General features: G+C 70.6%; 56 protein-coding genes and 2 pseudogenes (1 of these 58 only partly in view). 30 read left to right on the top strand and 28 right to left on the bottom strand.

Annotated features, from left to right (window positions below; all coding sequences use genetic code 11):
• Positions 1–149: 149 nt before the first annotated feature.
• Both IE269_RS39245 and IE269_RS39250 read left to right on the top strand, forming a co-directional pair.
• Positions 150–344 (top strand): hypothetical protein, encoded by a 195-nt coding sequence (locus IE269_RS39245; protein ID WP_189828121.1) that lies wholly within the window; start codon positions 150–152, stop codon positions 342–344.
• Between the two features lie 127 nt (positions 345–471).
• Positions 472–1,023 (top strand): GNAT family N-acetyltransferase, encoded by a 552-nt coding sequence (locus IE269_RS39250; RefSeq protein WP_189828122.1) that lies wholly within the window; start codon positions 472–474, stop codon positions 1,021–1,023.
• A 19-nt stretch (positions 1,024–1,042) separates the two neighbouring features.
• On the opposite strand, the gene IE269_RS39255 is transcribed toward IE269_RS39250, so the two are convergent.
• The 10 genes and pseudogenes from IE269_RS39255 to IE269_RS39300 all read right to left on the bottom strand — a co-directional run.
• Positions 1,043–2,026, bottom strand: a complete 984-nt coding sequence (locus tag IE269_RS39255) for a threonine ammonia-lyase (RefSeq protein WP_189828123.1) — start codon at positions 2,024–2,026, stop codon at positions 1,043–1,045.
• A 380-nt stretch (positions 2,027–2,406) separates the two neighbouring features.
• Positions 2,407–2,841 (bottom strand): YdeI/OmpD-associated family protein, encoded by a 435-nt coding sequence (locus tag IE269_RS39260; RefSeq protein ID WP_318299684.1) that lies wholly within the window; start codon positions 2,839–2,841, stop codon positions 2,407–2,409.
• Between the two features lie 95 nt (positions 2,842–2,936).
• Complete coding sequence (locus IE269_RS39265; protein WP_189828124.1) at positions 2,937–4,037, bottom strand: endo-1,4-beta-xylanase; 1,101 nt, start codon at positions 4,035–4,037, stop codon at positions 2,937–2,939.
• Positions 4,038–4,112: 75 nt separating this feature from the next.
• The gene (locus IE269_RS39270) at positions 4,113–6,353 is read right to left on the bottom strand and encodes a beta-glucosidase family protein (RefSeq protein ID WP_189828125.1); all 2,241 of its coding nucleotides are present in this window, start codon (positions 6,351–6,353) and stop codon (positions 4,113–4,115) included.
• A gap of 53 nt (positions 6,354–6,406) precedes the next feature.
• On the bottom strand, positions 6,407–7,210 hold the full coding sequence (locus IE269_RS39275; RefSeq protein ID WP_318299692.1) for a carbohydrate ABC transporter permease: 804 nt from the start codon (positions 7,208–7,210) through the stop codon (positions 6,407–6,409).
• Between the two features lie 83 nt (positions 7,211–7,293).
• Positions 7,294–8,289: a carbohydrate ABC transporter permease gene (locus tag IE269_RS39280; RefSeq protein WP_189828127.1), complete on the bottom strand. Its 996-nt coding sequence runs from the start codon at positions 8,287–8,289 to the stop codon at positions 7,294–7,296.
• On the bottom strand, positions 8,290–9,633 hold the full coding sequence (locus tag IE269_RS39285; protein WP_189828128.1) for an extracellular solute-binding protein: 1,344 nt from the start codon (positions 9,631–9,633) through the stop codon (positions 8,290–8,292).
• Positions 9,634–9,775: 142 nt separating this feature from the next.
• Positions 9,776–10,801: a LacI family DNA-binding transcriptional regulator gene (locus tag IE269_RS39290; protein WP_189828180.1), complete on the bottom strand. Its 1,026-nt coding sequence runs from the start codon at positions 10,799–10,801 to the stop codon at positions 9,776–9,778.
• 223 nt (positions 10,802–11,024) lie between these two features.
• Positions 11,025–11,636, bottom strand: a complete 612-nt coding sequence (locus tag IE269_RS39295) for a hypothetical protein (RefSeq protein ID WP_189828129.1) — start codon at positions 11,634–11,636, stop codon at positions 11,025–11,027.
• A gap of 182 nt (positions 11,637–11,818) precedes the next feature.
• A pseudogene (locus tag IE269_RS39300) lies at positions 11,819–11,914 on the bottom strand (RidA family protein); the annotation flags it as partial.
• Positions 11,915–12,176: 262 nt separating this feature from the next.
• Between IE269_RS39300 and IE269_RS39305 the strand changes: the two are divergent.
• Positions 12,177–12,911 (top strand): dienelactone hydrolase family protein, encoded by a 735-nt coding sequence (locus IE269_RS39305; protein WP_189828130.1) that lies wholly within the window; start codon positions 12,177–12,179, stop codon positions 12,909–12,911.
• 77 nt (positions 12,912–12,988) lie between these two features.
• Here the strand turns inward: IE269_RS39305 and IE269_RS39310 are convergent, their stop codons facing one another.
• The gene (locus IE269_RS39310; RefSeq protein ID WP_189828131.1) at positions 12,989–14,509 is read right to left on the bottom strand and encodes a phosphodiester glycosidase family protein; all 1,521 of its coding nucleotides are present in this window, start codon (positions 14,507–14,509) and stop codon (positions 12,989–12,991) included.
• Between the two features lie 913 nt (positions 14,510–15,422).
• On the opposite strand from IE269_RS39310, the gene IE269_RS39315 reads away from it, so the two are divergent.
• A complete protein-coding gene (locus tag IE269_RS39315; RefSeq protein ID WP_189828132.1) occupies positions 15,423–15,953 on the top strand; it encodes a hypothetical protein in 531 nt (176 codons plus the stop codon).
• Between the two features lie 129 nt (positions 15,954–16,082).
• Entirely contained in the window at positions 16,083–17,261 is a 1,179-nt protein-coding gene (locus IE269_RS39320; protein ID WP_189828133.1) for a serine hydrolase domain-containing protein, read from the top strand.
• On the opposite strand, the gene IE269_RS39325 is transcribed toward IE269_RS39320, so the two are convergent.
• Positions 17,218–18,474 (bottom strand): serine hydrolase domain-containing protein, encoded by a 1,257-nt coding sequence (locus tag IE269_RS39325; RefSeq protein WP_189828134.1) that lies wholly within the window; start codon positions 18,472–18,474, stop codon positions 17,218–17,220. The genes IE269_RS39320 and IE269_RS39325 overlap by 44 nt on opposite strands.
• A gap of 181 nt (positions 18,475–18,655) precedes the next feature.
• Here IE269_RS39325 and IE269_RS39330 point away from each other — a divergent pair, with 181 nt between their 5' ends.
• From IE269_RS39330 to IE269_RS39345, 4 genes are all read left to right on the top strand, one after another.
• Positions 18,656–19,351, top strand: coding sequence for a class I SAM-dependent methyltransferase (locus IE269_RS39330; protein WP_318299685.1), 696 nt, complete (start codon positions 18,656–18,658; stop codon positions 19,349–19,351).
• Between the two features lie 151 nt (positions 19,352–19,502).
• Positions 19,503–20,147 carry a LysE family translocator gene (locus tag IE269_RS39335; RefSeq protein WP_189828136.1) on the top strand — a complete coding sequence of 215 codons (645 nt, stop codon included), beginning with the start codon at positions 19,503–19,505 and terminating at the stop codon, positions 20,145–20,147.
• A gap of 71 nt (positions 20,148–20,218) precedes the next feature.
• Positions 20,219–20,674, top strand: a complete 456-nt coding sequence (locus IE269_RS39340; RefSeq protein WP_189828137.1) for a GNAT family N-acetyltransferase — start codon at positions 20,219–20,221, stop codon at positions 20,672–20,674.
• 5 nt (positions 20,675–20,679) lie between these two features.
• Complete coding sequence (locus IE269_RS39345; protein ID WP_189828138.1) at positions 20,680–21,249, top strand: histidine phosphatase family protein; 570 nt, start codon at positions 20,680–20,682, stop codon at positions 21,247–21,249.
• Positions 21,250–21,283: 34 nt separating this feature from the next.
• Here the strand turns inward: IE269_RS39345 and IE269_RS39350 are convergent, their stop codons facing one another.
• On the bottom strand, positions 21,284–22,792 hold the full coding sequence (locus tag IE269_RS39350; protein ID WP_189828139.1) for a DUF4246 domain-containing protein: 1,509 nt from the start codon (positions 22,790–22,792) through the stop codon (positions 21,284–21,286).
• A 70-nt stretch (positions 22,793–22,862) separates the two neighbouring features.
• A complete protein-coding gene (locus tag IE269_RS39355) occupies positions 22,863–23,525 on the bottom strand; it encodes a hypothetical protein (protein WP_318299686.1) in 663 nt (220 codons plus the stop codon).
• 440 nt (positions 23,526–23,965) lie between these two features.
• On the opposite strand from IE269_RS39355, the gene IE269_RS39360 reads away from it, so the two are divergent.
• Positions 23,966–24,886 carry a MerR family transcriptional regulator gene (locus IE269_RS39360; RefSeq protein WP_189828140.1) on the top strand — a complete coding sequence of 307 codons (921 nt, stop codon included), beginning with the start codon at positions 23,966–23,968 and terminating at the stop codon, positions 24,884–24,886.
• A gap of 120 nt (positions 24,887–25,006) precedes the next feature.
• Entirely contained in the window at positions 25,007–25,681 is a 675-nt protein-coding gene (locus IE269_RS39365; protein WP_189828141.1) for an NAD(P)H-binding protein, read from the top strand.
• Positions 25,682–25,697: 16 nt separating this feature from the next.
• Here the strand turns inward: IE269_RS39365 and IE269_RS39370 are convergent, their stop codons facing one another.
• Positions 25,698–26,603 carry a LysR family transcriptional regulator gene (locus IE269_RS39370; protein ID WP_189828142.1) on the bottom strand — a complete coding sequence of 302 codons (906 nt, stop codon included), beginning with the start codon at positions 26,601–26,603 and terminating at the stop codon, positions 25,698–25,700.
• Positions 26,604–26,833: 230 nt separating this feature from the next.
• Here IE269_RS39370 and IE269_RS39375 point away from each other — a divergent pair, with 230 nt between their 5' ends.
• The 3 genes from IE269_RS39375 (at position 26,834) to IE269_RS39385 (ending at position 29,551) form a co-directional block, all read left to right on the top strand.
• Positions 26,834–28,078 (top strand): MFS transporter, encoded by a 1,245-nt coding sequence (locus IE269_RS39375; protein WP_318299687.1) that lies wholly within the window; start codon positions 26,834–26,836, stop codon positions 28,076–28,078.
• A 313-nt stretch (positions 28,079–28,391) separates the two neighbouring features.
• Positions 28,392–28,775: a hypothetical protein gene (locus tag IE269_RS39380; protein ID WP_189828144.1), complete on the top strand. Its 384-nt coding sequence runs from the start codon at positions 28,392–28,394 to the stop codon at positions 28,773–28,775.
• Positions 28,776–28,945: 170 nt separating this feature from the next.
• A complete protein-coding gene (locus IE269_RS39385) occupies positions 28,946–29,551 on the top strand; it encodes a restriction endonuclease (protein WP_318299688.1) in 606 nt (201 codons plus the stop codon).
• An 88-nt stretch (positions 29,552–29,639) separates the two neighbouring features.
• Here IE269_RS39385 and IE269_RS39390 read toward each other — a convergent pair whose 3' ends face one another.
• Both IE269_RS39390 and IE269_RS39395 read right to left on the bottom strand, forming a co-directional pair.
• Complete coding sequence (locus tag IE269_RS39390; protein ID WP_189828146.1) at positions 29,640–30,668, bottom strand: hypothetical protein; 1,029 nt, start codon at positions 30,666–30,668, stop codon at positions 29,640–29,642.
• 97 nt (positions 30,669–30,765) lie between these two features.
• Entirely contained in the window at positions 30,766–32,241 is a 1,476-nt protein-coding gene (locus tag IE269_RS39395) for an MFS transporter (RefSeq protein WP_189828147.1), read from the bottom strand.
• A gap of 165 nt (positions 32,242–32,406) precedes the next feature.
• On the opposite strand from IE269_RS39395, the gene IE269_RS39400 reads away from it, so the two are divergent.
• The 3 genes from IE269_RS39400 (at position 32,407) to IE269_RS39410 (ending at position 35,382) form a co-directional block, all read left to right on the top strand.
• Positions 32,407–33,054, top strand: coding sequence for a TetR/AcrR family transcriptional regulator (locus IE269_RS39400; protein WP_189828181.1), 648 nt, complete (start codon positions 32,407–32,409; stop codon positions 33,052–33,054).
• 263 nt (positions 33,055–33,317) lie between these two features.
• On the top strand, positions 33,318–34,523 hold the full coding sequence (chrA, locus tag IE269_RS39405; RefSeq protein ID WP_189828148.1) for a chromate efflux transporter: 1,206 nt from the start codon (positions 33,318–33,320) through the stop codon (positions 34,521–34,523).
• A 307-nt stretch (positions 34,524–34,830) separates the two neighbouring features.
• Positions 34,831–35,382, top strand: a complete 552-nt coding sequence (locus tag IE269_RS39410) for a chloramphenicol phosphotransferase CPT family protein (protein ID WP_189828149.1) — start codon at positions 34,831–34,833, stop codon at positions 35,380–35,382.
• 649 nt (positions 35,383–36,031) lie between these two features.
• On the opposite strand, the gene IE269_RS39415 is transcribed toward IE269_RS39410, so the two are convergent.
• The gene (locus IE269_RS39415; RefSeq protein WP_318299693.1) at positions 36,032–36,325 is read right to left on the bottom strand and encodes a winged helix-turn-helix transcriptional regulator; all 294 of its coding nucleotides are present in this window, start codon (positions 36,323–36,325) and stop codon (positions 36,032–36,034) included.
• A 149-nt stretch (positions 36,326–36,474) separates the two neighbouring features.
• Between IE269_RS39415 and IE269_RS39420 the strand changes: the two genes are divergently transcribed.
• The 4 genes from IE269_RS39420 to IE269_RS39435 all read left to right on the top strand — a co-directional run bounded on the left by IE269_RS39420 (position 36,475) and on the right by IE269_RS39435 (position 38,940).
• Positions 36,475–37,035, top strand: coding sequence for a carboxymuconolactone decarboxylase family protein (locus IE269_RS39420; RefSeq protein WP_189828151.1), 561 nt, complete (start codon positions 36,475–36,477; stop codon positions 37,033–37,035).
• 46 nt (positions 37,036–37,081) lie between these two features.
• The gene (locus tag IE269_RS39425; protein WP_189828152.1) at positions 37,082–37,375 is read left to right on the top strand and encodes a DUF1330 domain-containing protein; all 294 of its coding nucleotides are present in this window, start codon (positions 37,082–37,084) and stop codon (positions 37,373–37,375) included.
• A 506-nt stretch (positions 37,376–37,881) separates the two neighbouring features.
• Positions 37,882–38,202 carry a hypothetical protein gene (locus IE269_RS39430; RefSeq protein WP_189828153.1) on the top strand — a complete coding sequence of 107 codons (321 nt, stop codon included), beginning with the start codon at positions 37,882–37,884 and terminating at the stop codon, positions 38,200–38,202.
• Between the two features lie 111 nt (positions 38,203–38,313).
• A complete protein-coding gene (locus tag IE269_RS39435; protein WP_189828154.1) occupies positions 38,314–38,940 on the top strand; it encodes a DNA topoisomerase subunit B in 627 nt (208 codons plus the stop codon).
• A gap of 357 nt (positions 38,941–39,297) precedes the next feature.
• On the opposite strand, the gene IE269_RS39440 is transcribed toward IE269_RS39435, so the two are convergent.
• The gene (locus IE269_RS39440; RefSeq protein WP_189828155.1) at positions 39,298–39,807 is read right to left on the bottom strand and encodes an allene oxide cyclase barrel-like domain-containing protein; all 510 of its coding nucleotides are present in this window, start codon (positions 39,805–39,807) and stop codon (positions 39,298–39,300) included.
• Between the two features lie 365 nt (positions 39,808–40,172).
• Between IE269_RS39440 and IE269_RS39445 the strand changes: the two genes are divergently transcribed.
• On the top strand, positions 40,173–41,018 hold the full coding sequence (locus IE269_RS39445) for a glycoside hydrolase family 19 protein (protein WP_318299694.1): 846 nt from the start codon (positions 40,173–40,175) through the stop codon (positions 41,016–41,018).
• Between the two features lie 97 nt (positions 41,019–41,115).
• Here IE269_RS39445 and IE269_RS39450 read toward each other — a convergent pair whose 3' ends face one another.
• Positions 41,116–41,496, bottom strand: coding sequence for a winged helix-turn-helix transcriptional regulator (locus IE269_RS39450; RefSeq protein WP_189828157.1), 381 nt, complete (start codon positions 41,494–41,496; stop codon positions 41,116–41,118).
• Positions 41,497–41,570: 74 nt separating this feature from the next.
• On the opposite strand from IE269_RS39450, the gene IE269_RS39455 reads away from it, so the two are divergent.
• Entirely contained in the window at positions 41,571–42,263 is a 693-nt protein-coding gene (locus IE269_RS39455; protein WP_189828158.1) for an NADPH-dependent F420 reductase, read from the top strand.
• Positions 42,264–42,627: 364 nt separating this feature from the next.
• Here the strand turns inward: IE269_RS39455 and IE269_RS39460 are convergent, their stop codons facing one another.
• Positions 42,628–43,521, bottom strand: coding sequence for a hypothetical protein (locus tag IE269_RS39460; protein WP_189828159.1), 894 nt, complete (start codon positions 43,519–43,521; stop codon positions 42,628–42,630).
• A gap of 252 nt (positions 43,522–43,773) precedes the next feature.
• Between IE269_RS39460 and IE269_RS39465 the strand changes: the two genes are divergently transcribed.
• On the top strand, positions 43,774–44,235 hold the full coding sequence (locus IE269_RS39465; protein ID WP_189828160.1) for a hypothetical protein: 462 nt from the start codon (positions 43,774–43,776) through the stop codon (positions 44,233–44,235).
• 35 nt (positions 44,236–44,270) lie between these two features.
• Here the strand turns inward: IE269_RS39465 and IE269_RS39470 are convergent, their stop codons facing one another.
• Both IE269_RS39470 and IE269_RS43530 read right to left on the bottom strand, forming a co-directional pair.
• Positions 44,271–44,804 carry a CbrC family protein gene (locus tag IE269_RS39470; RefSeq protein ID WP_189828161.1) on the bottom strand — a complete coding sequence of 178 codons (534 nt, stop codon included), beginning with the start codon at positions 44,802–44,804 and terminating at the stop codon, positions 44,271–44,273.
• A gap of 112 nt (positions 44,805–44,916) precedes the next feature.
• Positions 44,917–45,167: pseudogene (locus IE269_RS43530) on the bottom strand (hypothetical protein); the annotation flags it as partial.
• Positions 45,168–45,214: 47 nt separating this feature from the next.
• On the opposite strand from IE269_RS43530, the gene IE269_RS39475 reads away from it, so the two are divergent.
• The 3 genes from IE269_RS39475 to IE269_RS39485 are packed head-to-tail and all read left to right on the top strand — an operon-like array spanning position 45,215 to position 46,881.
• Positions 45,215–45,790, top strand: coding sequence for a TetR/AcrR family transcriptional regulator (locus IE269_RS39475; RefSeq protein ID WP_189828162.1), 576 nt, complete (start codon positions 45,215–45,217; stop codon positions 45,788–45,790).
• A 16-nt stretch (positions 45,791–45,806) separates the two neighbouring features.
• Positions 45,807–46,217: a (R)-mandelonitrile lyase gene (locus IE269_RS39480; protein ID WP_189828163.1), complete on the top strand. Its 411-nt coding sequence runs from the start codon at positions 45,807–45,809 to the stop codon at positions 46,215–46,217.
• A 49-nt stretch (positions 46,218–46,266) separates the two neighbouring features.
• A complete protein-coding gene (locus IE269_RS39485; RefSeq protein ID WP_189828164.1) occupies positions 46,267–46,881 on the top strand; it encodes a DUF4865 family protein in 615 nt (204 codons plus the stop codon).
• Between the two features lie 114 nt (positions 46,882–46,995).
• Here the strand turns inward: IE269_RS39485 and IE269_RS39490 are convergent, their stop codons facing one another.
• Positions 46,996–47,883: a barstar family protein gene (locus tag IE269_RS39490; protein WP_189828165.1), complete on the bottom strand. Its 888-nt coding sequence runs from the start codon at positions 47,881–47,883 to the stop codon at positions 46,996–46,998.
• A gap of 106 nt (positions 47,884–47,989) precedes the next feature.
• On the opposite strand from IE269_RS39490, the gene IE269_RS39495 reads away from it, so the two are divergent.
• Positions 47,990–48,580 carry a DUF4240 domain-containing protein gene (locus tag IE269_RS39495; RefSeq protein ID WP_189828166.1) on the top strand — a complete coding sequence of 197 codons (591 nt, stop codon included), beginning with the start codon at positions 47,990–47,992 and terminating at the stop codon, positions 48,578–48,580.
• Between the two features lie 338 nt (positions 48,581–48,918).
• Here the strand turns inward: IE269_RS39495 and IE269_RS39500 are convergent, their stop codons facing one another.
• The 3 genes from IE269_RS39500 to IE269_RS39510 form a co-directional block, all read right to left on the bottom strand.
• The gene (locus IE269_RS39500; protein ID WP_189828167.1) at positions 48,919–49,512 is read right to left on the bottom strand and encodes a transglutaminase-like domain-containing protein; all 594 of its coding nucleotides are present in this window, start codon (positions 49,510–49,512) and stop codon (positions 48,919–48,921) included.
• 186 nt (positions 49,513–49,698) lie between these two features.
• The gene (locus IE269_RS39505) at positions 49,699–51,417 is read right to left on the bottom strand and encodes an amidase family protein (RefSeq protein WP_189828168.1); all 1,719 of its coding nucleotides are present in this window, start codon (positions 51,415–51,417) and stop codon (positions 49,699–49,701) included.
• Between the two features lie 262 nt (positions 51,418–51,679).
• Entirely contained in the window at positions 51,680–52,657 is a 978-nt protein-coding gene (locus tag IE269_RS39510; RefSeq protein WP_189828169.1) for an NADPH:quinone reductase, read from the bottom strand.
• A gap of 694 nt (positions 52,658–53,351) precedes the next feature.
• Here IE269_RS39510 and IE269_RS39515 point away from each other — a divergent pair.
• Both IE269_RS39515 and IE269_RS39520 read left to right on the top strand, forming a co-directional pair.
• Entirely contained in the window at positions 53,352–53,924 is a 573-nt protein-coding gene (locus IE269_RS39515) for a hypothetical protein (RefSeq protein WP_189828170.1), read from the top strand.
• A 189-nt stretch (positions 53,925–54,113) separates the two neighbouring features.
• Positions 54,114–54,584, top strand: a complete 471-nt coding sequence (locus IE269_RS39520) for a PPOX class F420-dependent oxidoreductase (protein WP_189828171.1) — start codon at positions 54,114–54,116, stop codon at positions 54,582–54,584.
• A 78-nt stretch (positions 54,585–54,662) separates the two neighbouring features.
• Here IE269_RS39520 and IE269_RS39525 read toward each other — a convergent pair whose 3' ends face one another.
• Positions 54,663–55,221, bottom strand: partial view of an alpha/beta fold hydrolase gene (locus IE269_RS39525; RefSeq protein WP_189828172.1) — the 3' portion only. The gene runs 206 nt beyond the window's last position; the window shows 559 of its 765 coding nt (coding positions 207–765); its start codon lies beyond the right edge, outside the window; it ends in the stop codon at positions 54,663–54,665.

Consider the following 55,221-nt stretch of genomic DNA (forward strand, 5'->3'; position numbering starts at 1 on the left):
CGACGACAGAGTGATCCTCGGTTTTCCATCGCTCCGCCACGGTGTCGCGCTGCCCAAGCACCACACCTATCCGCGCGACCTCTAAGCCCCCGAAGCACGCGCGGGGACGTCGCCCGCGGATCGTCTTCGTACCACCGGCGGAGTCGCAGGTGGAAGCACTGACCCCGGCGCAGGCGGCCCGCCTGGACGAAGCCCTCACCACGGTCGCCGCCGACCCGGCGGCCGTGAAGCGGCACTCCACCGCCGAGGCGCTGCGCGACTTCCGGCACGAGGACGTACGGATCGTGTTCTACGCGACCGCCCTCGGCAGCATCCTCATCGTCACGTACGTCGAGGTCGGCTGAGCGGAGCAGGGCGGGCGGCCGCCCAGGACGGTCGGGCGCCGCGGAAAACGATGGAGCGTGCGATCCCGGACGTGGTATTCCTTCGTGGTTCGAAAGATGATCACGGAAATGCAAGGGGTCGGTGGGCATGGCGCTCGGAGAACTGGTGAAACTGCGGGCGATGGGTCCCGCGGACGCCGAGGCGCTATGGCGCTGGAACCACGACCCCGAGGTCATGCGGTGGATGGACGACTCGTACGCCCAGCCCGTGGAGCGCGTCCGCACCTGGCTGGCGGAGCGCCCCCGCAACGCTTACGGCGACGTGCTCCTCGGCATCGAGGCACTCGCCGACGGCAAGCTCATCGGCCTGGTCATGCTGCACGGCACGGAGCCCGAGAAGGGCATCGCGAAACTCGACATCTACCTGGGCGAGAAGGACTACTGGGGCCGCGGGTACGCCACCGACGCGGTGCGCACGGTCTGCCGCTACGGCTTCGACGACATGCGCCTGCACAAGGTGACACTGACCGTGGTCACCGAGAACCACGCCGCCCGCAAGGTCTACGAACGGGTCGGCTTCGTCGAGGAGGGCCGCCTGCGCCAGGTCTTCCGCCGCGACGGCCAGTGGTACGACATGTACACGATGGGCCTGCTGTCGGACGAACTCCGCCGAGGGGCACTCACGCCCGACGGTCAGTAGCGGGGCGGGGCGGGTTAGATCAGGGCCGGTGGCCGAAGGGGGCCGGGCCCACCCAGCGATGGTAGGCATCCGGGTCGACGTTGCTGCCGCACACGACGGTGACGACGTGCCGGCCGGCGAAACGGTCACGGTCCTCGAGGACCGCCGCGATGCCGAGCGCGGCCGACGGTTCGACCACGAGCCCGGCGTGGTCCAGGAGCAGCCGCATCCCGGCGACGATGGACTCCTCCCGGACGAGTACGGCGTCGTCGGCGACCAGCAGGAGGTCGTCCAGGACGGCCGGGACGGGACACCGGCCCGCGACGCCGTCGGCGATGGTGTCGGCCGTGTCGGTGGTGACCACGCGGCGCTGTCGCCACGAGAGGGTCATCGCCGGCGCCCCCAGCGGCTGGACACAGATCACCTCGACCCCGGGAGTCAACTCCTTCACCACATGCCCCACCCCGGTGGCCAACGCCCCTCCGCCCAAGGCGATCAGCACGGTGTCGAACGCCTCCGCGGCCTCCACCAACTCCAGGCCGACGGTCGCCGCACCCTCGCAGGTCTCCAGGTCCAGACTGTCCTCGACCAGCCGGATGCCGTCGCGGAGGGCGAGGGCCGCCGCCCTCTCGCGGGCCCTCTCGTGATCACCGTCCACCAGCTCCAGTACGGCACCCAGCGCACGGATCCGGTCGAGCTTGACCCGGGTCGCGGAACGGGAGGCCACGACGGTGACGTCGAGCCCCCGGCGGCGGCCGGACCACGCGAGAGCCTGGCCGATATTGCCCGCACTCGCACACACCACGGCCCGCGAGGCACTCCCGGCCAGCCGGCTCGTCAGCCACTCCGTCCCGCGGGCCTTGAAGCTGCGGACCGGGTTCGCCGTTTCGAGCTTGATGCTCACGGCGCACCCGAGGCGGGGCTCCAGCGCCTCGCAGCGGTACAGCGGCGTGTCGAGGAAGACCGGATCGATGGCCCGCCGGGCCGCCCGGATCCATGCGGTGTCGAGACGGGTGACCGGCATGACACGGCAGCATAGCGCCGCCCTCCCGCTGCCCCAACTGCCTCTGTGGCAAGGCGAGTCGGGGCGCTCCCGCCCCTCCCCGGATCCGGGCGCGCACCCCTTCGGCGCACGGGACGTGGCGGGCGGTCTGCTACAAGCTGCGCCCCGAACCCGGGCGTGTGCCTTTTGGCGTACGGGTGATGGCGGGCCCTGCGGACGGGGGGGACCCTGACGGTCCGCGCCCTCTGTCCAGGTGCCTCGGCCGGAGGCCGCACAAGGGGTGCCGGGGAGCGGTCGAGCCGGTTGGGCGGATGCGCGGCGTCGGCCCGGCCCGGCCGCGCACGGCCTCGGCCCAGGTCGGCCTGTGCCAAGCTCCGCCCCGGACCGGACCGCCTCCCCGCTCAGCCCCGCAGCGTCGCGATGGCCTTCTCGATGCGGCGCAGGCGCGTCTCCGGCTTCTTCGCGCTCTCCACGGACCGTACGTGCTCCCGCTTGCGGCTGTCCGAGAGCGCGTCGTACGCGGCACGCGCGGCGGGTTCGTCGTCCAGGGCCCGGGCGAAGTCGGCGGGCTCGACCACGACGCGCGGTTCGGTGTCCAGCTCCAGCTCGACCTCGACCTCGTCGCCGATCTCGACGCCCGCCGCCTGCCGGTTGGCGTTGCTGAGCCCGAGCAGGTGACGGCCCCGCAGAATGGCGACCCGGCTCCGCCAGGAATGGCCGTTGACCGTGATCGTCACGGGCGGTCTCGCGCCGCCGCCGAGCGCCTCCACCACCTGCGGCGGAACCTCCAGCCCCCGCATGGGCTCGGGCGGTTCCACCAGACTCCGGAACTTCACGCTCTTCTCCTGCCGTCCTGCCGACTCATCCGCACCGATCATGGCCCCGGACGCGCCCCCGGGCCAGCTCTCCCGGCGCGGCATTCGTACGCCGCCTACGAACCGCCCCCCGTGAGCGCGCCTCGGATCGCGTCGTACGCGGGCTTGCGCGCCAGCTTCTCGTCCCAGGGCAGCGCCGCCCCTTCGCCGGGGAAGACGGCCGGAATCCACGAGTGGCGGTCGGAGTAGCCCCACACGGTGATGCCCACACAGCGGCGCACGGCCAGGCAGTCCTCGGTCACCCGGCCGTACCAGTCGGCCTGTTCGGCGAGCTTCGAGGCGTCGGAAGGCAGCACCATCCGGATGTCCAGCTCGGTGATCGCGACATCGACCCCGAGACGGGCGAACCGCTGGATGTTCTGCCGCAGCCGGTCCGGGTAGCCGAACTGCAGCGCCAGGTGGGCCTGCATGCCGAAGCCGTCGACGGGCACGCCGTCGGCCTTGAGCTGCTTGACGAGCTTGTAGTAGGCGTCCGACTTCGGGCCGACGGCCTCGACGTTGTAGTCGTTCAGGTACAGCTTGGCCTTGGGGTCGGCGGCGTGGGCCCAGCGCAGGGCGTCGGCGATGTAGCCGGGGCCCAGGGCCGTGTAGAAGATGTTCTCCCGGTAAGTCCCGTCCTCGTTCATGATCTCGTTGGCGACGTCCCAGGCGAAGACCTTGCCCCGGTAGTGCTTGGCGACCTTGGTGATGTGGTTCTTGAGGATCGAGCGCAGTTCGGCGGGGGTCCAGGTGCGCGAGGTGAGCCAGTCGGGCAGCTGGGAGTGCCACAGCAGGGTGTGGCCGCGCACCTTCAGCCCCTTGGCCTTCGCGTACGCGACGATCTCGTCGCCCGCGGTGAAGTCGAAGACCCCGCGCTGCGGTTCGGTGGCGTACCACTTCATGGCGTTGCCGGGGGTGGTCTGGCCGAACTCCCTGCCGAGCAGGTCGGCGTACTCGGTGTCGGGGAGCTCCGGGTTGTCGACGGCCGCGCCGAAGTAGCGGCCGGACTCGCGGGCGAGCTGATGCAGGGTCTTGGCGGGCTTGCGGTCGCCCCCGGCCCCCGCGCCGCCCCCGGTCTCCGCCTCGGCGGCGGGTGCGACCGCGAGGCCGAGCAGCAGGGCCGCGGAGACGGCGAGGGCGGCGGTTCTGGCGTGGGTGCGGCGTGCGGTGGTACGCATGGTGCAACTCCTCGGCTCAGGGTGACAGATCGATGGACGGTCGTGCGGCAGGGCCCAAGTCCTGTGGTAAGGGCCCTACTTGACGTGCATCTCGCACCGCATCCGGCGCTGGTGCCCGACCTCGCGCACCGGGCCCGTCAGGGTGAGCGGGACGGTGTGGCGGACGTCTTCGCTGGAGGCGGAGAGGCGCAGTTCGAGGGCGCCGGGCTCGACGGTGCGTCGGCCGTCGGCGCCGGTGTACGCGGCGAGGTCCGCCGGGAAGACGGCGTGCACCTCGGCCGCCTCGCCCGGGGCGAGCGTGACCCGGGTGTAGCCGACGAGGCGGACCTCGGGGCGGGCGACGGTGCCCACGGGGTCGTGGAGGTAGAGCTGGACCACCTCGGTGCCCGGCCGCTCCCCGGTGTTGCGGACGGTCAGCCGCAGGACGGTCTCCCCGTCGGTGGGGAACTCCGGTGCGTCGCAGTGCGGTGCGTCCCATGCGATGGCGGTGTACGTCAGGCCGTGCCCGAAGGGGTACAGCGGTGTCGGGTCCACGGTGCTGGGGAAGCCGTGCCGGGCGAGCGGCGGGGCGAGGTACGGGGCGGGCTGGCCGCCCGGATTGCGGGGTACGGCGACGGGCAGCCGGCCGGACGGTTCGACCCGCCCGGACAGTACGCCCGCGACGGCCGCACCGCCCTCCTGCCCGGGGAAGAACGCCTGGACCACGGCCGCGGCCCGGTCCGTCCAGCGGCCGAGGGCGTAGGGGCGTCCACTGAGCACGACGATGACGGTCGGCGTCCCCGACTCCATCGCAGAGTCCAGCAACTCGCCCTGCTGATACGGCAGTTCCAGGTCCTCGGCGTCGCATCCCTCGCCCGACGAGCCGCGCCCGAACAGGCCCGAGCGGTCCCCGACCACGGCCAGGCAGACATCGGCCGCCGCCGGGTCGTCGACGAAGACCGCCCCCGGCAGTTCGGCGTGCAGAGCCTCCGCCAGCGTGGGCACCTCGACACCGGTCGCCAGGCCGGGGTGGTGGACGCCGACGTGCCGGGGGAAGGTGTAGCAGCCGAGCATGGCGGCCTGTTCGTGGACGAGGGGGCCCACCAGGGCGATCCGCAGCCCGTCGCCCGTGGGCACGGCCAGGGGCAGCAGACCGGAGTCGTTGGCGAGCAGGACGACGGACTCCTCGGCGACCCTGCGGGCCAGTTCCCGCAGGTGAGGGGGGTTCAGGTCGAGGGAAGCGGCCGGCTTCTGCGGGGAGTCGTCCTGCGGCGGGTCGAGCAGCCCCAGTTCGCACTTCTGCGTGAGCACGCGCAACGCGGCCCGGTCGAGCAGGTTCTCGGGGAGAGGGTCGGCGGGGTCGAAGCAGCGGGCGGCGGGGAGTTCCACGTCGACCCCGGCGGCGAGGGCGATCCGGGCGGCCCTGCTCTCGCCGTCGGCGATCTTGTGCGCCTCCTCCAGCAGTGACACGCCGTAGTAGTCCGACACGACGGTCCCGCTGAACTTCCATTCCCTGCGCAGGAGTTGGGTGAGAAGCTCGGCATGAGCGTGGGCGGGCAGGCCGTCGATGTCGTTGTAGGCGGGCATCACCGAGCGGGCCCCGCCCTCGCGCACCGCCATCTCGAACGGCGGCAGCACCACGTCCGCCAGCTCGCGCGGGCCGAGCGAGGCGGGCGCGTGGTTGCGGGCCGCGCGCGAGGCCGCGTACCCGGCGAAGTGCTTGAGTGTGGCGACGATCCCGGCGGACTCCAGGCCCCGTACGTACGCGGAGCCGATGGTCCCCACCAGGTACGGGTCCTCGCCGATGGCCTCCTCGGTACGGCCCCAACGGGCGTCCCGTACGACGTCCAGCACCGGGGCCAGCCCCTGATGGACGCCGACCGACCGCATCGACGCACCGATGGCCTGCGCCATTTCCTCCACCAGCTCCGGGTCGAAGCCGGCGCCCCAGGCGAGCGGGGTGGGGAAGACGGTGGCCTGCCAGGCGGTGAACCCGGTCAGGCACTCCTCGTGGGCGATCGCGGGCAGTCCGAACCGGTTGCCTTCCCGTACGGTGCGCTGGAGTGCGGCCAGCCGGGCGGCGCCCTCGGCGGGCTCGACCGGGACCGTGCCGAACGGGCGGGTGAGGTGGCCCAGGCCGTACGGAAGGAGCGCGTCGAGGGCGGCGCTGCGGGCCGCGTACGTGTGCTGGCCGGGGGCGACGTCGGCGCCCTCGGTGTCCGCGCCGATCCAGACGCTGGAGAGCTGGGCGGTCTTCTCCTGCGGCGTCATCCGGGCGAGCAGATCGGCGGCCCGGACGTGGGCGGGCAGGGTGGTGTCCTGCCAGGGCTTGACCATGGAGCTCCTCAAGTGCGTTGCGTACAAAGGAAGGTGCGGGGGGTGCGGGGTGGTCATCCCTTGGTCGCGCCCGCGGTGATGCCGCCGATCAGCTGCCGTTCGGCCACCGCGTAGAAGCCGAGGGCCGGGATCATGGCGATGACGAGGTAGGCGAAGACCCGGGCGATGTCGGCGGCGTACTGGCCCTGGAACTGCTGGACGCCCACCGGGATCGTCCACCAGCTCGGTTCGCTGAACACGAGCAGCGGGAGCAGGAAGTTGTTCCAGCTGCCGACGACGGCGAGCACGGACACGGTGCCGAGCGCCGGCCGGGCCATCGGCAGCAGGACGCGCCAGAAGAAGCCGAAGGGGGAGCAGCCGTCGAGGGTGGCCGCCTCCTCCAGTTCACCGGGGATCTCCCGGAAGAAGCCGCGCAGGATGACGAGCGTCATGGGCAGCCCGAACGCGGCCTGCGGCAGGATCACCCCCCACGGGTTGTCGAGCAGCCCGAAGGTGCGCAGCAGGATGAACAGCGGCAGGATCGCCACGGCGAACGGGAACATCAGCCCCACCGTGAACAGGGTGAACAGCAACTCCCTTCCACGGAAGGTGAATCGGGCCAGCGCGAATGCGGCGAGCGCCGCGGCTCCGACGGTGAGGACGGTGGTGCCGACGGCGATCAGCGTCGAGGAGCCCAGCATCCGCCAGAAGGAACTGGAGGCCAGGATGTCCGTGTAGTTGGACACCACCCAGGGGGAGGGCAGGCCGAAGGCGTTGTCGGAGAGCTGGTCGGTGGTCTTGAAGCCCGACACCACTGCGTACAGCAGCGGGGTGACCATGACGACGCCGATCAGCCACACGACGACGTACAGCGGCATCGAGCGCAGTCGGCGGCGCGCCGGGGCACTCAGGCCGCTCGGGCTGCTCGAAATGCTCAGGCCGCCCGGGCGGCTCGGCCCGCTCATCGGGTGGCTCGCATGCTGGTGAGGGCTCCTTCTGTGTCGCGGCGCAGTACGTAGCGCTGGTAGAGGAGGGCGAAGACCAGGCTGATCAGGAACATCGCGATGCTGATGGCGCTGGCGTAGCCGATCTGGTAGCGCTTGAAGCCGAACTGGAAGAGCGTGACGGCCATCGTCTCGGAGTGGTGGTCGGGGCCGCCCTGCGTCACCACCCACACCAGGTCGAAGAGCTGGATGGCGCCGATCACCGACAGGAAGACGCTCATCCGGATCGTCGGCCCGAGCAGCGGCAGCGTGATGTGGCGGAAGCGGTGCCAGGGTCCCGCGCCGTCGAGGCGGGCCGCCTCGTGCAGTTCGGCGGGGATGCCCTGGAGACCGGCCAGGTAGAGCATCATGTGGAAGCCGAAGTACTTCCACATCATGACCAGGAAGAGGGTGGGCAGCGCCCAGTCCTGGTCGGCGAACCAGAGCCCGCCGAGCCCGTCCAGGCCGATCGCGCCGAGCACCTTGTCGGCGAGCCCGTCGTCCGGCGCGAAGATCATGGAGAACGGCACTCCGGTGATGACCTCGGACAGGACGTACGGGGCGAAGAACAGCATCCGGTAGAAGGCACGGCCGCGCAGCTTCTGGTTGAGCAGGACGGCCACCGCGAGCGCGAACGGCAGTTGCAGTCCGACGGACGCCAGCACCAGCAGCAGCCCGCGCCACAGGTCGCCCAGGAAGACCGGGTCACCGAGCAGGCGTACGTAGTTGTCGGCGCCCACGAAGTTCGAAGGGGCCCCGAAACCGCCCCAGTTGAAGAAGCTGACGTACAGGGCGTACCCGATCGGCAGGAGCACGAACAGGCCGAACAGGACGAGGGCGGGCACCGTGAAGCCGAACGCGGTGAGCCAGTCGCGCACCCGGCGCGCCAGGGGGCGACGGTTCTCTGCGGCGGACGGAGCGTCCTCGGCGGGGGCGGGCTGTGCGGCGGGCACAGCAGTCGAAGTAGTGTTCATTTACTGGCTCTTGGCGACCTGCGTGACGGAACGGGCCACCTGCTCGGGCGACTTGGCCCCGGCGATCAGCCCGGCGACCGAGTCGTTGATCTCCTGCCCGACGGCCGGCGGGAAGGCCTGGTCGAGGTAGAGCTGGAAGCCGGTGGCCTTGTCCAGGGCGGTGGCGACGAGCTTGAGGTTGGGGTCGGAGAGGGAGCCGACGGCCTCCTTCACGACGGGCATCATCGAGGCCTTGGAGACCAGGATCTTGTCGGACTCCGGGCTGGTGAAGAACTTCAGGAAGTCGGTGGCCGCCTTCGGCGCCCCCTTGCGGACGGCGTACCCGCCGCCGCCTCCGAACACGTCGGTCAGCGCCCCCTTGCCGCTCTCGACCGCGGGGAACGCGAAGAAGCCGAGGTCCTTGCCGATGCCCTTGCCCGAGTCGGCCTGCACGACGGGCGCCCACTGGCCCATCAGCTCCATGGCCGCCTTTCCGTTGCCCATGAGGGCGGCCTCGCCGCCGGGGGTGGAGTAGGCGGCGCCGAGGAAGCCGTTCTGGAAGGGCTGGAGGGCGACGAGTTCCTTGAGGTGCTCCCCGGCCCTGACGAAGTCGGTGCCGGTGAAGTCCTTGGCGTCGGCGGCCTTCTGCATGCCCTCGACCCCGGCGATCCGCATCGCCAGGTACGCCCAGTAGTACATGCCGGGCCACTTCTCCTTGCCGGCGAGCGCGATGGGCGTGATGCCGGCGCCCTTCAGCTTCCGTACGGTGTCGAGATATCCGGCCCAGGTGGTGGGCGGGGCCGTGATGCCGGCCTTCGCGTAGAGCGCCTTGTTGTACCAGATGCCGACGGCGCCGATCTCGATCGGCATCGCGTACGACTTCCCGTCGAACTCGTACGGCTTCGCGGCGACCCCCACCAGCGACGAGGCCATGGGCTTCACGGTGTCGGTGAGGTCCTCGACGAGGCCCGCGTCGATCTGCTGCTGGAGTACCCCGCCGCCCCAGGTGTGGTAGATGTCCGGAAGTTTTCCGGAACTGGTCAGGGCGGTCATCTTCGCCTTGTACGCGTCGTTCTCCAGCGTGACGAGCTTGATGTGCACCTTGGGGTTCTGCGCCTCGAAGGCCTTGACCCGCTCGGGCCAGACGGTCTTGGAGGGCTCCGTGGTCTGGATGTTCCAGAGCTCCACGACGGTCCGGCCCTGGCTGTCGGTGGTGGCCGAACCGGAGTCCGCGCAGGCGGACAGGCCCACCGCGCCCAGGCCGACCACCGAGGCGGCCCCCAGGAAGCGGCGGCGGGACAGGGCGGGGGCGACGGCGGACGAGGGCGCAGGCACGGACGCGGCCGCACGGTCGATCGGTGGCATGAGAAGCCTTCCGGAAGAAGTCCGAAAATTATCGCGAGACGGCTCCGGAAGTTACGGATATGCAAAGGGGGTGTCAACAGCCCTGACAGAAAAGGCCGTTGACACCCCCTGAGGCGGTGCCCGGAACGCGCGCGTTGTTCCGCTAATGTCCCCGCGGCGCCCCCGTGCTGGACCTCACCACGAGTGCCGTGGCCAGTTCGACCCGCAACGACGCGGGCTCCACGCTCCGGGCCAGGTCCAGGACCGTACGGGCCGCCAACTTGCCCATGTCGGAAAGCGGTTGGCGCACCGTGGTGAGCGGCGGCGACGACCAGCGCACCTCGGGCAGGTCGTCGAACCCGACGACGCTCATGTCGTCCGGCACGCGCAGCCCGCGCACCCGCAGTGCCTCGATCGCGCCGAGCGCCATCTGGTCACTGGACGCGAAGATCGCGGTGGGCGGCTCGGCGAGGTCCAACAGCCGGTTGCAGCCGGTGAATCCTGACTCGTGGTAGAAGTCCCCCGGCACGATGAGTTCGCCGGTCACCGGCACGCCCGCGGCGTCGAGCGCCGCCCGGTAACCGTCCAGCCGGGCCCGCGAGCACAGCAGTCGGGACGGCCCCTCGATGAAGCCGATCCGCCGGTGCCCCAGCGCCAGCAGGTGCTCGGTCGCGGCCATGCCGCCCGCCCAGTTGGTGGCACCCACGGTCGGCGCCTCGGTGGCGGGCGCCCCGGCCGGGTCGATCACCACCAACGGAACGCCCAGCAGCCGCAGTTCCTCCAGCAGCCCCGGCTCCAGGGCGGAGGTCACCAGGATCACACCGTCCGAGGCGCGGGCCCGCAGATTGGTCATCCACTGGCGCGCGGCCCCCGCCCGGCCGTGGATCGCGGAGACCACAGTGCCCACGTCGGAGTCGTGCGCGACCTCCTCCACCCCTCGGATGATCTCGACGGCCCAAGGGCTGTCGAGGTCGTTGAAGACCAGGTCGAGGAGGGCTGCCGGGGCCCTGGTCGCGGCGGGTCTGCGCTGGTAACCGTACTGGTGCAGCAGGTCCTTGACCCGGGCCCGGGTAGTGGGCGAGACGTCGGAGCGGTCGTTGAGCACCCGCGAGACGGTGGGCACGGACACCCCGGCCTCCCGCGCGATCTCGGTGATCGTCACCTTGGCCGCCCCGTCCGGGCCCTGCATGGCTGCCGCATTGCGCTGAGCGCTCTCCCCGGCCACGATCCCCACCTCCGTAGCAGTGCTCCCGGAGAATTTCCGAGAACCTTCCGGAAACCGTAGGACATGCGGCCGACCGCTCGCCGGTCACCCCGTACTTCCGTCCGACCCCTCGAACGTACAACAGCCCGAAGCCGTTGGGTGATCGCAGATCCCAGATGTGATGGGGCCTTGTCCGCCGCAACCGGCCTCAGTGCCCGCCGCGGGGCTCCGTGCAGCCGCCTTCCATGTACGTTCCGTGGGCCTCGACGGTGGCTCGGGCGCCGCCCAACTGCCCGGTGACGCAGGGGCCGACCCCGGGGACGAAGTAGGAGAACCCGAGAGCATCGCCGGCCTTCAGGACACTGCCGTCGCTGGCCGCATAGCCGAGCCGGGCAAGGGCGGTGGTCAGCTCCGCCTCGTTGGCCGGGGGAGTGGTGCCGGGGCCCGTGAGCGCCTTTTTGATGCGCTGGGCATGGGCCTCGCCGCGGCACCGCGCCTCGGGCGTGAGCTGCTTCTGCTGCTTGAAGGCGTGATTTTCCGCGTACTTGGCGGCTTCGGGGTCCGTCGGCAACGGCTGCGGAGTGTCCGGACCGGCGGGCCGACCGGCGTCGCTGACCCCCTTGCAGCGGGCCGCGACATCAGGGAACGCCTTGTCGTGGGCGGCCTTGGCCGCAGTGTCGCGGGCCGTCGTCGGCGAGGCACCGACGGCCGAAGGCGTCGGCACGCCTCCCGCACCCGCCTGCACGGTGCCGCAGGCAGTAGCGGTGAAGGCGAGCAGCCCGATGGCCAGGACACCAACGGCCCGAGGCCGAAGCGGCATACGTATCACGGTGGGTTCCCTCGCAGTCCGAGCAGGAATTCGGGACCTGGTGATTATGCCCGCCGCGGTGGGGGGCCTGCTGGGCAGCGGATGCCCCAGGCGGAGGCCTCGGGCCGAGGCCCGGGCCGAGAGAGGCCGGGGACCTGAGGCCCACGGACGCCGTCCCGCCCGTACCCCTACGCCTATTCGAGAACCGCAGTGGCCTCGACCTCGACCAGCAAGTCCGGTTCCCCCAGCGCCGCGACGCCCAGCAAGGTGATCGGTTTGACCGGATCGATCATCGGTCGAACACGGCTGGGGCCGCTCACGTCCCTCGTGAACCGGCGTCGATGGCGGGGCCGTTGCCCGGTGGGTTAGGTTGCCGACATGACAACCGGGACGGCATCGCGCCACACACGGATCGGTGACCCGGTGCTCCACTGAGCGCCGTACGGGCCGGCCGAGGCCCGCTGCCAGACCGAGGAGTTCGCGCGGCCGCGCGGGCTCCGCCGCCGTCGTGTCGATCACAGGCTCACCCCCTCGACCACGACCGGAGACCTCATGCCCACCAAAACCCTGCACATCTCCACCGCCGACGGCCGGGCCGACGCTTTCGCCGCCTTCCCCGACGACGGCGAGCCGCACCCGGGAGTGCTGATGTACCCGGACGGCTTCGGCATCCGCCCCGTGCTGCGCGACATGGCCCGCGAACTGGCAGGCCACGGCTATTACGTACTCGTCCCGAACCTCTTCTACCGGCACGGCCCGACCCCGGTGATCGAACTCCCCGAGCACATCGGGAAAGAGGACCGGACCGCGGTCTTTGCCCGGCTGATGCCTCTGATCGAGGCGCACACCGCCGACCGCGTCCGGAGGGACGCCGACGCCTATCTCCGCTTCCTCACCGCCCAGCCCGAGGTCGTCACGGGACCGGTCGCGGTGACCGGCTACTGCATCGGCGGCCTCGCGGCGACGCGCACCGTCGTGGCCCACCCCGACCGGGTGGCCGCCCTCGCCGCATTCCACGCTCCGGTGGCAGCCGACGGCCCCGACAGCCTCTCCCGGCTCACCGCCGAGGTCCACTTCGGCCACGCCGAGAGCGACCTGACCCCCGAGACCCTCGCCACGCTCAACAAGTCCCTGGAGGCGTCAGGCATCCACTGCACCTCCGAGATCTACCCCGGCACCGTCCACGGCTTCACCATGTCCGACACCGACGCCTTCGACCCCGCCGCACTCCAACTCCACTGGGACCGCCTGCTGCCCCTCCTCGACCGCACCCTGCCCAGGGGCTGACCCCCACCGGTGCCGGACCTCACCGCGCCGCGCCGCGCGGTGAGGTCCGGCACCGGCCGACTACCCTCGCTCCACCGTCACGGCCGTACCAGCAGCGCATTCCCCAACGTCCGCTGCCCGGTCGAGTCCGAGGGCCGGTTCACGATGCCGTCCCGTGCGGTCGCCATCACGCTCGAACCGCCGCCGTCCAGGTTCAGCGCCTCCCGGGCCCCGAGCCGGCGCATCAGCTCCGCCGCCTGCGCCACGCCCAGCCCCTCGCTGTAGCCGGCCTGGCGTCCGTCCACCACCACGAGCAGCAGCCTGCCGCGGGCGTCCACGCCGACCATCGAGCGCGGGTTGGCGCGCACGGTCCAGTTGTACGTGAACGTCTGGTCGGAGCCCTCGCGGATGATGCCGTCGGCCTGCGCGTTCACCGCCACCCGGCCGTTGCGTACGAGCGCCGGGCCGACCTGGAGGATCGTCGTGTCCGGGGTCAGCGCCACCCGCCTGCCGTGCCCGTCCTCGACCCGCTCGTCGAAGCGCACCGTCGCCCCGACCGCCACATGGCGCTGCAACCACTGCGCCCCCGACCCGATCGCCTGCACGGTCGACCCGCCGGCCGGAATCGCGGCGCCCCGCGAGGAGTTGACCGCCACGACCTTCCCCCGTGCGTCGAGCACGGCCTCCGCCCCCGCCCCGGTGGGCGCCGCACCCCACTCCGGCGTGAACCTCACCAGCTCGCTGTCGTCCGTGCACTTGAAGTCGTGCTGCGCCTTCTGCGTCGGCACGTCACCCCCGACACCGCCGCAGTTCCACACCACACCCGGCTGCCGGTTCACCCCGTCGACCTCGATGTGCTGCCCGCCCGCGCGCAGGGTCACATGAGAGGTGTACGTGTCCACCGCGGCCGAGCGCCCACCGCGCCGCAGCATCAGCCCGGCCCGGCCCTGGGTCGCCGAACCGATGAGCTTGCCGTCCTTCACGTACAGCCCGCCCGGCGCGGAATCGTAGAACCACTGCCCGTTCACCCCCGCCAGCGCCTTCGCCGAGGCCATCAGGTCGGTCAGCCGCTCCGGCCCGTACAGCGTCGGCCCGAAGTCCGTACCGACCGAACCCCGGAACTTACGGAAGTCCACCCGCAGCACATGCACCCGCTGTGGCGCCTGCGCGTCCGTCCCGTCCTGCGCGGTGTACCGGGTGCCCCCGGCGAACCCCGCCTTCTTCACCTTCCCCAGCAACTCCTCCGCCCCGGCGGCCTCCTCGAAGAGCCCCAGGCGCACCACCCACCCCAGCCGCCCGGCCTTGCGGTCGGCGAACGCGGGCGTCACCACCTCTTCGATCCGGGGCGCGAACCCCTTCGCCCGCAGCTCCCGCGCCACCCGGTCGGCGGTGCCCCGAGGCCCCAGCCCCGTACCCGCCGACCCCAACGGCCCGTCCGGCACCGCAGGCAGGTACACCTGCACCGTCCACCGGTCGTCCGCGTCCCGCTGCCCGAGCACCAAGGACGTCAACTCCACCCCGGGCGCCACCTCCCGCACCCCGTCGGCCCCGACGGCAGGCGCGCTGAGCCCCACCACCGTCACACCCGCCGCCAGCAAGGCAAGCAATTTGCGCCGCATGAGCTTCCTCCCGTCATCGCCCCGCTGAACCAGGACTCCCACTCCAGCCAAACCGTGCCCAGTGACCACCAGGCGACGACGAGTCCAACAGCCGACAGCCCCCACCGGAAGACCACCCCCTACCGCGTGGCGGAGATCCACCCCTTCCCCTCGGGGCGGTGATCGGCCACCTCTCACCGGTGTGGAGTCGGGCTCCCTGGCTCGGGGCGGGGACTGGTCCTTGCTTCGGGGCGGGGGCCCGTCAACCCTCGCTCCGCAGCGCGGAGTTGGGCCCCGTGCCTCGAGGTGGCGATAGGTCACCCCATCCCTCGCGGGGCGGAGCCCCCCCCCGGCAGAGCGGAGACTCGCCGCCTGCGCCGGGGCGGTGATCGGCCACCCCGTCCCCCGCAGGGCGGAGGCCCGCCGCCTGCCCCGGGGTGGAGATCAGTCAACCCGCGCCACGCAGGACGGAGTTCGGCCCTCTGGCTTGGGGCGGTGATCGGTAACCCCATCTCCCGCAGGGCGGAGGTCCGCCCCCTGCGCCGGGGCAGAGATCCGCCAACCCACCTCCCACAGGGTGGAGTTCGGCACCTTGTCCCGGGGCGGCGACCGGCCCCCAGTAGGGCGGAGACCCGTCTCCCCCGCCGCAGGGCGGAGTTGGGCCCCCGCCCCGCGACGGCGATCCGCCACCTCGAACCTTCTCCCGCAGGGCGAAGCCCCGCCACACTCCCGCGCGGTGGAGATCCCCCCGAGGCCGAACCCCGCCGCAGGGCGGAGCCCCGCCCCCCCCGCCCCGAGGCGGAGCCCCGCCCCTCCCCGCCCGGGGCGGAGATCCCCCCCGCCCCAAGGCGGACCCCCACCTCCCCCGCACAGCGGAGGCAGACAGCCCCTCAGGCCGACGCCCGCCCGCACCCCGCCGACCAGCATGAATCCCATGCCGAAGACAAAAGCTCTCCCCGACGTCCCCCGCTGGGCAGTCCGCGCCGCCCACGCGGTTCCGCTGGTCACCCTTCCGTCCGGCCTCTGGCGGGTGGCCCTGGTCGCGGGGCTGCCGGTGCTCGGCGACGCCGACTCCGAAGGATTCCGCACCGCCTGGGAGCCGTACTACGTCATCTCTCTGAGCGTGGTCTCCGAGCTGCTCGCCCTGCTGACCCTCGGCCTCGTACGCTCCTGGGGCGAAGTGACCCCGCGCTGGATCCCCTTCGTCGGCGGTCGCCCTATCCACCCCCTGGCGGCGGTGATCCCCGCCGTGCTCGGCGCCACCGGCCTCTTCGCCCTCTACGGCTGGTACGCGTACGCCAACTTCTTCACCGACCTCGCCCCCGGCAGCTCCGGCACCCCGCTCCAAGAGGCGATCCTCGTCCTCTGCTACGCCCCGCTCCTCGCCTGGGCGCCCCTCCTGCTGGCGGTCACCTTCGCCTACTACCGCCGCCGGGTCCCCAAGGCCCGCCCCGCAGCGGCCTGAGACATCCATCGGTACGGCCGTGCCGCCCCCGCACCCGCCGGAGGACGAACTGCCCCGTACAGTTCGTGCAGTTCGCGCCGCTGCCGCCGAGTGCACGACTCATGGCGCCCTCACCAGGAAGGGATCACCATGACCCCGGCCAGCCCCACCGCACCCCTCGTCCACGGCACCACAGACGAGCAGTTCACCGCCGTACGCGCACAACTCGCCGCCGTCGCGGCAGCCGAGCCCGGCCTGCGTGCCCAACTCGCCGTACGCCTCCACGGCCGCCCGGTCGTCGACCTGTGGACCGGCCCCGACACCACCGGCGACTCACTGTTCGCGCTCTTCTCCTCCGGCAAGGGCGCCGCACACCTGGTGGTGGCGCTGCTCGTCCAGGACGGCACGCTCGACCTCGACCGGCCCGTGGCCCTGGACTGGCCCGAGTTCGCCGCCCACGGCAAGCACGACCTGACCCTGCGCGACCTCCTGGCCCACCGCGCCGGTCTCCTGGGCACCCCCGAAGGCTTCAGCACCGCCGACCTCGCCGACGACCACCGTCTCGCCAGCCTGCTGGCCCCCCTCCCGCCCGCCTGGCCGCTCGGCAAGGGCCACTACGGCTACCACGCCTTCACCATCACCGCCCTGACCGGCGAACTGGTGCGCCGCGTCACCGGCCGCACCCTCCAGCAGCACTACGAAACCCGCCTGCGCCACCCGTACGACCTGGACTTCCACCTCGGCCTCCCCGCCACCGAAGAGCCCCGCTACCTCCCCGTGCAGCGCAGCCGGGCCACGGCCCAGCAGCCCGCCCCCGCACCGGACTCCCTCACCCACCTCGCCTTCAACCTGCACGCCGACCCCGCGACGGACCTGACCGACTTCGCCAACACCCGGCAGGTGCGCTCCCAGGGCCCCGGCTCCAGCGGCAGCGTCGGCACCGCACGCGGCCTCGCCAAGCTGTACGCCGCCACGATCTCGGAGGTCGACGGCCGCCCCGCGCTGCTCGCCCCGGAGACCCTGAAGGAATTCGCCTCCCCCCACACCCCCGGCACGGACCTCATCACCGGCGAGGAGGACCACTTCCTGCTGGGCTTCGAGGCCCAGGCCGTGCGCCACCCGGCCCTGGGCCCCCAAGCCTTCGGTCACAGCGGAGCGGTGGGGGCCAACGCCTTCGCCGACCCGGCCACCGGCCTCGCCTACAGCTACACGCGCGCCCGCTTCACCCCCGACGGCCGGGTCCCCGCCACGGAGAACGACTCCTTGATCACCACCCTCGTCCGCCTCAGCGCCGCTCTGCCAGATCGGCCTCTGCCGGCTGCGCGGTGAACGCCCGCGCCGCCTTGCCCGAGGACGCGGCCGGGGCCGTCTTCTTCCCGCAGAAGGCCGCCTCCAGGGTGCCGCCGAGCGCGGTGTTCACGGCACCCCGGTTAGAGGTGTTCGCCATGGCGGACAGCGCGCGGCTGCCGTCCCGGGTGGCGAAGGCGTAGGTGTAGTAGCCCTGGACGGTGCCGGTGTGCCCGTAAATCTGAGTGCCGCAGGACAGGTCGTACCGGCGCAGTCCGAGCCCGTAGAAACGGGTCTGGGCGGTGTCCGTCGGGGTGACCGTGGTCATGGCGTCCAGCATCTTGGGCGGGAGCAGCCTGCCCCGCATCAGTGCGGAGGTGAAGGTGTTCAGGTCGGCCGGGTCGGAGACGATCGCGCCGGCCGACTGCGCCCAGGAGACGGTCTGTTCGGTGGAGTCGACGAGCGGCGCGCCCTCCTCGTCCGGGTGGAGGTAGCCGCGTACGTGCGTCCCCTTGATCGACGTCTTCGGGTGGACGTACGAGGTGTGGCGCAGCTTCAGGGGCTTGATGATGCGCCGCTCGTACTGCGTGGCGACCGGCGTGCCGGTGGCGTGCTCGATGAGCATGCCGACGACGACGAAGTTGGCGTTGGAGTAGGAGTAGGCGGCACCGGGCTCGCCGGTGCGGGGGAGGGCCAGCGAGAGGCCGACCAGTTCCCGGTAGGTGAAGACGCGGTTGCGCACGGCTTCGAAGCCGGGGACCGTCTTGTCGAACATCGGGTCGGTGTACTCGGCCAGGCCGCTGCGGTGGGTGAGCAGGTGGCGTACGGTGATGCGCTCGTCGGGCAGCAGCCCGGGCAGGTAGCGGTTCACGGGCGCGTCGAGCTCCAGCCGCCCCTCGTCCACCAGTTGGAGCAGCACGACGCTGGAGAAGGTCTTGCTGACGCTGCCGATGCGGAAGCGCGCCCGGGTGTCCATGCCCGCGCCCGAGGCCCGGTCTCTGACGCCGACGGTACGGATGCGTACGCCGTCGGGCCCGCTGAACCGGGCCATCGCCCCCGGAGCACCCTTGTCCATGGCGGCCTTCAGGGCTGCGGTCACGCCGTCCATGTCGGGAGCGGGCGACGTGACGGGCGACGTGACGGGTACGGGCGCTGCGGGAGCCGCATGGGCCGCCGTGGCCGGGGCGAGTCCGCCTGCCAGGGCCGCGATGAGGGTGGTGCCGAGGGCAAGACGTCGATGTGTCGACAGGGTCATGGGACTTCCTCGTTCTCGAACGGTACCGATGCCGGAGCACGCGGGTGGTGCGCCGGTGTGGGGGAGAGGGGCCAGCAGAAGCTGATCCACATGGAGCACGAGGGACGGTGCGGCACATCGGTTCCCGTATCGGGGCCCGAATTTTTGTTCGCAGGTGTGCTGTTGTCGGTGTCCGACCGCCGTGGAACGATGCGCGAACGCGAGCAGAGAAGCAGAGAAGGAGCGCACCACCATGGAGGAGCACCAGCACCCGGCGGCGACCGTCTTCGACGCGCTGGGACTGTCGTACGAGTCCGCCTTCGCCGCATCCGCCGCCCACCACGCCTCCCTGCTGCGCCTCCGGGAAGGCCTCGCACCCGGCAGCCGGATCCTCGACGTGGGCAGCGGCACCGGGAAGCCCACGGCGGCGACCCTGGCCGCGGCCGGGCACGACGTACTGGGCGTCGACGTCTCGCCCGTCATGGTCGACCTCGCCCAACGACAGGTGCCGGAGGCGGAGTTCAGGCACGCGGACATCCGCCGCATGCCGCTGGAGGACGCCCCCTTCGACGCGGTGTGCGTCTACTTCTCCCTGCTCCAGATGTCGCGCGCCGAACAGACCGCACTCCTGCACCGCCTCGTGCGCGCCCTGCGCCCGGGCGGGCTGTGCGCGCTCGCGACGGTGCCCTTGGACGTCGAGGACGTCCAAGGGGTCTTCATGGGACAGAAGGTACGGATGACGAGCTTCGGTGCCGAGGACTTCACGGCCCTGGCGCGCGCCGCCGGGCTGTCCGTGACCCACGAGGAGTCGCTCCTCTTCACCCCCGCGTACCCCGGTGCGCAGCCGGAGCCCCACCTCTTCCTGCACGGCCGCCGTTCACCCGCGACCGGCGCGTGAGGGGGTGCCCGCAGCCGCCGAGCAGCACGGTCGTAGGGTGAGCAGGCGCCGCAGACAGAACCGTGCGGCGCAGCGACACCCGCACGTCGTACCAGCCGGGCATCGCTCTGCCTCGGGTGCCAGGCACCCGGCCGAGATCAGGAGTTGACCGGTGATCAGTCCGGCCGCAGTCATGGGGGTGGCCCTGGTCGAACTGGGCATGGCCCTGATCCCCGGACCCAACATGATCCACCTCGCCTCGCGGGCGATCACACAGGGCCGCAGGGCGGGCCTGGTCAGCCTGAGCGGGACCGCGGTGGGTTTCCTCTGCTACCTGGTGGCCGCGGCAGCGGGGCTGTCCGCGCTGTTCGCCGCCGTGCCGGTGGCCTTCACGGTGGTCAAACTCGCCGGGGCCGCCTACCTGGCGTACCTGGCCTGGGACATCCTCAAGCCCGGCGGCCGTTCGCCCTTCGCCCCGAGCGGCAGCCTGCCCCCGGTCTCCGACGCCCGCCTCTTCTCGATGGGCCTCCTCACCAACCTCCTCAACCCCAAGATCGCTCTGCTGTACGCCGCCCTCCTGCCCCAGTTCATGGACCCGCAGGCGGGCCCGGACTGGGCGCAGATGCTCCAACTCGGTGGTGTGCAGATCGTCGTGGGTGTCACCGTGAACGCGCTGATCATGCTGGCCGCCGCACAGGTGGCGGGCTTCCTGGCCGCACGCCCCCGCGTGATGGCCGCCCAGCGTTACGCGACGGGTGGCCTGCTGGGCGTCTTCGCCGTACGCACCGCGCTCTCCGACGGCCCGACCCCGGCCTGACCGGCGCTCCGGCCCCGGCCTGACCTGGGCTCCCCTTCATGCGGCGCGGGCCGGAGCCGTACCGTACGGCCATGAACTCCACGACCGTCCGCCCCGCCACCCCCGACGACGTCCCCGCCGTGAAGACGGTGACCGACGCGGCCTACGGCCACTACGTCGAGCGGATCGGCCGTCCGCCCGTCCCGATGCTGGCCGACCACGCGGCGAACGTCGCGGCGGGCCGGGTGTTCGTCGTCGGCGAGCCGGTGCACGGTGTCCTGGTCCTCGTCCCCGAGCCCGACCACCTCTTCCTCGACTCGATCGCCGTCCGCCCGGACATGGCGGGCAAGGGCGTCGGCCGCGAACTCCTGGGATTTGTCGATGCGTACGCACACGAACTGGGCCTCCCCGAGATCCGCCTCTACACCAATGCCCTGATGTGGGAGAACCAGAAGATCTACCCGCGCTACGGTTACGAAATGGTCGAACGCCGTCTCGACGAAGGCATCTACGACCGCTTCCACTACCGCAAGAGGATTGCAGACTGACGGGCATGCGCGAACTGACAGTGATCAGGCACGGCGAGACAGCCTGGAGCCGTACCGGCCAGCACGCGGGCCGCACCGACCTGCCGTTGACCGAAGCGGGAGAGGCGGCGGCACGCGCCCTCGCACCGCGTCTGGCCGAACGCAAATTCACCGCGATCTTCACCAGCCCGCTGGCCCGCGCCGTACGGACCGGCGAACTGGCGGGGCTGAGCGGCGTGGAGCCCGACGCCGACCTGATCGAGTGGGACTACGGCCGTTACGAGGGACTGACCGCCGAGCAGATCCAACAGCTGCGCCCCGGCTGGGAGTTGTGGCGCGACGGCGTCGACGGCGGCGAGGACCTCGACCGGGTGACGGCACGGGTCGACGCCTTCCTCGGCCGGGTCCGGCCACTGCTGGAGGCGGGCGACGTGGCGGTCGTCGCGCACGGCCACCTGTCGCGCATCCTCACCGCACGCTGGCTCGGGCTGGACGCCTCCGCCGCGCGGCAGTTCGGGCACCCGCACCCGGGGACGATCAACACGCTGGGGTACGAACAGGACGTGCCGGTCGTGCTCGGCTGGAACGTACCGTAGCGACGACCGGCAACTGCCTTGCCCCGCCCGGGACTCAGTGCTCACACAGTGAGAACTCCCGCTCGTAGAGCTGGTCGTTGTGCTCGGCGACGAAGAACTTCCGCTCCTGCATGAGCTGTTCCCGGAAGTCCTTGGCCTGTTCCCAGGTCATGGTGGAGGTGTCGGCCCACGGCTGCTGCGGCGGCACGTCGGAGGTCGAGACGAGTGACGCCGACGGGTCGACCAGGAAGAACGCGAGGATCTTGCGGTGCCCCGGCCGGGTGGGGTCCGCGAGCCGGAACGAACCGACGCGGTGCTGGAGGGTGTTCGGGAACGCCAGGAGGCGGCCCTCCGGGGTCGCCACCGAGCCCAGCTCCTGGTTGAGCGGGTCCTCGTTGTTGAGACCGTAGACGTCGTTCATGCCGTTGCCGTCATTCTGCTCGTAGTTCGGGTCGTCGAGTGCGGCCCGGAAGCCCAGCCGGCTCTCCGTGGTGTTGTCGTTGTCCCAGTAGTAGATGCCGGTGGAGACGATCTGCTCGTTCATCATCCCCTCGACGTGCCAGGAGCCGCCGGCGTACTCGGGCTTCTCCGGGGTGAGGTGGATGGTGGCGAGCTTCACGATGACCTGGAGGCGCGTGCCGCGCAGATCCACGCGTACGGACTCCTCCGCCGGCTCGGGCGCGACGAACTCCGGGGCGTCCGGCACCGTCGGAACCCGGTCGTACCACCAGTTGTCCCGGGCCAGTTCATAGGCCTCCCAGGCCTCCTCGTACGCCTCGTCGCCGTCCTCCCCCTCGGGCTCGACGGGCTCGGTCCCGTCGTACCAGCTGTACGGATTCGCCTTGATCCGCAGGGGCCGAGGATGGCGCAGATCGGTCAGCACCCGCTCCCACAGCGGGCGCAGGCACCCGAAGAGCTCGGGCAGGACGGCCTCCAGCTCGCGATGGGCCACCGGATGCACGTTGTTCACGTACGACCGGAAGGCGACCGCGCCGTCCTCCGCGACCTGGACATCGGTCGGCAGCCACTGGAAACGCTTCGAGAACTCGTACTGCGCCCCACGCACCTCCGGATGCTGCCAGGCCCGCTCGGGTCCCCCGCTCACCCCCTGCACCAGGCAGAACAGCGACGGGTGCACCAGGTCCAACACCTGGCCGTCCGAACCCGGATGCCAGTCCTTCTCCTCCTCGGGCACCTCCTCCAGCACCCGCACCGCCGCACGCAACCGCTCCCGCAGCCCGTCCTCGACCAGGGCGTCCGAGTGCCACACCCCGTCGACACCGGACACCTCGATCCCCGTACGCGCGTCCCGCAACGCGGCGTAGTACGCCAACTCTGCAAGCACGTAACGCACTTGGGCCTCGGTCATTCCCTGCTCGACGGCTTCCCGCGTCCACCGCGCGACTATCTCGGGGTCGTTCATCTTCACGAACCACTCGGGCTTCGAGCGGATCAGGGCGCTGCACTGCATCATCTCCAGCTCCCGCAGGGTGCGGGGCTCCGCGTACGCCGTCGTCGGCGAAGCGAGAAAGGGCAGCGGGAAGGCGGTCGAGAGGTCAGTCACGGATTCCGATCCTTACGGTCGATGTCTGGCGGCCGGAAGGATACGCCAGCCCACCGACAGGCCGTCCGGGCTACCGGAGTGCGTGGCGATGTCCGAGCAAGGAGGGCGAGCGTACGGCGGCCAGTCCGGCCAGGGTGTCCTGGAAGGCGCGGTGATGGGGCGTCAGCGGGCGCCGGGGGAGTGGAGGCAGGGGATAGTCGTCGCGCAGGACGTCCGTCGGGAGCACCCCGGTCGCGGGCAGGGGCGAGGTCTCGCCGGGGTGGGCGAGGAAGGCCCAGACACTGCTGTCCAGGGGCACGAGGGCCGGTTCGTCGCGGGGTGGTTGCCAGGGTGTGCCCGAGAGGGGGTGCCGGGGGACGAGGAGGATGTCGGGACAGGGGTGGGGCAGGGGGATCCCCGGACCGGCCAGGCCGACGGACCCGGCCTGCGGCCCGGTGCCGAGATACCGGTCGACGGCGTGGCCGAGCAGCTCGGCGACGGGGCCTGCGGGGAGCGTCACCGGGCGGCCTCCGGCGGCTGCCACGAGGTGGGCCAGTGCGACGCCGACCGCCGCCTCCCAGCGGCGGCTCCACGAGCCGTCGGGTTCGACGGGCGGGATGCGGTGCCCAGCGTGCTCCAGGTCGTCCCAGTCGGGGGCGGGCGGGGCGGGGAGGCCGGTGCGTCGACGTACGACCGCTTCGGGCTCCAGCCACACGGTCTGGCACGATCCGCAGTCGTCCACACGCGTCGCCACGGCCTGCCCGCACCCCTCGCAGGCGAGGTTGGGCCGCCGCGTCTTCTCCGACCTCGTCCCACAACCGCCAGGGTGGTCCGGTGGGTCGGGGGTCCACGGCGTACGTCGCGGGCTCCATCAGCGGAGGATGGAGCTCTTCCCACGCGCCGTGGTGGGTGTGGACGGGGAGTGCGACCCGGGACACCGGGGCCGTCAGTTCCGTACCGCATCCGGCACAGACGAACACGTCCATCACGTCCATCACGTTCGCCATGTCCGTCACGTCCAAAGAAGCGCTCCCTCGGCTCGGCTTCCGGGGGATTGTGCCCGCCCTCCGCCGGGAGCTCCACCGATATATCCGCACGGCTGCGGGGCTGCCTGCACCCCTGACTTGCATCTTCCGTAGCGTGATGTGGTGCGGTGGGGTCGTTCCCGTGCCGACCGTGAAAGGTCCTCCGCCGATGTCCATGTCCTTCTTCGGGTCGCGTCAGGTCAAGATCGGTGATGCGGCGGCCCTCGCGGGCACGACGCCGCGCGCGATCCGGCACTACCACGACATGGGCCTGATCCCCGAGCCCGGGCGGGGCGGCGACGGGCGGCGCCGCTACGGCCTCCAGGACGTGGTCCGGCTGCTGTGGATCCGCAGGATGGCCGACGCCGGAGTCGCCCTGGACGACATCCGCGACGCCTTCGCCGCCACCGGGCCCGGGGGTGACTCGCCCGCCGACGGCGACATCACGGCGGCCCTGGCCCGGCTGGAGGAGACGCTCGCCGCGAAGGAGGCGGAACTGGCCCGTCAGCGGGCGCGTGTCCAGCGGATGCGTACGGAGGGCAGCCGCATGGGCCTGCTCTCCGAGGCGGTCACCGGCCGCCTCCGGAACCTTCCCGAGGGCTCACTGCGGCAGGCGGACCTGGACACCCTGCTCGTCACCGAGCGGATCTTCGGCCCGCTGGGTGCGGCCGTGCAGGCCTCCCGTTTCGTCGCGCTGGCCACCCACCCTGCTCTGCGTACCGAATCCGACCAGGTGGAAGCCGCCGAGGAAGCCCTCGACGACACCGTCGCCGTCGACGACCCGCGCGTCGCCGAGACGGCCGCCCGCCGTCACGCCTTCGAGAAGACCCTGATGGAGACGATCGACGCGTCGGGAATCGCCGAGGCGGAAGAGGCCCTCTTCGAGGCGGAGGACACAGCGGAGGTGCAGCCGGACGCAGAGGACGGAGGCGGGGGCATGAGCGTGGTCGAGGCGGTCACCCGGCTGCCCCACGACTACTCCCCGGCCCGGTTGCGCTGCATGGAACTGGCCAAGGAACTGGCCGCCCGTGACTGGCTCCCGGCGGCAGACCGCACCGACACGGACGCGTCCGGCGGGACCACCCGGTGAGCCGGGACGCAGCCCGTACCCGAAGAGCGGGCATCATCGGGATACGTCAGATCCGGCCACGGACGATCCCGGAAGCCGGGCGACCGCACACCCCCTCCGCCCCACCCTGGAGACCCCTCGATGAACGTGCTCCTCTTCGGCGCGACCGGCATGGTCGGCCAAGGCGTCCTGCGCGAATGCCTCCTCGACGACCGCGTCACCCGTGTCCTCGCCGTCGTCCGGGGCCCGCTCGACGTCGAGCACCCCAAGCTGCGGACCCTCGTCCACCGCGACTTCACCGATTTCAGCGGCGTGGCCGACGCGTTCGCGGACATCGACGCGTGCTTCTTCTGCCTGGGCGTCACCTCGGCGGGCAAGCGCGAGGACGAGTACCGGCGGATCACGTACGACTACACCCTCGCCGCAGCCCGGGCCCTGCCCGCCAACCCGGACCTGACCTTCGTGTACGTCTCCGGCGAGGGCACCGACAGCACCGGTGCCGGCCGTTCGATGTGGGCCCGGGTCAAGGGCCGTACCGAGAACGAACTGCTCGCGATGCCGTTCCACGCGTACATGTTCCGGCCCGGCTTCATCCTCGCCTCGAACGGCGAACAGTCCCGCACCCCGGCCTATCGCCGCCTCTACCCGGTGTTCTCCCGGCTCTACCCCCTCGTCCGGCGCATCGCGCCCAACAAGGTGACCACGACCGAGAACATCGGCCGCGCCATGCTCGCCGTCGCGGGGCAGGCCGGCGCCGGCGAACGCATCCTGCACAGCCCCGCCATCAACCGTACGGCCGCCGTCGACCGGCGATGACCTTGCGCACCCGCGCTCACACAGCCCTGCGGAAGTACGACTCCCGCAGCAGACCCGCAAGCTCCACGAGCTGAGGGGCGGCACGGTCGGTGTGCCAGATCAGGCCCAACTGCGAGGGTTCGTCGAGCCCGTCCACCACCAGATAGCGCACATCGCTGCGGACGACACTCGCGGCCATCGGACGGCACAGCAGCATCCCGTGCTCACCTCCCGCCACGACGACCAGCCCCTCCTGGACGGTGGCGATTCCCGTACTGGAACGGATCGGCACCCCCGCAGGCGTGGTGGGCGGCGTACGGGCGGCCGTCCAGTACGCGGGGGCGTCTCCGATCGGCCGCAGCAGGTCCAGGCCCGCCAGCTCCTCCACGTGCACCCGACCGGCGGCGGCCAGCGCATGGGAAGCGGCCACCGCCAGCAACTGGTCCTGCGGAGGGAAGCGGAACCCGACGGTCAACTCGGGCTCCCGGGCCGGAAGTTCCACCACGACAGCATCCAGCCTCCCGTCGAGCACGGCCGAGAACGGCGAACCCCACGGGATCTCGCTCAGCACCATCGTCACCTCGTACCGCTCCCGGAACAGGCGAAATGCCTCGGTGACCTCCTCGTACACGCTGCCGTGGAAACCGATGCGCAACTCCTGCAGGCCGCCCCGCAGCGCGCGCTCACGGGCGCGGGCGTACACGGCGTTCAACGCCTCGTACGCCGGGCGGGCCTCGTCGACGAACTGCGCGCCGAACCGGGTCAGTTCCACGCGGCGGCTGGTGCGCTCGACGAGTCGCATGCCGATACGGCGCTCAAGGCCCGCCACGAGCTGGCTGACCCGGCTCTGCGAGTAGCCCAGGCGACCGGCCGTCCGGCCGAAGTGCAACTCCTCGGCCAGGGTGAGCAGGCACTCCAACTCCTGGACATTGGCCTCGCTCACAGCATCCTCCCGCGTCTCCCCGAACTGCTCGACAGCCGTATCCCGAGCGCCAGTTCATCAATCAGCCTAGTTGATCGATCGATCAGAAGATCGTTGTTGTTCGCCGCCGAGGCCGCTGCTGGGATGGCCTCATGGCTTCACCCACATCTGACACGCCCGCACCGAATCCCACCCCCGCCCGATGGCAATGGGCCTCGATCGCCGTGCTGGCCCTGAGCACGTTCGTGGTCGTGACCTCCGAAATGCTGCCGATCGGCGTGCTGACCCCGATGGCCGACGGCCTGCACATCAATCCGGGCATGGCGGGCTTCAGCCTGTCGATCACCGGCCTGGTGACCGCCGTCACCGCGCCCGTGGTGCCACGCCTGCTGGGCGCCGTCGACCGGCGCCTGGTGCTGGCCGTGGCCATGCTCGTACTGGCCCTCGGCAACGTGCTGACCGCCACGGCGAACGGCTACGGACTCCTGACCGTCTCCCGGATCATCCTCGGGATCGGGATGGGCACCGTGTGGGGACTGGCGTCCGCCGTCGCGCTGCGGCTGGTGGCGCCCCGGCACGCGACCCTGGCCGTGTCCCTCACGGTCGGCGGGGTCGCGGCGGCCTCCGTCGTCGGAGTCCCGCTGGGCACGCTCATCGGCAACTCCCACGGCTGGCGCGCCGCGTTCGTCATGCTGACCGCCGCCGCGCTGATCCTCACCGCCGCCCTGCTGCTGGCCCTGCCGCGCCTCCCGCGCCCGCCCGTACCGGCCGACACGCCCGATCGGACCGCCCGCGAACCGCTGCTGCGCAACCGCTCGGTGACCGTCGGCCTCGTACTGGTCGCGCTCCTCGTCACCGCGCACTTCGCCGCGTACACCTATATACGCCCCGTCCTCGAAGAGCTCACCGGGGCGACCCCCGGCACCATCGCCCTCCTCCTGCTTCTGTACGGAGTCTTCGGCCTGATCGGCAACTTCGCCGCCGGCGCTCTGGCGGCACGGCGGGCGCGGCTCACCGTGACGGGACTGACGGTCGGCATCGGGGCGTCGATCCTCCTCCTGGTGCTCGGCGGCACCAACACCGGCGTGACCGGGGTGTCCGTGGCCCTGTGGGGCCTCACGTACGGCGGCCTCTCGGTGGCCGGCCAGCTCTGGATGACACAGTCAGCCCCGCACCGCGTCGAGCACGTCACAGGCCTGTTCGTCGGAGTCTTCACCGCAGCCATCGCCCTGGGCGCATTCCTCGGCGGCACCCTGGTGGAGGCGTTCGGAATCACCCCCTTGCTGTGGAGCGCCACCGGACTCGCGGCGGCGGCACTCGCGGTCGGGGTCTTCGGCAGGGGCCCGGACCACCGCTCGCCGGACCCCGCTGATCGCCGGAGGCCGACGACCGGCATCGGCCGAAGCGATCGCCCCGGGGCGCCGCAGGATCAGCGGCCGGAGCGTTCCTGCCCGGACTCCCGCACGGGGCCCGTGACGAAACGGCTCACCCGGTAGGTGGTCGGCAGCACCAGGCGCCCGCACAGCGTGTCGATCCGGATCAACGACCCGTCCACTCCGGCTTCCCGGAGACGGCGCAGACGCTCGCGCAACTCCGCCTGGTCCGGAGTCTCGACGACCACTTCCCACTGTCCCGCGTCCGGCGCGGTGCGAGCGGCAGACCACTGCCGCGCTGCCTTTTGCCGCCGCCTTCTCTTCCCCTGTCCTGGCACCGTCCCAGCATCACGGGCCCGTGTCAGGACAGCAAGGCGTTCGGACGGGTCACGCACCCGCCAGGCACCCGCGAGGGGCCGGGCACTAGGTTTCGGCCGTGATCAATGACGCGGTTCCGCAGGAGACTCAGTGGGTCGTGCTCGTGGCGGCCGAGACCTTCCCCGGCGGCGAGGACGGCCACCGGTGGCAGCTCGTGGCGACGCACGCCGTCCCGGACGGCGGACGTGCGGCGGCCGACAGGCTGGCGCGCAAGCTGGCCATGGAGTACGTCCCCAAGAAGGTCAGCGTCGGCCCGGGCGACACCCCCGCACGGAAGGTGTTCCGGGTCGCCGACGGCTCGTGGCTCGTCGAAGTCCGGGGAATGGACCACAAGGGAGTCCTGTGTCGGACAGCCGTCGCCGAGCTGGTGCGTGAGTCGCCGTACGTGCGTGGCGGCGAGACTCTGGCGGAGCGCAGACGGCGGCTGTTGGGCCGGGGCTGAGGAGGCCGGGCGGTCTTGTGCCGCAGACCGGGGTTCCGGAGACTGCGGTCAGTGGATCCGGCCCGGGGGTGGGGATGGCAGCGCAGCGCAAGCGCGGCAGGGGCAGGCGTTCGAAACGGCAGCGGCAGCAGGAAGTGCGTCGGTGGGGTGCCCTCACAGTGCTGGCCGCGGTGGCCGCCTTGGCCCTGTCCTGGCGAACGGTGTGGCCGTACGTCCTCGGCACGGCGGTCGTCGCCGGTCTCGGCGGCGCCGGGGTGTGGCTGTGGCGGGCACACCGGCGGGAGCGCGCGGGAGACGCGGCGTGGCGGGTGGCGGAGGAGCGCAGGGCGCGGGAGCTGTCGATGGCGGCGGTGGACGCGTTGTCGTGGCAGGAGTTCGAGACGTACGTCGCGCAGTTGTGCGTACGGGACGGCTGCACCGAGGTGCACGTGAGCGGCAGGAGCGGCGACCTGGGTGCGGATGTCGTCGGGCGGCTGCCCGACGGGAAGCGCCTGGTCGTGCAGTGCAAGCACTACGCCCCGGAGCGTTCAGTGGGCTCGGGGGACATGCAGAAGTTCGTGGGCACCGCGCGGCCGGAGCACCACGCGGACGTGGCCCTGTACGTGACGACCGGCCGGGCCTTCACCCGCGATGCGCAGGGGCTGGCGCTGCGCAACGACATCTTCGCGATGCACCGCGATCTGCTGGGCTCCTGGGTGAAGGGAGCCACCCTGCAGTCCCTGCTGCCCCTGAACGGCTCCGGCGGCGGCACCGGCCGCCGTCCCCGCAAGCCCTGATCTCGCGGTACGAGTCCGGCTCCCGGAACCCCGCGCGTCCGCCGCCTGCGCTTGGCGGCCCGTACCTCCACCGCGTCGAATTCCGCGCTCAGGACGACCGGTGCAGGTCCGGGAAGGAGGCGCGCACCTCCGCCAGGAGATCGCGGAAGTCACTGCCGTACGCAGCAGCGGCTGCCTGCAAGGCAGTCAGGGCGGCCCGCAGCGGATCCTCCTCCGCCGTGGCGAGCAGCGCGGGGATCACCAGGGACTGCTGCCACAGGGCCTCGTCCGGGTCGTGCGGCGAGTTCACGAAGGCATGCGGGAGGTCCTTCCGCGCGAAGAACCACTCCCAGGCGCTCTCCCGGTCGTCGAAGGGCTCGGGCAGCGCCTCACCGACCTGCAACGCGCGGATCGCCCAGGCGAAGTCGACGAACATCTGAAGTTCCGCCTTGACGACGGCGCGGCAGGCCGCCCACCGGGCGACGGCCCGCTGCGTGTCCGTACCGGCGGCTGTTACGGCGTCCATCAGGGCACGGTCCAGGCCGCCCGCCACCGACCGCTCCGCCGCGCGGACGACCGCCTGCTGCTCCTCGTGCTGACGGCGCTCGGCCTCGGCGCGTTCCTCGGGTGAGGGCGGGGGCGGCAGGGTGCGGGCGCGGTCGTGCCAGTACGCGGCGTGCTGCGTGGTCTGCTTCACGATGCGGTCGGGGGAGAGCGCGGCCGGCCAGAACTGCAGCAGGTAGTGATCGACGGGCGGGCCGCCGTCCAGTACGGACAGCTCGTCGTCCGGTGACACGTCCATGCCCCGCCCGCAGTAGCGGACCCGGTGGTCGGCGAGCGGCAGGTCGAGCGAGTAGATCGGCGCCTCGCCCCACGGTACGACGGTGGTCTCCGGGGACTTGGGGCGGAAGGAGACCTCCACGACCTCCTCCCACTGCTCGTCGAGCGGCGGCGCGGCCTCGTGGACCTCCACGGTCAGGCCCACTTCTCCCGTATGCAGCCCCGTCGTCAAGTACAGGTGACCCGGATTCGCGGCACCGCACAGCCCGTTGCGCTGACCGGCGCAGTGGTGGACCTGTTCCTCGTCGACGTATTCGCCGCGACTCTCCACGTAGAACTGCCGGTAACTGACACTCATCGCATCACGTTCTGTACGTGGATGACACGGACATGACCGTCGGTGCGAGGAAAAGGTTGTGCTCTGAAGCGGGACCATGCATGTGTCGCGGCGGCGATCAGACGTGCTCGTCGGTGGTGCGGGAGTCCGTGAGGGTGAGTGCGCCGACCGCCGCGATCACACCGACGACAACCGCGAGGACGGCGTAGGCGACCCGTTCGCCGTGGAAGAAGGACTGGACGAGGGCGTCGCTCCAGGTGCCCGCGGGCAGGTGGGTGGTGACCAGCACGGCGATCATGGTGCCGATCACCGCAGTGCCGACACTGGTGCCGACCTCCTGGGCGGTGTCGTTGAGCGCGGTGCCCATGGACGTACGGTTCTCCGGCATCGCGCCGACCAGGGCGATGGCGCAGATCGTCATCACCGTACGCAGACCGATGGTCATCACAACCATGCAGACCGCGATGGCGAGGTACCCGCGGTCGAGACCCCAGGCGAGACCGGCCAGCGAGCCGGCCAGGCAGGCCGCGCCGATCAGGCAGGCGACGCGGTGGCCGAACCTCTTCGCGAGCCACTCGGACAGCGGAGTGGCGACGATCATGGTCAGGATGAGCGGCAGGTTCGCCAGGCCGGCCCGCACGGGGCTCCATCCGTAGGCGTACTGGAAGTGCAGGATCAGCCCGAACATCACCGCGGCCATCGCGATGGACGTGCCGATCTGGGCGATGGCCGCACCGCGGACGGTGCCGTTGGCGAAGAGCTTCAGGTCCAGCATGGGTGCGGCGCTGCGGCGCTCGTGCCAGAGGAAGGCGCAGCCCGCGACGAGGGCGCCGAGTACGGAGCCGACGGTGGTCGCGGAGAACCAGCCGTTCTCGACGCCGCTGGTCAGCGAGTAGCAGGCGAGGCCGATGGTGAGGACGCTGAGCGCCGCGCCCGGCAGGTCGAGCCTGTCCTTGGTGAGGTCCTCGGGGCGGTCGGCGGGGACGCCGAGGCGGACCCCGATGGCCGCGACCAGGGCGATCGGGGCGTTGACGATCAGGAGCCACTGCCACGGGAAGTGGGCCAGCGCGGTGCCGCCCAGCAGCGGGCCGAGGACGAAGCCGGACATGCCGACGACGATCATCAGGGTCATCGCGCGCATGCGCAGCTTCTCGTCGTCGAACAGCCGGAAGACCAGCGAGTTGGTGATCGGCGCCATCGCCGCCGCGGCGATGCCGAGGCCCGCCCGCAGGGTGATGAGCTGCCCTCCGGTGCTGACCCAGATGGTGCCCAGGCTCAGCAGGCCGAACACGGCGAGGCCGATCAGCAGTACGCGTCGGCGTCCCAGCCGGTCGGCCAGCGATCCGGCGGTCAGCAGCAGGCCGCCGAAGGTCAGCGAGTACGCGCCGGTGACCCACTGCAGTGCCGTCGTGCTGCTGTCGAGGTCACGGCCGATGGTGGGCAGCGCGATGGACAGCAGGGTGTTGTCGACCATCTCGACGAAGAAGGCCAGGCAGAGCGCGGCCAGCGGTATCCAGGCCGCACGCAGGGATGTATAGGTGCGCGTCGGGGCCGGCGCGGCGGTGGTGGTGGTGACGGTGCTGGGGGCGGTCATGGCGGCTCTCCTCTCGGCGTCGGCCGACTATCGAACGACGTTCCATTCGGAGCATAGAACGCAGTTCGATAGAAGTGCAAATTGTGATTGAATGGCGGCATGGCACGCCCCCAGACACGCCCCGCCGACAGCCCTCCCCGAGCGCGGCAACGTGCTTCGCACTCCATGGAGGCCGTCCTCACCGCGGCCGTGGCCCTGCTCGACGAGGGGGGCAAGCCGGCGCTGACGTTCCGCGCCCTGGCCACCCGGCTCGGCACCGGCGTCGGCAGCATCTACTGGTACGTCGCGGGCAAGGACGAACTCTTCGACCGCGCCACCGACCATGTGATCGGTGAGGTGCTGACCGCCGTCCGGGCGCTGCCGGGCAGCGACGACCCGATCGCCGACCTGCGCGCGATGGCGGTCACGCTGTTCGACGCGATCATGGACCGGCCCTGGCTGGCGGCCTACTTCATGCGCAACACCGACGTCCAGGGCAACTCACTGCGGCTGTACGAGGAGATCGGCCGCCAGACGCTGCGCCTCGACCTCACGCCGCGCCAGCGCTTCCACGCCGCTTCGGCGGTCCTCGGCGTCGTCGTCGGAACGGCCGCGGACCTCGGCATGGAACTGCCCCAGGAGGTCCTCGACGGCCAGGTCGACCGCGACCAGTTCCTCGAACGCTTCGCGGAGACGTGGCGGGGGCTCGACGCCGCGGAGTTCCCCTTCGTGACGGCCATCGCCGACGAGTTCGCCGGGCACGACGACAGGGACCAGTTCCTCGCCGCCCTGGACCTGACCCTGGCGGGCCTCCGCCTTCAGGCCGGGGCCTGACACCGCGCCGGGTCCCACGCCGCGCCGGATCGCACGCCGCGGCGGATCGCACGCCGCGGCGGAATCGTCCCGGGCGGTGACCACCGGATGCACAACCGCCCCCTCGCCGCCCTCCTGCGCACGGCGGGCATCCCCGCGCGGCCCTGAGCGAGCCGGTCCGCCCGTTCGAAGCCCCGCCGCAAATCGGTTCACCCGTACGTCACGTACGCCGCGTAGCGTCCGGTGGGCCGGAACATCCCGGCCGTCCAGGGGGAGAAGAACCGGTGGAACCCGAGCAGGAGCGCACGGCACCCTCGCGGGTCGGGCTGTGGACGATCGCCCGTTCCTGGGGGCGCATCGGAGCCCTCGGGTTCGGCGGCCCGCCCGCGCACATCGCGATGCTGCGCCAGCTCTGCGTGACGCGCCGGGGGTGGATCGCGGCGGAGGAGTTCGAGCACGGCATCGCCGCCACCAACCTGCTGCCCGGACCGGCCTCCACCCAGCTCGCCATCTGGAGCGCCTGGCGACTGCGCGGCACCGCGGGCGCGCTGGTCGGCGGGCTGTGCTTCATCGTCCCCGGCCTGGTCCTGATCATCGCCCTGGCCGCCCTGTTCCTCACCGGGAACCCGCCGGACTGGCTGCTGGGGGCCGCCGCCGGGGCCGGGGCGGCAGTGGCAGCGGTGGCGGTGAAGGCGGCGGTGGACCTGATCCCCGCCAGCTGGCAGCGCGCCGGGGTCCGGCGCGCCGCCCGCTGCCGGTGGCTCGGCTACTTCACCGCCGGCGCCACGGCCGCCGCCCTGACCGGGCCCTGGCTGGTGGTCGTACTGATCGCCACCGGCCTGATCGAGGTCGCCGTCCGCACCGCGGGCATGCTCCGCACCGACCGTACGGGCCGCACCGGTCGTACGGGGCGCACATCCGCGTGGCCGCTGCTGGCCGTCCTGCCGCCCGCCACCGGCGGACTGGCCGCTCTGATCTGGGTGGCGCTGAAGGTCGGGGCACTGTCGTACGGGGGCGGGTTCGTCATCATCCCGCTCATGCAGACCGACGCCGTCGACCGCTACCACTGGATGACCGACGCCCAGTTCCTCAACGCCGTCGCCCTCGGCCAGGTCACCCCCGGCCCCGTCGTCCAGACCATCGCCGTCGTCGGCTACGCTGCCGCGGGCCTCACCGGCGCCCTCCTCGCCGCGCTCGCCGCCTTCGCCCCCTCCTTCGCCATGGTCATCGCTGGAGCCCCCCGCTTCGACAAGCTCCGCACCCACCACGGCATCCAGGCTTTCCTCTCCGGAGCCGGCCCCACCGTCATCGGCGCGATTGCCGGATCCGCCCTTCCTCTGGCGCTGGCCCTGCAACGCCCTTGGCAGTACGCACTGCTGGCCGCCGCAGCCGGAGCCCTGTTCGCCGCCCGCCGGGGCGTGGTCACCACTCTCCTCGGAGCGGGCACCCTCGGCGCCGCCGCAGCCGCTCTCGGGCTGCCCCTCACCTGAGCCCGAGACACGTCCTGCCCCAGGAGCAGACGCTGCGTCGGCCGGAGACGGCTCCTGGCGCACGGTCGTCACCGACGTCACGGCTGGCATGTTCGCCGCTGCCTCGGGCGACGCCCTGATCGCGCAGGAGGGCACCGTCATCGCCGAGACGGCCGATCAGGCCTGGCTCGCACGCTGACGCGACGTCGGCCCGCGCGGCAGATGCCACGCGGGCCCCCGGGTGCAGCTGTCTCGCAGTGAGTGGGCGGGAAGTCCGTTGCGGGTGGCTGCCTCGTCCGGGTCGGGAAGGCCGTGTGATCATGTGGGCATGACGGTCGGCCGGATCATCTTCCTCAACGGAACGTCCAGTTCGGGGAAGTCGAGCATCGCCGGCGAGCTGCTCAAGATCCTGGACGACGGCGTTTTCTTCCACTTGGCGGTCGACAGCTTCAACGCCATGCGTACGAAGCGGGACCTCGGCCCGGATGACCTCGATGCCGCTTTGCGCCGGACGCGGATGGGCTTCCACCGCTCGATCGCGGCCATGGCCGAGGTGGGCAACGATGTCATCGTCGATCATGTACTCAGCGAGCCGTGGCGGCTTGTCGACTGCCTGAACGTGCTGCCTCCGGAGGACGTGCTGTTCGTCGGCGTCCACTGCTCGCTGGACGAACTGGCCCGCAGGGAAGAGGCGCGTGGTGATCGTCCTTCGGGTCTTGCGGCGCTGCAGTACGACCTGGTCCATGAGCATGGTGATTACGACGTCGAATGCGACACCAGCACAACGGACCTGCGCGAATGCGCCGAGCTGATCAAGAAGTTCCTCCCGCGCAGACCAACACCGACCGCCTTCACCCGTCTTCGCGCACGGTATCTCTGAATCCGGACGCGTCACGGGCTCGGAGTGTGTGGACGGCTGGTCGGCCGGGTCGTCATCGTCGCCAGGAAAGCGGCCGGATCGAGCACCGTTTCACGCTCGTACGTCTACCACCGCAGCCGGACGGCCATGGTGGTTTGCGTGAACTCTCCGAGCCCGGACGATCCGTGAGTGATGGGGTGCTGTCGACTGCTCGGCGTGCTGGGGGAGCGGGCATGGGCCGGGGTGTACCTCGCGCGGCCCGAAGGGGGACAGACCGTCGCCGTGAACCTGGTGCGGCCCGAGTCGGCCGGCCAGGTCGACGGGGCGAGGCGCGCGGGCGGGGACTGGACGGCGCGCCGGTCCTGGACTTCAACACGCCTGCCGCGATGCCCTGGTTGGCCACCGGCTACGGACCGAGTCCCGACCCCCAGACCGTCGTCGCCGACGACCACGGTCCGCTGTCCGAGCGCTCGCTGCGCACCCTCGCCAACCGGCTCGCACTCGCACCGTCTGATCTTTGTCGACGGCCCCCGAGTCATCGACTTCGGCGTTGCCCCACGAGAGCTCGAACTCGGCCCGCAGAGCCACGCGTTCAGCCTCGGAGCCGTACGTGACGGCCGCGCGGCCTCCGTTGGGCACCGTCACCGTGATCGAACCAGCCACGCGCTGATCAGCCCGACCCTCCTCCCGTCGCAGGTCCCGTTTCCTCGGCCCAGCGTCGACTCCACGCGTCCAGCGGGCTCAGCGCCTCGACGAGGTCCTGGCCGAGCCGGGTGAGGCGGTAGCCGTCGTCGTCCAGGGTGAGCAGGCGGGCGGCGGACAGTTCCTCGATCCGGGTACTGAGCACGCTGGAGGACATGCGCTCGCACCGGCGCTGCAATTCACGGAAGCCGGTCGGAGCTTGCCTCAGCTCCCACAGGATCCGCATCGTCCAACGCCGTCCGAGCAGGTCGAGTGCGGCCATCACGGGACGCCCCGACGCGGACCCCCGCACCGGCACCCCCGGACGTGGCACCCCCGTACGTGGCGTGCTGGCTTCTTCCATGCTCACTCCTTGCGCTTCGGCTATCGAAGCATCATAGTGATTCGAAAATCGAAGCAGGAGGTGCCGTGATGCCCCGCATCGAACCGCTCACCCCGCCCTACCCCGCCGACATCGACCGGGCGCTCCGCCGATGGATGCCCCCAGGCGCGCCGCACGAGCCACTCACGCTGTTCCGCGTTCTGCACCGCAACCCGGAGCTGGCCTCGCGAATGTTCGCCCTCGGCGCCGGACTGCTGGGCCACGGGCTGCTCCCCGCCGCAGACCGGGAACTCGTCATCGCCCGCGTGACCGCGCGGTCCGCCTGCGCCTACGAATGGGGCGTCCACGCCGCGACCCTGGCACCGCAGGCCGGACTCAGCCCGGAACAACTCCGGGCAACCACCCGGCCCGACGCAGCAGCCGGCGCGCCATGGTCGCCACGCCACACGGCTCTGCTCCACGCGGTTGACGAACTGAACGGTACGGCCCAGCTCACACAGTCCGCCTGGGACGCCCTGCGCATGTACTACGAAGACGCTCAATTACTTGAACTCCTCGTACTGATTGGCTGGTACCGAACCATCAGCCTTCTGGCCAACGGGCTCCTCCTGGAAGAGGAACCTTGGGCCACCCGCTTCCCCACACAGTGACAACGTCTCGCCCATCAAGCGCACTCATCCCGAAACTGGAGGAACCATGCCCAAGGGCTACTGGGTCAGTGCCTACCGCACCATTTCCGACCCCGGAAAGCTGGCTGCCTACAACAAGCTGGCCGGTCCGGCCGTCGCCGCAGCGGGCGGTCGGGTTCTTGTCCGTGGCGGTCGGGTCGCGGCGCACGACGCCGGAATCGCCGAGCGCACCGTCCTGGTCGAGTTCGACACCTTCGAGCAGGCCGTCGCGGCGCACGCGAGCGCGGCCTACCAGGAGGCGCTGCTCGCCCTCTCCGACGGCGTCGAGCGCGACTTCCGCATCGTCGAAGGCATCGACTGACCGAGGTCAGGTCGGATCTTCACCGAAGCTCCCTGCGGGACAGGCCTTGGCACGGTCGCTCACTCGGCGTCGCCGTCGGCGGAGGTGGGGCCGGGACCGGGGTCGGGCGCCATCTCGACCTCGCGGCCTGCGCGTCTACAGTGCGGTACGGGTTCCGGAGGTGACATCACTGGGCACGGAGGGCACGTCCCGGCGGCCGAGGTCCTGGCGTACTTCGAGCGCGGGGACGGCACCTTGGGGCTCTGACGAGGTGTTCCGTTCGCACAGTTGGAGGAGTTGGCAGGTGTCTGCTCTGGACTTCTACTCTCACGTCGCCACCTGCGGTGATGCGCTTGGAGTCGGCCTCGGTGCCGGCCCGGAAGCCTGGGAGGCCGCCTTGGGGGCGGCATTCCTCGATGTTCCCGGTGGGGGGGGTGCGGCGGGACTACGGGCTCGTGGAAATCAACTTCTCGCCGGACCAGCCAGGACGGCAAGAACGGCCAGGACGGCCGGGACAGCCAGGACCGATGTCGTGCTTCGGCTTCGGCGTGAAGGTCCAACGGCTGCTGTACGACCAGTCCCCGGACACCGTGCCGTCACCGCTCTTGCGGGAGTACGGGGAATTCGCACCCCGCGTCCCCTTCGAGGAACTGCGGGCCGCCGTCTTGGCGCTCGGCCGCACGATCGAACTCGACACGGACAACACGTCGAGTGACATGGCCTGCTACCGGGTCTCCGCTTCCGCCGCCCGCATCCACGTCATCGCCGACCCCGACCCGTACGGGTCGGGCGACCCTGATCCGGACGGACATCAGAAGGGCGACGTCTGGGCCATCGACGTGTGGTGACCATGCGGACAGCGGGGGCTGCGCCGTCCTTGAGTCACCATGAGCCGGAGCCGGCCCCTTCCGCTCCTCCCCCCTCCCGCCCTCTCGCCTGCCGCCCCGCATACTTCTTGGATGGATACACCGAGGGCTTCCTGGCGCAATACCACGCACGACTGGGCGAGTTCTGTCGACCTCGATCATCTTGAGCACATTCGCCGGAACCCGGCCGCCTTCGCCCCCGGCGGCGTCCTGCACCTGATCCTCGAAGTCGTCGCCTACGCGGCCGACGAGGCCGAATGCGGCCAGGGCGGACACTGCCGCATCACCCTCCACCCCGACGGCTCCGTAGCCGTCGCCGACAACGGACGAGGCACCGACACGCGTCTCGACGAGCACGGCCACAGCGTGAAGAAGCCGGTCATGGCGACGAAAGACCTCAGGTTCTTCGACCGCCCCGACGCGCCGCTCCTGCCCGACGCCCGCTCCCGCTGTGGCATGTCCACCGTTGCCGCACTCAGCACGTGGCTCGTCCACACCAACCGCCGCCGCAACGGCTCCTGGACCCAGCGGTACGAACACGGAGTGCCCAGCACCGGCCTGCAGCCGATCCCCGACAACCGCACGACCGGGACCACCGTCCACTTCCTCCCGGACCGGCGACTGGGCACGGCGAACGGCACCACAGCCGACAGCCTCGCAGAGCTCACCGCATCGTGGCCGCACCTCTGCGTCAGCATCGACGACCACCGCACCACCTGAACCGATCACCTTCGGGTTCGGGCAGCGATCTTCCTGCTTCGAACTTGCGGGATGGACCGGCCCCTCTCCTCGACCGAGCCGAACTGCCCCGTTGGCCGCTGACTCGGCATGCCGTGATCCTCAGCGACCCGGGGCGGCAGAGCAGGAGGAGCAGGATCTCGTAGCGGAGGGTGCCTTTTCGGTCAGAGCCCCCGTCAGGCCCACTCGATTCCCCCGGGTACGGGGCCCTGGCCGAATTCCTGGCGACCGTGACCGAAGCCGTCATCCATGGCACCGGGCCGCCGACCGACGAAGCGGTACCCGGCCTGCACCGGCGCGCACCGGTGCGGGGGCCTGTGCTGGCGTCGCCGAGACTCGTCAGTGCAGGATCTCGGCGCGCAACTTCTCGTCCGGGGTGCCGATTTTCCAGTAGTGGACAGTGCCCCGAGCATCGCGGAAGTCCCCCGTGCCGCCGGTGATGGCCATGTCGAGCGAACTCGCCTCGCCCGTCCGCAGTGACTGCATCGTCAGGGCGCCCCGGTCGAGTTCCAGCGTGATCACGACCTGCGACGTGCGTTTCGCCCCGTCGAGGCCAACGACCTGGGACGACCCGCCCCCACGTCCGACAGCGCGGCCGTTCGACACGGCAGTGCCGGAGTACACGCTCGTGTCGCCCAGGCTCGGCCCTGCCGCGCCGAGATCGATGGCCTCGTACTGAAGGTCCTGAAGCTGGAGCTCGATGACCTCGACGTGGGTTCTCTCCGGTGCAGCGGCAGCGGCAGAGGCATCGGCACGGGCACTGGCCACGGCGAAGACGCTCAGGGCCACGGCGGCCAACGACAGCGGGACGAGCCTGCCGAACGAAGTGCGTACGGTGTTGTTGACCATGACGAAGTCTCCTCGCTGTGATCTCGGTGCGCTCTCAACAAGACGCTAAGGGCGGCCAGTTGAGACGTCCAAGGTCAATGCGGCCATGACGTCATGGCGCTGACGGCATGAGCAGACGGGCCCCTCGCGGTCTCCCTCACCCGCTGACCACCGGAACCGGGCGGGGATGGCACGACGGGCCTTCCCGCTCGCGCCGGACGGAACCGGCGCACCATTGGTCTGGACCTTGACAGGTCCAGACCAATGCGGTTGGCTCGGGCCAATTCCCCCCTCACCGAGGATGTGATGTCGTGTTACGCACGCCTACTTCCGCAGTGAAATTCCCCCGGCTCCTCGCCTCCCTCCTCGCCGCGGCCCTCCTCGCGGTGCTCTTCCCCCTCCTCACCGCGACCACCGCCGCAGCCGCTGCCTGCGCCACCGCCTGGAACTCCGGCGCGGTCTACACCCAGGGCATGACCGTCTCGTACGGCGGCCACAACTACCAGGCGAAGTGGTGGACGCAGGGCGAGACGCCTGGCACCACCGGCCAGTGGGGCGTCTGGAACGACCAGGGCACCTGCGGCGGCGGAGGCGGCCAGGATCCCGACCCCTCCGGATTCGTGGTCTCCGAGGCCCAGTTCAACCAGATGTTCCCGACCCGGAACAGCTTCTACACGTACGCGGGCCTGGTCGACGCCCTGAAGGCCTTCCCCGCGTTCACCAAGACCGGCAACGACACCGTCCGCCGCCAGGAAGCCGCGGCCTTCCTCGCCAACGTCAACCACGAGACCGGTGGACTGCGGTACGTCGTCGAGCAGAACACCGCCAACTACCCCCACTACTGCGACGCGGCCCAGCCCTACGGCTGCCCCGCCGGACAGGCCGCCTACTACGGACGCGGCCCGATCCAGCTGAGCTGGAACTTCAACTACAAGGCGGCCGGCGACGCCCTCGGCATCGACCTGCTGCGCAACCCGTACCTGGTCGAGCAGAACCCGTCCATCGCCTGGCGGACCGGCCTCTGGTACTGGAACACGCAGAACGGGCCGGGCACCATGACGCCGCACGACGCGATGGTCAACAGCCGTGGCTTCGGCGAGACCATTCGCTCCATCAACGGCTACCTGGAGTGCGACGGGCGCAACCCGGCGCAGGTGCAGAGCCGTATCAACAGCTATCAGAACTTCACCCAGATCCTGGGCGTCACCCCCGGATCCAACCTGAGCTGCTGACCACCGCAGCCACCGTCGCAGCGGAAGCGTACGTCGGAGCCCGGTCTGCCACCGCAGGCCGGGCTCCAGGCGATCCGCATCGACAGCGGCGGGCCGCCTAGCCAGGTGGATGAGGAAGCTGCGGGTCCTCGGCACACGCTGCTTCCTGGGCCGCCATCACCTCGTCGCCGTACTCGAAGGCCCATGCGCCGAAGGCGTCGATGGGCCCCAGCAACGTCCACCCCAGAGCGGTGAGTCGGTACTCGACCCGTGCCGGCGCGCCGGAGTGTTCCTGCCGGTCGACCAGTCCGTTGAACTGCAGCCGCCGCAAGGTCTCGGTCAGGACCTTGGAGCTGATGCCCCCGATCCGCTCCCGCAGTTCGACCGGGCGCCGGGGACCGTCGCGCAGCGCCCAGAGCACCACGGCGTTCCAGGTGTTGGAGAGCAGGTCGAAGGCGAGGCGGGCACGGCAGTCGGCGAGGAAGGCGTCGGTCGTCACGTACCAAATGGTGCCCGAGCCGCCTTCTAGCGTCGGTACGAACGGTCGAAGCAGGCACGGAGAGGGACCGCGTGATGAGAATCGGTGTACTGGGCACGGGCAACATGGCCGACGCGCTCGCCACCCATTGGGTGCGGGCCGGGCACGAGGTGGTCGTCGGGGGACGGGACGCGCACAAGGCGGAGCGGCTGGCGCGGCGGATCGGAGGCGGCGCGAAACCCGCGAGTCTGCGCGTGGCGGCCGAGTTCGGTCAAGTGGTGCTGGCCGCGCTGCCGTTCGGGGCGGGAGTGGAGGTGGTACGGGGCCTTGGCGCGGCCCTGGAGGGCAAGGTGCTGCTCGACTGCTCCAACCCGGTCGGGCCGGGCTTCCTGCTGCTGACGGAAGGCGGACCCTCGGCCGCGCAGCAACTGGCGGCGGCGGCGCCGGGAGCCCTCGTGGTCAAGGCGTTCAACCTCTGCCACGAGGACGTGTGGCGCATGCGGCCACCCGGCTTTGACGGGCGACCGCTGGCCGTCCCGGTCTGCGGAGACGACGAGACCGCCCTCGATCATGTGTATGAGCTGGTACGGGACACGGGCTGCGCCCCCGTGGCCGGCGGCGGCCTCGAACGCGCCGGACTCCTCGAAGCGACGGCCGCGCTCTTCATCGGGCTGTGGGTCGGCGAGGGGGCGGACGCCCAGGCAATCGCCCCTCCGCTGGCATACGCGGCCGGCCCGGGCGATCCGCAGGCGGAGGACGGCACAGCGGCTTCGCGCCGGGACTTCTGAGCGGCATCCGGACCGGCACCCCACATCGGGACGCAGCCCTGCTGACCGGGTCGGACGACAGTACGTCGTCGTCTTCGTCGACCGCGGTGTACGCGGCCCACCACCTCGCGAGCAGAACGGCCGGGTCGTGCTCCTCGGGCGACGACATCTGCCCGGGGAAGGGCTCACCGGCACCCCAGGGACGGAAGCCCGCTTCCACAGCTCCGCGGAGGCGGCACCGTCACTCAGCCACAGGACCTGTACGGCTCCGACCAGCGAAAGCGACCGCCCTCAAGCGCGGAACGACAACCGCGCCCGAGGTGTGCGTGTGCGTGTGCGGATCGCTGGACGGAGCCGCGTCCTCAGCACTGCGGAGGAAGGGACTTCACTCGGTGAAGACCTTCACGGAGTCCGGGCGCCCGTCGTTTCGGTTGACGCTGATGAAGAAGTCGCCCCCAACGTGGGTGACATCTTCGATCTCGTCTTTAAGGTCGTCCCCCGGAATTCCGATGTCGGTCTCCACGTCACCTCCGGACCAGTTGTACTGGTACACCCAGTTCCACCCGGTGGCGGGCGTTGAACTGTTGATGGACTTGGTGTTCCAGATGTAGTTCTCGGAGCAGTCAATGCCTTGGTCGGAACGATTGTCGTGAGTCGTCAGGTTGCTCTTCACCAGCGTCCATCCGCTCGTCAGCGAACCGGAACCGGGATGGGTCCACAGGTTGCCCGCGCGGCGGGCAGCGTATTTCCCGGCTCCGCCGGCCGCCGTCGCGCTGTAGCAGAAGCCGCTGATATTGCCGATGGGCAGACGGACCACCTCGCTTGCGCCAATGGCTCCGGCCGAGTCCAGGTGAATGATCGTCACATCCGGGCTGTGGTAAGCCGATTGGCTTCCCTGGGTGGCGATCAGGGCAGGGCCCTGGCCCCGGTAGTCAGGGTGGTAGGCGAGGTCGTTGCCGTGGCCGAGCGCGGGTATGGAGGTCGGCGCCCCGGCGCAGGTCCAACTGTTGCCGTCCCAGGTGGAGCCGTCGCGCAACCACCTGGACAGGACCGGCTCCGCCCCGCTCGCCTTGGTGAAAATGATGTAGAGCTGGCCGCCAGGCCCGGCGACCATGCCTTGCATGACGGTGCGGCCCGCCCTGCAGGCACTGCTGGTCGGGATGTTGAGCCGTTCCGCCCCACTCCTGTCCGTGGCGGCGTAGGCGGACGATGTCGAGGCAGTGGCGATTCCGGTCAGGAGTGCCAGCACGGACGCAAAACTCAGTAGTTTCTTCTTCACTCGGTGCCCCTCCTCCATGGACGAGGAGGAGGCTAGCAGTAGGCGTGTACATTTCATTCAAGGTGCTGTCAACTCACCTCACTGGTAAGGACTTTGACCAGAAGTCCCGGAGCGTACGACCTGTGGAAGTTCGTGAACGCGACCTTCCGTCAAAACCGGACGGGCTGCCGGCGCCGCCGCGTGCCCCACGACTTCCCGGCCTGACCGGCGCCCCCTGAATGCTTGCGGCATCGCGCATGGAAGCCTGTCCGCATGGACGCATGCGAGGACCGACTCGACGGCGGGTGGAAGTGGTGGGAGGCCGCCGTCGAAGAGGCGCAGGAAGGGCGCTGGGTCCGTGACGCCGTAGAACGGCAGGTCATCAAGGACATCGCTGCCGCCACCAACCCTCTCCACGGTGGGCGGATGGCCCCGTTCACCGAGGACTCGTGGCACGTACGCATCGGGAGGATCGCGAACTGGGCCGGCGTCCTGCGGCTCGCGGCCCGGTCGGGCGGCTGGGTGCTCCACCCCGTCGCCGGGCGCGTCCCGCCAAACCCTGCCGGCATGACCGAGCTGCTGTCCGGCATCTACGCGGTCGGCGAGCAGGGAGAGATCTGGATGCAGCGTCTCCTTGCGGGGGAGCTGCCGCCAGAAGACGAGATCGCGAAGGCCGAGGGCTTCCTCACCGGGCCGGGGTCGGTCGAGGACCTTGAGCTCTTCTTCTACGACTGAAAGAGGGAAGGGGTACATGCTGGGCCGAGCTGTGGCTAGGAAGCGTCGGCGTAGGCGAGATGGGTGTCGCAGACGGTGCAGCGGAAGAGCATGGCGTTTGCCTCCTGCCCGAGGTGGGTCAGGAAGTTCTCGAGCCGGGACGCGTCGTGCCAACCACCCATCCGAAGGTCGAGTCGAAGCTGGTCGAGTGCCTCGGGGTGGGTTGCCAGTTCGGCGTATCCGACCTCGCCGATGAAGGCGGCCGCGTCGTTGCAGTGGACAAGCCAGTACGGATCCTGCCAGGCCTGGAAGCCGGGGGTGCGGCGGGTGACCTCCTCGACGGTCTCCCCGCTGAGGCCCTCGAACCCGTATGCATCGGTGAATTCGCCTTCGAACCGTTCCGCGGCACTGCCGTCGGCGATGCACCAGGGGCAGAATCTCCCACTGACCTCTCGGGCCGTGTAGAAGGTAGCGGTATAGATCCACCCCGTGCTGCGGTTGCAGCAGACGCAGGTCTCGGCGCTCTCGCGGACGGACCCGCTCGCGACGGGGTCGGGGTGGTGGCGAAAGTGCGGCAGGCCGGTACTCACGGGTGAGTCTGCCGCTGAATGGAGAGATCCGCCTCGACGCCGGTGGTCTGTGCTTCGGGGGGCGTGCCTGTGAACCTCATGGGCCGCAGTCTGTCCGCAAGCAGGCCCGTGATCAAGCGGTGAGTTGGAAGTCCTGCTGGTCGGGGGTGGGAGAGAGACGCTCGTGCTCGCGGGTGTTGTGAAGTGCCAGCAGGCGCCCTCGACGACACCGGTGGCGATCGGCCAGCCCGCATCGGCCTCGGCGGTGCCTGGCTCGTGAAAGGCGTGTGCCGCAGCCCATACGTATGCACTGACGTGCTCGAAGTCGAGGATCACGCGGACCGTGACGCTCCGCCGGGCGGCTGCGGCATGGATCAGGTCGAGCCAAGCACTCGAGAGCTACTGTACCTACTAGTATGTACACTTCCTGCATGAGCACTGCGGAACGTCTGATCGAGAGCACTCGCGAGCTGCTGTGGGAACGCGGCTACACCGGCACCAGCCCGAAGGCGATCCAGCAGCGGGCCGGCGCGGGGCAGGGAAGCATGTACCACCACTTCGCCGGAAAGCCGGACTTGGCGCTCGCCGCGATCCGGCGCACCGCCGAGGAGATGCGCGTCAGGGCCGAGGAGCAGTTCTCCGCACCGGGGACCGCGGTGGATCGCATCACCGCGTACCTGCTCCGGGAGCGGGACGTCCTCAAGGGCTGCCCGATCGGGCGCCTCACCCAGGACCCGGATGTCATGGCCGACCCTGCGCTGCGGGCCCCCGTCGACGAAACCCTCGCCTGGCTGCGGGGACGCCTTGCCGACTTGCTGGCCGAGGGGCGCGAGCGCGGCGAACTGGGTGCCGCGCTGGACCCGCAGGCGACCGCCGCGACGGTCGTCGCGGTACTGCAGGGCGGCTACGTCCTGGCGCGCGCCGCCGACTCGGTGCAGCCGTTCGACCAGGCGGTCACCGGGGTGCTGGGCCTCCTGGCCGCTCATGTCCCCACCACCCACGAGTAGAGAGGTCCGGCGTTTCATGCGTGTCTCCCGTACGCCGCAGCCCACCGCCGTCGCACCACCCGAGTGGGTTTCCGGCGCGGCATGGGTCGACGAGCTCGCCGCGCCCGAGGAACCCTCGCGCTTGAGGGTCGACAGTGTTCACTTCGCGCCGGGCGCCCGAACCGCGTGGCATCGCCACCCCCTCGGCCAGGTTCTGCACGTCACCGAGGGGACCGGGCTCGTCCAGTGCCGCGGCGGAGAGGTGCACACGATTCGCGCCGGAGACAGCGTGCGCATCGCGCCGGGTGAGTGGCATTGGCACGGAGCCTCACCCCGCACCTTCATGACACATCTGGTCGTCCAGGAAGTCGCCGAGGGCGGCACCGAAGCCGAACGCGGCCCCCATGTCACCGAGGCCGAGTACCTGACCGGCCTGCTCGCCCACTGATCACCCGCTGACTACCCACTGATTACCCACCAAGAAGGCAGCATCGCCCGTGTACGCAAAGCAGTACGAGATCACCCTGCCCGCCTACTACGACATGAAGATCATCCGTAAGCGGGTCGCCGAGGGCGGCCACGTCCTCGACGACCGGGCCGGACTGGGTCTGAAGGCGTACGTCATCCGTGAACGCGGCGTCGACGGCTCGCCGGTCAACCAGTACGCCCCCTTCTACCTCTGGAACGACACCGGCGCGATGGCCCAATTCCTCGTCGGCGGCGGAGGATTCCAGAACATCGTCCGGGACTTCGGCCGCCCCGTCGCCCGGCATTGGGCCGGCATCGCCTGCCATGCCGGCCCCGCCCGCTCGGCAACTCCCCAGGCAGCCTCGCGCCGTCTCGTACCGATACCTGCCGACGCGGACCCGGACGGCACCGGACTGGGCCTGTCCGCGCTGATCGAGCGGGAGGTCGAACAACTGAAACGGCTCTCCGGACAGGACGGCGTACACACCGCTGCACTGGCCGTCGACCCCCACCACTGGCAACTGCTGCGGTTCGTGGTGTGGGCGGACTCCTCCGAGCCGGACGAGGAAGCGACCGAGCGCTACAAGGTGCTGCACCTGTCCGCCCCCGGCCTGGGCGACCTGCCGGAGGGCCGGAGCTGGTAGCGCCTGCTGCTTGCGATCGGGAGCATCATCCTCACGGGCCTACTGGGTCGCCACTGCGAACATGACCCACCGCCTGACCACGCCGAGCCCGGCCTCGCCTCGGACACTCCCTCGCTAGTCTCGGCGGTGGGAGTCCGTCCATTCGTCGGTGTTCCACAGAACGGGCATGGCGCCGACCGGGTCGAAATGGATGTAGGGGTCGTTGCTGTGGACCAGACAGATCAGCCGCCGCTGTAGTACGGCCGCTTCACGTGCCCGGCCGGCGATGATGTCGAGTACGCACTGCGCCGCCCGGGGTAAGGCAGCTGCGAACCGGTCGTAGTCGCTGAAGGCGAGGACCAGCCCCGCGCCCTCCGCCGAGTCGTCGTAGCCGCCGTAACAGGCCACGTCGCCGAGGCAGTCGTGGAGTGCGGCAAGGTTGTGGCCGTAGTAGTCGGGAAACCGCAGGGCAGCAGCGACGGCACGGTGCATGTCCCGTTCCGTGTTCCATTGGCCCGCCGCCAGACGGACGACACGGAAGTCGCAGTCTTCGAGGCGCCGCACAGCCTCCTCGAGGAGCCGCTGGCGCCGGAAGAGGGTGACGAAGGTGTCGCCCATGTACTCGATGCCGGGCCGGCCGGATGCCGAAGTGCTCGGCTTCTGCTCCGAGGCGGCGTGACGACGGTAGGCGTCCAGCAACCGGAAGAACTCTTCGACAGGAGTGGCTCCGTCGGACGTCTCCTGCTCGATTTGAGTGGCCCAGTTGAGTGAGCTGGGTCGGCCGAAGTGCTCGCAGAGCCACTGGTTGAAAGGGCCGTCGCCCCAGAAGGGGAAGTGCTCGTCGACGGAGTGCACACCCAGCGCCACCTGGTAGCCGACGAGTATGGATTCCAGATGGTGAAGGGACCTCTGCGGTGGTAGCCACATGCCGGGTCGCAGGCGGATCTGGTCCAGGAAGTCGTACACATCCGTGCACTCCTGCCAGTGCTTGGCGGTGTTCTGCGAGTCATCTTCGGACGGCATGGGCGCAGCCTACGGGCCGTTGGCGGAGGGCCGTGATCAGGGAGGACGCCCCGGCGCTTGTGCCGTCCTGCCACGGTTGTCAGAGGTGCCTGTCATCGTGTTCGCCGTGGACATCGATTCCTTCTGGGAGCTCATCGAGGAATGCCGGGCGAAGGCTCACGGCCGGGCTGAACGGCTTGCGTGGCTGGAGGAGGAGCTGGCGCGAAAGCCTGTGAGTGAGGTCGTGGGGTTCCAGGTATGCCTTGACCGTCTGTGCGAGTTGGGGTTCACCTGGGAGCTCTGGGCTGCTGCTGAGCGGATCTTCGGCGGCTGGTGCTCGGACGACGGCTTCTGTTACTTCCGTCTGTGGGTGGTCGGATTGGGCCGCAGTGCGTTCGAGCGGGTGGTGCAGTCGCCCGACACCCTGGCCGAAGTCCCTGAAGTACAGCGCTTGGTGGGCCGTCCGCGAGGTGCTTGGGGCGATGACGACTGGCCGGAGTGGGAGGAACTGGACTATGTCGCGGCCGAAGCCTACGAACGTGCGCCCCGGGGGTCGGACGGGTTCTCCACCTTCCACGAGGCCGTGGACGCCCAACAGGGTGCCGATGAGGTGGTCCGGGAACCTCTTGGGAAGCGTTGGGACGTGCGGGACGAGGTCGAAGCAGCGCTCAGGCTGCCGCAGTTGAGCTCCCGGTTCCCCGTCACGCTGCAGCCCTGAGCCGTCAGGAGACGCACGTCCATACCGGCTCGTGACGCGTGCGCTCCTGCCCGGTCCTCCGGGGTTCCTTGGGGCACGAGGGGTGGAGGTCGTGGCGTCGGTGTTCGACCGTCGGGAGCGGCGGGGGCCCGTGGGGGAGCCCGGCACGGATCGTGCCGGACGTTCGTACGAGCGCGATCACCGTGCACGGACTCGCCGACGACGCCACCCGGCGGCTGCGCGAGCGGGCGCGTCCAGGAGCTGCTGGAGGCCGCGCAGCTGGCCGACCCGGTGCGCCCCGAAGGGCGACCACAACACCCCGGCGCAGCTGCGCGAGGCGACGCGCTGACCAGCCGGGCTCACAGGGCGTTCGGCAGGGCCTCCCACAAGTGGGGCCGGTCGGAGGCCTCTTGGAGTGCGTGTACGACGTCGGGGTGCGGCGCGGCGTACAGCACCGGGTAGTCCACTTCCCCGCGCTCCTCCTGCGGCACCCACGCCAGCCGTTCGCCGCCGAGGGAGAACTGTGCGTCGACGCCCTCCTTGTTGCCGCGCGCGTCCTGCCGGTGCCAGGCTCCGTTGAAGCGCACGGCGACCAGCCCGTGCAGGCAGTGTCCCTGCGCCCCGTCGTACTCCAGCCGCTGGTAGCAGAGGGCGGTGGGGATGCCCTCGGCCCGCAGCAGGGCCGTGAGGGCGTGCGCCTTGGCGTGGCAGATGCCGGTGCCCTGTTCCAGTACGTCGGAGGCGCGCCAAGTGACGCGCAGGTCGCCCGAGTCCGCCGAGTGCGGGATCGTGTCGCGTACGAATTCGTAGGCCGCGCGCGCATAGGCATACGAGTCGGCCACGCCCTCCGCCAGGCGCGCGGCCGTTTTCCGTACGTACGGATGGTGGTGGTCGATGACTTCGTCGGCGGCCAAGTAGGCGGACAGGTCCGGGGTTTGTTGGATCAGCTCCATGGCGCACGAGCATAGAAATGCGACCACCTGTGAGTCAATGCATTTGCGGAGGCGCGTATATCTATGCAGCGAGTCGGGGGCTGTGATGGATGGTGCGCGGCCACTCCCGACCACAGGGGCCGCGCACCATCACCCGGGATGCCCGAGCGGCCGCACGAGAAGGTGCGGCCGCCTGCTGGTGCCTGCTCAGCGGCCAGTGCCGCGGAGCTCCTCGGACGCGGTGGGAGTCGGCAGCGTCGGGAGGTAGCGCGGGGCGCGCCACGCCCGCAGACGCTGTTCGACTTGTGCGCCGAGGGACAGCAGCGCCTCGTCCTTGTGCTTCCCGGACATGAGCAGCAGCCCGACGGGCAGTTCACCCACGGATCCGGCCGGAACCGAGAGGGAGGGGTATCCGGCCACGGCGGCGGGAGTGGAGGAGGGGATCACGTCGTTGTCCCCCCGGGCGCAGTCGGTGGTCCAGGCGGGCGGGTTGGTCGGCGTGGCGATGGCGTCCAGGCGGTGGGCGGCCATCGTGTCGTCGATCGACTTGCGTGCCAGCCTGGTGAGTTCGGCGCGCGCGGCCCGGTACTGGGGGTCGGTTGTGGGCGGCGCCGTGAGCGCGCTCTCGAACAACTCCACCCCTGCGAAGCACGTCTGCTCCGCAGGGGTGCCGCGATGGAACGCGGTGAGCTCGGCGAGGTTCCGGGGGCCGCGCCGTCCGGCGAGATAGGCGTTGATGTCGCGGTGGAACTCGCTCAGCAGCGCGGGGAATTCCAGCTCGGCCAGGCGGTCCTGGTAGGGCGGGGTGACCTCGACGACCGTCGCACCGGCGCTCCGCAGACGCTGCGCGGCCGTCGTCATGACCTTGTCCACGTCCTTGCCGAGCGACGGCAGCCGCCACAGACCGATCCGCCGCCCCCGCATGCTTGCCTGAGCGCTGCCATCGGCGGTCGTGCCGCTCGCCCGTGCCGCGCCCTCGCCCGTGACGTACGCCTTGTCCCGCTTCTCCCGCAGGGCGGCCAGTGTCAGTGCTACGTCGACGACATTGCGCGCCATGGGTCCGGCGGTGTCCTGTTCGGCGGAGATCGGCACGACGCCCCGGCCGCTCACCACGCCCAGGGTGGGCTTGAGCCCGACCACTCCGTTCATCCCGGCGGGACACACGATGGAGCCGTCCGTCTCGGTGCCGATGGCCACTTGGGCCAGGGAGGCGGCCAGCGCGGCCCCGGAGCCTGCCGAGGATCCGCAGGGGTTCCGGTCGAGGACGTAGGGATTGTGTGTCTGGCCGCCGACCGCGGACCAGCCCGAAGTGGGCTTCGCGGCGCGGAAGTTGGCCCATTCGGACAGGTTCGTCTTGCCGAGGATCACCGCTCCCGCTTCACGCAGGCGGGTGACCAGGCCGGCGTCCCTCTGCGGGGCGGCCGTGGCAAGAGCCAGCGAACCCGCCGTCGAGAGCAGGCCCTTGGTGTCCACGTTGTCCTTGATCAGCACCGGGATGCCGTCGAGCGGACCGAGGGCGGCGCCGCGCCGGTGGCGGGCATCACTCCGGGCAGCCTGCTGGAGGGCGGTGGGATCGGTGCGCAGCACGGAGTGGATCTTCGGGTCGATCGCCTTGATCCGCTTCAGGTAGGCGCGGGTGAGCCCCGAAGGGGTGAGGGCCCCGCTCGCCATGCGTGCCTGGAGCTGGGGGATCGTCACTGTGTTCAGGTCGATGCCCCGCAGTTCCGCATCTGCCGGAGAGGCCGGGGAGGACCCCGCTGCGGGGCGGACCTCGGAGGCGTGTGCGGGCCCGGCGGGGGATGTCCACCAGGAGGAGATCAGGAGTGCGGACACGGCCAGTGTCGCTGCGGTACGTGTGCCGGGCCGGGCCGTGTGGTGTGTGGCGGGGGAGGAGTCCGTGGACTTCCGCACCGTGAGGGGTCTCATGGGCCAAGCCGACTACAGCCGCCCGCTTGTGCGCAATAGCCCCACAGGGCCCTCGCGTTGGGCCTGCGGGGGGATTGCCGTCGCGCAGGGGGAGCCGTGCGCGGTACGTCTCGGAACGGCCGTCCCCTCGTCCGGCACCCCTCCGCCGAGCTGGAGCCGACCGACCATCCTCGCGCAGCGGAACAGCGGACCGGCATCGCCGGGGAGCGCGTCCATGCCCACGTCGGATGCCCGATTAAGCAGGGCGAAGCCCGGCCGGTGCTCACCCGCAGTCCAGGACGACCCTGCCGTGGGCGTGGCTGTTCATCAGGTAGCGCTGGGCCTCGGCTGCCATGGCCAGGGGGAAGGTGCGCCCGACCACGGGCGTCAGTGTTCCGTTGTCCAACTGCCTGGAGATCGCCGCCTGGGCCTCCGCCATCTCGTCCCCGTGCATGTTCCAGAGCGCGGTGCCTCGGATGTCCGCCTCGGCGATCATCGTCTTGCGCGATGTGAACGGGGCCGGACCTCGGGCGCCGACGATCACGATCCGTCCGCGCCGGGCCAGGGCGTCGAAGTCCTTCTCGAGGTTCTCGTTCGCGAGCATCTCGACGATGAGGTCCACTCCCTGACCGTGGGTCAGTTCCTGAACCTCCTCCAGGTAGCCGGCCTGCGTGTGATCCAGGACGTGGTGGGCTCCTTGCGCGCGTACGAGTTCCCGCCCTGCGTCGCTGCCCGCGGTGCCGATGACGGACAGCCCCGCGCCGACGGCGAGTTGTACCGTCGGGATGCCGACCCCGCCGCTCGCGCCGTGCACGAGCACCGTTTCGCCGGCGCGGGCGCCGCCCCGTTGGAACAGGGCTCGATAGGCGGTGAGGCAGGGGATGCCGACGGCCGCCCCCTGCTCGAAGGTGAGGGATTCGGGGAGAGGGTGCACCGACTCGACGCCGGTCACAACGTATTCCGCGTAGGTTCCGCTTGAGCCCAGGGGCAGGGCGGCGACGAATACGCGTTGGCCCGGCGCCCGTTCGGTGACCTCGGGACCGACCGCATCGATCACGCCGGCGCCGTCCCAGCCGGGAGTGAAGGGCAACTGCGGCTTCAGGAAGGCGTACGTCCCGGTGATGACATAGGTGTCGGCCGGGTTGACCCCGGCAGCGTGCAGTCGCACGCGCACTTGGCCGGGGCCCGGCTTCGGGGGTTCGTCCTCGACGTAGTGCAGCACATCGGCGGTGCCGAACTCATGAGCGCGAATGAGATGCACGGTCTCTCCCTTGTCCGCGGCCGGGGCGGCCGCTCGGATGCAGCTCTGAAGGAGGGCGCTGCGGCAGGCGGAAGCCCTGCCCTTCCCTGGCGTAGACAGTGTCTACACCTTCCTGGTAGACACTGTCTATGGAGACCGAGGGGGAGCGGTCCCTGGCCTGCTCGCCGCAGCGCTGCTGCCCAGAAGGACATGGATGGATGAACGCCCCCCGGAATCTGCTGCTTGCACAGTTCGAAGGAATGGCCGCGCCCCATCGACATCGGTGAAAGGACAGGCACCCGGATGACGAATCAGGATCGACACACCGCGCCAAGGACGGCGGACACGGGCGACGTAGGTCCGACGGCAGGCCGCCGGGGGGAGGAAGGGGCCGCCGAAGAGTGCATACGGGTGCGGTCGTCGGGAGGCGCGGAGTTCGCCGTGCGACTGCGGCGCACCCGGCAGCCGGACGCCCCGGTGGCGCTCGTGGTTCCGGCGGTGGGGACACGGGCGCGGTACTACACCCCCTTCGTCCACGGCCTGCACCGCGGCGGTCTGCACGTAGCGGTCACGGACCTGCGTGGCCAGGGCGAGAGCACGCCGGTGGCACGCCGCGGAGTGGCTTACGGGTACCGGGAGATGGTCGATCACGACCTTCCCGCCGTCGTGCACGCGGTCTCCACAGCGCTCCCTCATTCACCGGTGGTACTCGTCGGTGGTACTCGTCGGGCACAGCCTCGGCGGCCAGTTGGCACTGCTCAGCAGCGCGAGCGGGCTCACCGGGGTGCAAGCCGTCGTACTGACAGCAGCCGGGTCGGTTTGGTGGCGGGGGTTCGGTCCCGTGCGCGGGCCCCTCACCCTGGTCGGCAGCCAGCTCCTCGCAGCCGTCGCCACGGCACTCGGCCACTGGCCCGGTGAACGGCTCGGCTTCGGTGGCACCCAGAGCACGGCGGTCATGCGGGACTGGGCACGGCAGGGCCGCACCGGCCGGTACACACTGCGGGGAAGCGACACCGACTACGAGGCGGCGCTCGCGCAACTGAAACTCCCCGTCCTCGCGGTCGACGTGGAGAACGACAGCCTGGCGCCACCGGGTGCGGTGACCCACCTGCTGCAGAAGATCCCGGCTGCCTCGGTGAGCCGGTGGCACTACACCGAGGACCTTGCCGACGGCCACCAGCTGGACCACTTCAGGTGGGTCCGCCACAGCGACGCCATGAGCACGTACATCGCCGACTGGATCTGCCGCACACTCACCACCGGGCAGGCGGGGCCGACACGGCGCTGAGCTGCCCGGGTGGGCAGGCCGCTCGCCCAGGACGGCGAGCGGTCCGTGCTCCGTGCCCGCCGTTGCGCGCAGCGAGGGTGAGTGCCGAGGCCCGTGGGGTAAGTGTGGGCAGGAGCCGGCACCTCGCCAGCTCACCGCCCAACTTGCGAAGTTCACCTGAAGAAGTCCACCTCCAGAAGGGTTCCCCGCATGCCCCGTACGATCGCCACCAACTCCCAGGTCGATCTCGCCGGACTGCTGGAGTTCATCCGCCCCCGGCACCGGGCACTGCTGCTGACGCGACGCGCGGACGGATCCCCGCAGGCGTCACCGTTGACCTGCGGTGTCGACAATGAGGGCCGGTTGGTGATGTCCACCTACCCGGAGCGCGCCAAGACCCGTAACGCCCGCCGTGACCGGAAGGTCAGCGTGGTGGTGCTGTCCGACGAGTGGAACGGCCCGTGGGTGCAGGTCGACGGTGACGCGGAGGTGCTGGACGTTCCCGACTCGGTCGAACCCCTCGTGGAGTACTTCCGCGGCATCTCCGGAGAGCACCCGGACTGGGACGAGTACCGCGAGGCGATGGTCAAGCAGGGGAAGTCGCTGATCAGGGTGGTTCCCAGGCGCTGGGGCCCCGTCGCTACGGGCGGCTTCCCAGCCCACCTGGCAGCCGAGGACTGAGATTCCCCGAGCGCCGCCGCGGCCGGGCACCTGATCGCCGTGGGGAGCACGACCAGTTCCCGTAATGAAGTCCCTTGCTCAGCATGATCCGGGTAGGAAGGCGGTCACCGCAGCGGCGAAGTGGTCGGGGGCATCGTGGTGCACGACGTGCCCGGCGGACAGTTCGACCCGGTGGACACCGACGGCCCGGCGGGCGGCCATGTCTGCGGCGTGTTCGGGCGTCAACTCGTCGCTGTGGGTTCCATGGATCAGCAGCGTGGGGCAGGTCACCGATATCCAGTCGTCCCAGTGGTCACCGTTGAGCGCCTTCTGGGACGCCACGGTGTCGGCGATCTCGAAGGAGAAACCCCAGCCCTGATCCGACTGACGGAGGGAACGCTCGAAGTAGGGTGCCGCCGCACCCAGGGCCGCGGCCAGGGCCTCCCGAGAAGGCGCGACGCCGGGAAGGCGCGTCGTGAACGTCCAGTCGCAGTCCACAACCGCACCGATGTCCTCGACGATCAGCGCGCTGACCTTGTCCGGGTGCCGGGCCGCGAACTGGTAGGCATTCACCCCGCCCAGCGAATGGCCCAGCATCGCCACCGGACCGAAGCCCAACTGCCGGTGAAAGGCCGCAACATCGGCCACGTACTCGTCC

Source organism: Streptomyces spiroverticillatus, assembly GCA_014650415.1.
In the GTDB taxonomy this organism is placed as follows: Bacteria; Actinomycetota; Actinomycetes; order Streptomycetales; family Streptomycetaceae; genus Streptomyces; species Streptomyces spiroverticillatus.

What these genes read in the sequence shown, in the direction of transcription:
- IE269_RS39250 (WP_189828122.1), top strand. Translation starts at nt 472, where the DNA reads ATGGCGCTCGGAGAACTGGTGAAACTGCGGGCGATGGGTCCCGCGGAC.
- IE269_RS39255 (WP_189828123.1), bottom strand. Translation starts at nt 2,026, where the DNA reads ATGCCGGTCACCCGTCTCGACACCGCATGGATCCGGGCGGCCCGGCGG.
- IE269_RS39265 (WP_189828124.1), bottom strand. Translation starts at nt 4,037, where the DNA reads ATGCGTACCACCGCACGCCGCACCCACGCCAGAACCGCCGCCCTCGCC.
- IE269_RS39270 (WP_189828125.1), bottom strand. Translation starts at nt 6,353, where the DNA reads ATGGTCAAGCCCTGGCAGGACACCACCCTGCCCGCCCACGTCCGGGCC.
- IE269_RS39275 (WP_318299692.1), bottom strand. Translation starts at nt 7,210, where the DNA reads ATGCCGCTGTACGTCGTCGTGTGGCTGATCGGCGTCGTCATGGTCACC.
- IE269_RS39280 (WP_189828127.1), bottom strand. Translation starts at nt 8,289, where the DNA reads ATGAACACTACTTCGACTGCTGTGCCCGCCGCACAGCCCGCCCCCGCC.
- IE269_RS39285 (WP_189828128.1), bottom strand. Translation starts at nt 9,633, where the DNA reads ATGCCACCGATCGACCGTGCGGCCGCGTCCGTGCCTGCGCCCTCGTCC.
- IE269_RS39290 (WP_189828180.1), bottom strand. Translation starts at nt 10,801, where the DNA reads ATGCAGGGCCCGGACGGGGCGGCCAAGGTGACGATCACCGAGATCGCG.
- IE269_RS39295 (WP_189828129.1), bottom strand. Translation starts at nt 11,636, where the DNA reads ATGCCGCTTCGGCCTCGGGCCGTTGGTGTCCTGGCCATCGGGCTGCTC.
- IE269_RS39305 (WP_189828130.1), top strand. Translation starts at nt 12,177, where the DNA reads ATGCCCACCAAAACCCTGCACATCTCCACCGCCGACGGCCGGGCCGAC.
- IE269_RS39310 (WP_189828131.1), bottom strand. Translation starts at nt 14,509, where the DNA reads ATGCGGCGCAAATTGCTTGCCTTGCTGGCGGCGGGTGTGACGGTGGTG.
- IE269_RS39315 (WP_189828132.1), top strand. Translation starts at nt 15,423, where the DNA reads ATGCCGAAGACAAAAGCTCTCCCCGACGTCCCCCGCTGGGCAGTCCGC.
- IE269_RS39320 (WP_189828133.1), top strand. Translation starts at nt 16,083, where the DNA reads ATGACCCCGGCCAGCCCCACCGCACCCCTCGTCCACGGCACCACAGAC.
- IE269_RS39325 (WP_189828134.1), bottom strand. Translation starts at nt 18,474, where the DNA reads ATGACCCTGTCGACACATCGACGTCTTGCCCTCGGCACCACCCTCATC.
- IE269_RS39340 (WP_189828137.1), top strand. Translation starts at nt 20,219, where the DNA reads ATGAACTCCACGACCGTCCGCCCCGCCACCCCCGACGACGTCCCCGCC.
- IE269_RS39345 (WP_189828138.1), top strand. Translation starts at nt 20,680, where the DNA reads ATGCGCGAACTGACAGTGATCAGGCACGGCGAGACAGCCTGGAGCCGT.
- IE269_RS39360 (WP_189828140.1), top strand. Translation starts at nt 23,966, where the DNA reads ATGTCCATGTCCTTCTTCGGGTCGCGTCAGGTCAAGATCGGTGATGCG.
- IE269_RS39365 (WP_189828141.1), top strand. Translation starts at nt 25,007, where the DNA reads ATGAACGTGCTCCTCTTCGGCGCGACCGGCATGGTCGGCCAAGGCGTC.
- IE269_RS39390 (WP_189828146.1), bottom strand. Translation starts at nt 30,668, where the DNA reads ATGAGTGTCAGTTACCGGCAGTTCTACGTGGAGAGTCGCGGCGAATAC.
- IE269_RS39395 (WP_189828147.1), bottom strand. Translation starts at nt 32,241, where the DNA reads ATGACCGCCCCCAGCACCGTCACCACCACCACCGCCGCGCCGGCCCCG.
- IE269_RS39400 (WP_189828181.1), top strand. Translation starts at nt 32,407, where the DNA reads ATGGAGGCCGTCCTCACCGCGGCCGTGGCCCTGCTCGACGAGGGGGGC.
- IE269_RS39410 (WP_189828149.1), top strand. Translation starts at nt 34,831, where the DNA reads ATGACGGTCGGCCGGATCATCTTCCTCAACGGAACGTCCAGTTCGGGG.
- IE269_RS39415 (WP_318299693.1), bottom strand. Translation starts at nt 36,325, where the DNA reads ATGGCCGCACTCGACCTGCTCGGACGGCGTTGGACGATGCGGATCCTG.
- IE269_RS39420 (WP_189828151.1), top strand. Translation starts at nt 36,475, where the DNA reads ATGCCCCGCATCGAACCGCTCACCCCGCCCTACCCCGCCGACATCGAC.
- IE269_RS39425 (WP_189828152.1), top strand. Translation starts at nt 37,082, where the DNA reads ATGCCCAAGGGCTACTGGGTCAGTGCCTACCGCACCATTTCCGACCCC.
- IE269_RS39430 (WP_189828153.1), top strand. Translation starts at nt 37,882, where the DNA reads ATGTCGTGCTTCGGCTTCGGCGTGAAGGTCCAACGGCTGCTGTACGAC.
- IE269_RS39435 (WP_189828154.1), top strand. Translation starts at nt 38,314, where the DNA reads ATGGATACACCGAGGGCTTCCTGGCGCAATACCACGCACGACTGGGCG.
- IE269_RS39440 (WP_189828155.1), bottom strand. Translation starts at nt 39,807, where the DNA reads ATGGTCAACAACACCGTACGCACTTCGTTCGGCAGGCTCGTCCCGCTG.
- IE269_RS39455 (WP_189828158.1), top strand. Translation starts at nt 41,571, where the DNA reads ATGAGAATCGGTGTACTGGGCACGGGCAACATGGCCGACGCGCTCGCC.
- IE269_RS39465 (WP_189828160.1), top strand. Translation starts at nt 43,774, where the DNA reads ATGGACGCATGCGAGGACCGACTCGACGGCGGGTGGAAGTGGTGGGAG.
- IE269_RS39475 (WP_189828162.1), top strand. Translation starts at nt 45,215, where the DNA reads ATGAGCACTGCGGAACGTCTGATCGAGAGCACTCGCGAGCTGCTGTGG.
- IE269_RS39480 (WP_189828163.1), top strand. Translation starts at nt 45,807, where the DNA reads ATGCGTGTCTCCCGTACGCCGCAGCCCACCGCCGTCGCACCACCCGAG.
- IE269_RS39490 (WP_189828165.1), bottom strand. Translation starts at nt 47,883, where the DNA reads ATGCCGTCCGAAGATGACTCGCAGAACACCGCCAAGCACTGGCAGGAG.
- IE269_RS39500 (WP_189828167.1), bottom strand. Translation starts at nt 49,512, where the DNA reads ATGGAGCTGATCCAACAAACCCCGGACCTGTCCGCCTACTTGGCCGCC.
- IE269_RS39505 (WP_189828168.1), bottom strand. Translation starts at nt 51,417, where the DNA reads ATGAGACCCCTCACGGTGCGGAAGTCCACGGACTCCTCCCCCGCCACA.
- IE269_RS39520 (WP_189828171.1), top strand. Translation starts at nt 54,114, where the DNA reads ATGCCCCGTACGATCGCCACCAACTCCCAGGTCGATCTCGCCGGACTG.